General features: G+C 55.7%; 56 protein-coding genes and 1 pseudogene. 30 read left to right on the top strand and 27 right to left on the bottom strand.

Annotation, left to right across the window (positions count from 1 at the left end):
* The first annotated feature begins 23 nt into the window (after nucleotides 1-23).
* Nucleotides 24-371, top strand: coding sequence for a c-type cytochrome (locus QPM17_RS20915; protein ID WP_285393549.1), 348 nt, complete (start codon nucleotides 24-26; stop codon nucleotides 369-371).
* A 6-nt stretch (nucleotides 372-377) separates the two neighbouring features.
* Here QPM17_RS20915 and QPM17_RS20910 read toward each other — a convergent pair whose 3' ends face one another.
* Nucleotides 378-1,370, bottom strand: coding sequence for an MBL fold metallo-hydrolase (locus QPM17_RS20910; RefSeq protein WP_285393548.1), 993 nt, complete (start codon nucleotides 1,368-1,370; stop codon nucleotides 378-380).
* An 82-nt stretch (nucleotides 1,371-1,452) separates the two neighbouring features.
* Here QPM17_RS20910 and QPM17_RS20905 point away from each other — a divergent pair, with 82 nt between their 5' ends.
* From QPM17_RS20905 to QPM17_RS20890, 4 genes are all read left to right on the top strand, one after another.
* The gene (locus QPM17_RS20905) at nucleotides 1,453-1,887 is read left to right on the top strand and encodes an SRPBCC family protein (RefSeq protein ID WP_285393546.1); all 435 of its coding nucleotides are present in this window, start codon (nucleotides 1,453-1,455) and stop codon (nucleotides 1,885-1,887) included.
* Nucleotides 1,888-1,990: 103 nt separating this feature from the next.
* Nucleotides 1,991-2,464, top strand: a complete 474-nt coding sequence (locus tag QPM17_RS20900) for a sll1863 family stress response protein (RefSeq protein ID WP_285393544.1) — start codon at nucleotides 1,991-1,993, stop codon at nucleotides 2,462-2,464.
* A 42-nt stretch (nucleotides 2,465-2,506) separates the two neighbouring features.
* Nucleotides 2,507-2,962, top strand: a complete 456-nt coding sequence (locus QPM17_RS20895) for a CopD family protein (protein WP_285393542.1) — start codon at nucleotides 2,507-2,509, stop codon at nucleotides 2,960-2,962.
* A gap of 89 nt (nucleotides 2,963-3,051) precedes the next feature.
* A complete protein-coding gene (locus QPM17_RS20890; protein ID WP_285393540.1) occupies nucleotides 3,052-3,909 on the top strand; it encodes an ion transporter in 858 nt (285 codons plus the stop codon).
* A 194-nt stretch (nucleotides 3,910-4,103) separates the two neighbouring features.
* Here QPM17_RS20890 and QPM17_RS20885 read toward each other — a convergent pair whose 3' ends face one another.
* Entirely contained in the window at nucleotides 4,104-4,406 is a 303-nt protein-coding gene (locus QPM17_RS20885; RefSeq protein WP_285393657.1) for a 2OG-Fe(II) oxygenase, read from the bottom strand.
* A 577-nt stretch (nucleotides 4,407-4,983) separates the two neighbouring features.
* Here QPM17_RS20885 and QPM17_RS20880 point away from each other — a divergent pair.
* Nucleotides 4,984-6,369 carry an FAD-binding oxidoreductase gene (locus QPM17_RS20880; protein WP_285393538.1) on the top strand — a complete coding sequence of 462 codons (1,386 nt, stop codon included), beginning with the start codon at nucleotides 4,984-4,986 and terminating at the stop codon, nucleotides 6,367-6,369.
* Between the two features lie 55 nt (nucleotides 6,370-6,424).
* The gene (locus tag QPM17_RS20875; RefSeq protein WP_285393537.1) at nucleotides 6,425-7,216 is read left to right on the top strand and encodes a TIGR01458 family HAD-type hydrolase; all 792 of its coding nucleotides are present in this window, start codon (nucleotides 6,425-6,427) and stop codon (nucleotides 7,214-7,216) included.
* 25 nt (nucleotides 7,217-7,241) lie between these two features.
* Here QPM17_RS20875 and QPM17_RS20870 read toward each other — a convergent pair whose 3' ends face one another.
* The 3 genes from QPM17_RS20870 to QPM17_RS20860 are packed head-to-tail and all read right to left on the bottom strand — an operon-like array spanning nucleotide 7,242 to nucleotide 11,075.
* Nucleotides 7,242-8,783, bottom strand: a complete 1,542-nt coding sequence (locus QPM17_RS20870) for an esterase/lipase family protein (protein ID WP_285393535.1) — start codon at nucleotides 8,781-8,783, stop codon at nucleotides 7,242-7,244.
* A gap of 40 nt (nucleotides 8,784-8,823) precedes the next feature.
* Nucleotides 8,824-9,948, bottom strand: coding sequence for a hypothetical protein (locus tag QPM17_RS20865; protein ID WP_285393533.1), 1,125 nt, complete (start codon nucleotides 9,946-9,948; stop codon nucleotides 8,824-8,826).
* Nucleotides 9,945-11,075, bottom strand: coding sequence for a hypothetical protein (locus QPM17_RS20860; RefSeq protein ID WP_285393531.1), 1,131 nt, complete (start codon nucleotides 11,073-11,075; stop codon nucleotides 9,945-9,947). The genes QPM17_RS20865 and QPM17_RS20860 overlap by 4 nt, the downstream gene beginning before the upstream one ends.
* A gap of 257 nt (nucleotides 11,076-11,332) precedes the next feature.
* Here QPM17_RS20860 and QPM17_RS20855 point away from each other — a divergent pair, with 257 nt between their 5' ends.
* Both QPM17_RS20855 and QPM17_RS20850 read left to right on the top strand, forming a co-directional pair.
* The gene (locus tag QPM17_RS20855) at nucleotides 11,333-11,938 is read left to right on the top strand and encodes a M15 family metallopeptidase (protein WP_285393529.1); all 606 of its coding nucleotides are present in this window, start codon (nucleotides 11,333-11,335) and stop codon (nucleotides 11,936-11,938) included.
* 72 nt (nucleotides 11,939-12,010) lie between these two features.
* Nucleotides 12,011-12,190 carry a hypothetical protein gene (locus QPM17_RS20850; protein WP_285393528.1) on the top strand — a complete coding sequence of 60 codons (180 nt, stop codon included), beginning with the start codon at nucleotides 12,011-12,013 and terminating at the stop codon, nucleotides 12,188-12,190.
* Here the strand turns inward: QPM17_RS20850 and QPM17_RS20845 are convergent.
* A complete protein-coding gene (locus QPM17_RS20845; RefSeq protein WP_285393526.1) occupies nucleotides 12,183-13,055 on the bottom strand; it encodes a patatin-like phospholipase family protein in 873 nt (290 codons plus the stop codon). The two genes, QPM17_RS20850 and QPM17_RS20845, sit on opposite strands and share 8 nt — an antisense overlap.
* A gap of 62 nt (nucleotides 13,056-13,117) precedes the next feature.
* Here QPM17_RS20845 and QPM17_RS20840 point away from each other — a divergent pair, with 62 nt between their 5' ends.
* Complete coding sequence (locus QPM17_RS20840; RefSeq protein WP_285393524.1) at nucleotides 13,118-13,573, top strand: GatB/YqeY domain-containing protein; 456 nt, start codon at nucleotides 13,118-13,120, stop codon at nucleotides 13,571-13,573.
* On the opposite strand, the gene QPM17_RS20835 is transcribed toward QPM17_RS20840, so the two are convergent.
* The 10 genes from QPM17_RS20835 to QPM17_RS20790 all read right to left on the bottom strand — a co-directional run bounded on the left by QPM17_RS20835 (nucleotide 13,570) and on the right by QPM17_RS20790 (nucleotide 23,947).
* On the bottom strand, nucleotides 13,570-14,337 hold the full coding sequence (locus QPM17_RS20835) for an SDR family oxidoreductase (RefSeq protein WP_285393522.1): 768 nt from the start codon (nucleotides 14,335-14,337) through the stop codon (nucleotides 13,570-13,572). The genes QPM17_RS20840 and QPM17_RS20835 overlap by 4 nt on opposite strands.
* A 39-nt stretch (nucleotides 14,338-14,376) precedes the next feature.
* The gene (locus tag QPM17_RS20830; RefSeq protein WP_285393520.1) at nucleotides 14,377-15,261 is read right to left on the bottom strand and encodes a 2-oxo acid dehydrogenase subunit E2; all 885 of its coding nucleotides are present in this window, start codon (nucleotides 15,259-15,261) and stop codon (nucleotides 14,377-14,379) included.
* A gap of 20 nt (nucleotides 15,262-15,281) precedes the next feature.
* Nucleotides 15,282-16,580: a biotin/lipoyl-containing protein gene (locus QPM17_RS20825; RefSeq protein ID WP_285393518.1), complete on the bottom strand. Its 1,299-nt coding sequence runs from the start codon at nucleotides 16,578-16,580 to the stop codon at nucleotides 15,282-15,284.
* Complete coding sequence (locus tag QPM17_RS20820) at nucleotides 16,570-17,565, bottom strand: alpha-ketoacid dehydrogenase subunit beta (RefSeq protein ID WP_285354726.1); 996 nt, start codon at nucleotides 17,563-17,565, stop codon at nucleotides 16,570-16,572. Before QPM17_RS20820 ends, QPM17_RS20825 begins: the two co-directional genes overlap by 11 nt.
* Nucleotides 17,566-17,578: 13 nt before the next feature.
* Nucleotides 17,579-18,613: a thiamine pyrophosphate-dependent dehydrogenase E1 component subunit alpha gene (locus QPM17_RS20815; protein WP_285393516.1), complete on the bottom strand. Its 1,035-nt coding sequence runs from the start codon at nucleotides 18,611-18,613 to the stop codon at nucleotides 17,579-17,581.
* 23 nt (nucleotides 18,614-18,636) lie between these two features.
* The gene (locus tag QPM17_RS20810) at nucleotides 18,637-19,911 is read right to left on the bottom strand and encodes a TRAP transporter large permease (RefSeq protein WP_285393515.1); all 1,275 of its coding nucleotides are present in this window, start codon (nucleotides 19,909-19,911) and stop codon (nucleotides 18,637-18,639) included.
* Between the two features lie 10 nt (nucleotides 19,912-19,921).
* Nucleotides 19,922-20,452 carry a TRAP transporter small permease gene (locus QPM17_RS20805; RefSeq protein ID WP_285393513.1) on the bottom strand — a complete coding sequence of 177 codons (531 nt, stop codon included), beginning with the start codon at nucleotides 20,450-20,452 and terminating at the stop codon, nucleotides 19,922-19,924.
* Between the two features lie 53 nt (nucleotides 20,453-20,505).
* The gene (locus QPM17_RS20800; protein ID WP_285393511.1) at nucleotides 20,506-21,414 is read right to left on the bottom strand and encodes a sialic acid TRAP transporter substrate-binding protein SiaP; all 909 of its coding nucleotides are present in this window, start codon (nucleotides 21,412-21,414) and stop codon (nucleotides 20,506-20,508) included.
* A 172-nt stretch (nucleotides 21,415-21,586) separates the two neighbouring features.
* On the bottom strand, nucleotides 21,587-22,708 hold the full coding sequence (locus QPM17_RS20795; protein ID WP_285393509.1) for a hypothetical protein: 1,122 nt from the start codon (nucleotides 22,706-22,708) through the stop codon (nucleotides 21,587-21,589).
* Between the two features lie 435 nt (nucleotides 22,709-23,143).
* Complete coding sequence (locus QPM17_RS20790) at nucleotides 23,144-23,947, bottom strand: SDR family NAD(P)-dependent oxidoreductase (RefSeq protein WP_285393507.1); 804 nt, start codon at nucleotides 23,945-23,947, stop codon at nucleotides 23,144-23,146.
* Between the two features lie 165 nt (nucleotides 23,948-24,112).
* On the opposite strand from QPM17_RS20790, the gene QPM17_RS20785 reads away from it, so the two are divergent.
* From QPM17_RS20785 to QPM17_RS20760, 6 genes are all read left to right on the top strand, one after another.
* The gene (locus QPM17_RS20785; protein WP_285393505.1) at nucleotides 24,113-24,391 is read left to right on the top strand and encodes a co-chaperone GroES; all 279 of its coding nucleotides are present in this window, start codon (nucleotides 24,113-24,115) and stop codon (nucleotides 24,389-24,391) included.
* Nucleotides 24,392-24,427: 36 nt separating this feature from the next.
* Nucleotides 24,428-26,029, top strand: a complete 1,602-nt coding sequence (gene groL / locus QPM17_RS20780) for a chaperonin GroEL (protein WP_285393503.1) — start codon at nucleotides 24,428-24,430, stop codon at nucleotides 26,027-26,029.
* Between the two features lie 128 nt (nucleotides 26,030-26,157).
* Complete coding sequence (locus QPM17_RS20775) at nucleotides 26,158-27,132, top strand: sugar ABC transporter substrate-binding protein (protein ID WP_285393501.1); 975 nt, start codon at nucleotides 26,158-26,160, stop codon at nucleotides 27,130-27,132.
* Between the two features lie 63 nt (nucleotides 27,133-27,195).
* Nucleotides 27,196-28,197 (top strand): ABC transporter permease, encoded by a 1,002-nt coding sequence (locus QPM17_RS20770; protein ID WP_285393498.1) that lies wholly within the window; start codon nucleotides 27,196-27,198, stop codon nucleotides 28,195-28,197.
* 28 nt (nucleotides 28,198-28,225) lie between these two features.
* Nucleotides 28,226-29,170, top strand: a complete 945-nt coding sequence (locus QPM17_RS20765; protein WP_285393496.1) for an ABC transporter permease — start codon at nucleotides 28,226-28,228, stop codon at nucleotides 29,168-29,170.
* Nucleotides 29,167-30,705, top strand: coding sequence for a sugar ABC transporter ATP-binding protein (locus QPM17_RS20760; protein WP_285393494.1), 1,539 nt, complete (start codon nucleotides 29,167-29,169; stop codon nucleotides 30,703-30,705). The genes QPM17_RS20765 and QPM17_RS20760 overlap by 4 nt, the downstream gene beginning before the upstream one ends.
* A gap of 31 nt (nucleotides 30,706-30,736) precedes the next feature.
* Here the strand turns inward: QPM17_RS20760 and QPM17_RS20755 are convergent, their stop codons facing one another.
* Complete coding sequence (locus QPM17_RS20755) at nucleotides 30,737-31,759, bottom strand: LacI family DNA-binding transcriptional regulator (protein WP_285393655.1); 1,023 nt, start codon at nucleotides 31,757-31,759, stop codon at nucleotides 30,737-30,739.
* Between the two features lie 265 nt (nucleotides 31,760-32,024).
* Here QPM17_RS20755 and QPM17_RS20750 point away from each other — a divergent pair, with 265 nt between their 5' ends.
* The 4 genes from QPM17_RS20750 to QPM17_RS20735 all read left to right on the top strand — a co-directional run bounded on the left by QPM17_RS20750 (nucleotide 32,025) and on the right by QPM17_RS20735 (nucleotide 36,897).
* The gene (locus QPM17_RS20750; protein ID WP_285354706.1) at nucleotides 32,025-33,332 is read left to right on the top strand and encodes a M24 family metallopeptidase; all 1,308 of its coding nucleotides are present in this window, start codon (nucleotides 32,025-32,027) and stop codon (nucleotides 33,330-33,332) included.
* Nucleotides 33,333-33,378: 46 nt separating this feature from the next.
* A complete protein-coding gene (locus QPM17_RS20745; RefSeq protein WP_285393493.1) occupies nucleotides 33,379-34,836 on the top strand; it encodes an NAD-dependent succinate-semialdehyde dehydrogenase in 1,458 nt (485 codons plus the stop codon).
* 114 nt (nucleotides 34,837-34,950) lie between these two features.
* Entirely contained in the window at nucleotides 34,951-36,240 is a 1,290-nt protein-coding gene (locus QPM17_RS20740; RefSeq protein WP_285393491.1) for an MFS transporter, read from the top strand.
* Nucleotides 36,241-36,258: 18 nt separating this feature from the next.
* Entirely contained in the window at nucleotides 36,259-36,897 is a 639-nt protein-coding gene (locus QPM17_RS20735; RefSeq protein WP_285393489.1) for an SDR family oxidoreductase, read from the top strand.
* A 48-nt stretch (nucleotides 36,898-36,945) separates the two neighbouring features.
* Here the strand turns inward: QPM17_RS20735 and QPM17_RS20730 are convergent, their stop codons facing one another.
* Nucleotides 36,946-37,797, bottom strand: a complete 852-nt coding sequence (locus tag QPM17_RS20730; protein WP_285393487.1) for a hypothetical protein — start codon at nucleotides 37,795-37,797, stop codon at nucleotides 36,946-36,948.
* A gap of 113 nt (nucleotides 37,798-37,910) precedes the next feature.
* Here QPM17_RS20730 and QPM17_RS20725 point away from each other — a divergent pair, with 113 nt between their 5' ends.
* The 3 genes from QPM17_RS20725 (at nucleotide 37,911) to QPM17_RS20715 (ending at nucleotide 40,029) form a co-directional block, all read left to right on the top strand.
* A complete protein-coding gene (locus tag QPM17_RS20725; RefSeq protein WP_285393485.1) occupies nucleotides 37,911-38,606 on the top strand; it encodes a VWA domain-containing protein in 696 nt (231 codons plus the stop codon).
* A 45-nt stretch (nucleotides 38,607-38,651) separates the two neighbouring features.
* Nucleotides 38,652-39,377, top strand: a complete 726-nt coding sequence (locus tag QPM17_RS20720; RefSeq protein WP_285393483.1) for a DnaJ domain-containing protein — start codon at nucleotides 38,652-38,654, stop codon at nucleotides 39,375-39,377.
* A 127-nt stretch (nucleotides 39,378-39,504) separates the two neighbouring features.
* Nucleotides 39,505-40,029 carry a BAR domain-containing protein gene (locus QPM17_RS20715; RefSeq protein WP_285393482.1) on the top strand — a complete coding sequence of 175 codons (525 nt, stop codon included), beginning with the start codon at nucleotides 39,505-39,507 and terminating at the stop codon, nucleotides 40,027-40,029.
* Between the two features lie 51 nt (nucleotides 40,030-40,080).
* Here QPM17_RS20715 and QPM17_RS20710 read toward each other — a convergent pair whose 3' ends face one another.
* From QPM17_RS20710 to QPM17_RS20695, 4 genes are all read right to left on the bottom strand, one after another.
* On the bottom strand, nucleotides 40,081-40,944 hold the full coding sequence (locus QPM17_RS20710; RefSeq protein WP_285393481.1) for a universal stress protein: 864 nt from the start codon (nucleotides 40,942-40,944) through the stop codon (nucleotides 40,081-40,083).
* The gene (locus QPM17_RS20705) at nucleotides 40,937-43,339 is read right to left on the bottom strand and encodes an AAA family ATPase (RefSeq protein ID WP_285393480.1); all 2,403 of its coding nucleotides are present in this window, start codon (nucleotides 43,337-43,339) and stop codon (nucleotides 40,937-40,939) included. Before QPM17_RS20705 ends, QPM17_RS20710 begins: the two co-directional genes overlap by 8 nt.
* A 107-nt stretch (nucleotides 43,340-43,446) precedes the next feature.
* Nucleotides 43,447-43,734, bottom strand: a complete 288-nt coding sequence (locus QPM17_RS20700; protein ID WP_285393478.1) for a DUF3175 domain-containing protein — start codon at nucleotides 43,732-43,734, stop codon at nucleotides 43,447-43,449.
* A 28-nt stretch (nucleotides 43,735-43,762) separates the two neighbouring features.
* Nucleotides 43,763-45,001, bottom strand: coding sequence for a Glu/Leu/Phe/Val family dehydrogenase (locus tag QPM17_RS20695; RefSeq protein WP_285393476.1), 1,239 nt, complete (start codon nucleotides 44,999-45,001; stop codon nucleotides 43,763-43,765).
* Between the two features lie 254 nt (nucleotides 45,002-45,255).
* Here QPM17_RS20695 and QPM17_RS20690 point away from each other — a divergent pair, with 254 nt between their 5' ends.
* On the top strand, nucleotides 45,256-45,600 hold the full coding sequence (locus QPM17_RS20690; protein WP_285393475.1) for a PBPRA1643 family SWIM/SEC-C metal-binding motif protein: 345 nt from the start codon (nucleotides 45,256-45,258) through the stop codon (nucleotides 45,598-45,600).
* Here the strand turns inward: QPM17_RS20690 and QPM17_RS20685 are convergent.
* A complete protein-coding gene (locus tag QPM17_RS20685; RefSeq protein ID WP_285393473.1) occupies nucleotides 45,581-46,567 on the bottom strand; it encodes a ribonuclease Z in 987 nt (328 codons plus the stop codon). The two genes, QPM17_RS20690 and QPM17_RS20685, sit on opposite strands and share 20 nt — an antisense overlap.
* Before the next feature lie 106 nt (nucleotides 46,568-46,673).
* On the opposite strand from QPM17_RS20685, the gene QPM17_RS20680 reads away from it, so the two are divergent.
* Both QPM17_RS20680 and QPM17_RS20675 read left to right on the top strand, forming a co-directional pair.
* Entirely contained in the window at nucleotides 46,674-47,216 is a 543-nt protein-coding gene (locus QPM17_RS20680) for a GNAT family N-acetyltransferase (protein ID WP_285393471.1), read from the top strand.
* Nucleotides 47,217-47,265: 49 nt separating this feature from the next.
* On the top strand, nucleotides 47,266-48,366 hold the full coding sequence (locus tag QPM17_RS20675; RefSeq protein ID WP_285393469.1) for a histone deacetylase family protein: 1,101 nt from the start codon (nucleotides 47,266-47,268) through the stop codon (nucleotides 48,364-48,366).
* A 41-nt stretch (nucleotides 48,367-48,407) separates the two neighbouring features.
* Here QPM17_RS20675 and tenA read toward each other — a convergent pair whose 3' ends face one another.
* From tenA to QPM17_RS20660, 3 genes are all read right to left on the bottom strand, one after another.
* Nucleotides 48,408-49,076, bottom strand: coding sequence for a thiaminase II (gene tenA / locus QPM17_RS20670; protein WP_285393468.1), 669 nt, complete (start codon nucleotides 49,074-49,076; stop codon nucleotides 48,408-48,410).
* Between the two features lie 30 nt (nucleotides 49,077-49,106).
* Nucleotides 49,107-49,319, bottom strand: a complete 213-nt coding sequence (locus tag QPM17_RS20665; protein ID WP_285393466.1) for a penicillin-binding protein — start codon at nucleotides 49,317-49,319, stop codon at nucleotides 49,107-49,109.
* Nucleotides 49,320-49,435: 116 nt separating this feature from the next.
* Nucleotides 49,436-50,716 carry a hypothetical protein gene (locus QPM17_RS20660; RefSeq protein ID WP_285393464.1) on the bottom strand — a complete coding sequence of 427 codons (1,281 nt, stop codon included), beginning with the start codon at nucleotides 50,714-50,716 and terminating at the stop codon, nucleotides 49,436-49,438.
* Here QPM17_RS20660 and QPM17_RS20655 point away from each other — a divergent pair.
* Both QPM17_RS20655 and QPM17_RS20650 read left to right on the top strand, forming a co-directional pair.
* Nucleotides 50,715-51,068, top strand: a complete 354-nt coding sequence (locus tag QPM17_RS20655; protein WP_285393462.1) for a hypothetical protein — start codon at nucleotides 50,715-50,717, stop codon at nucleotides 51,066-51,068. The genes QPM17_RS20660 and QPM17_RS20655 overlap by 2 nt on opposite strands.
* A 96-nt stretch (nucleotides 51,069-51,164) precedes the next feature.
* Nucleotides 51,165-51,401 (top strand): annotated as a pseudogene (locus QPM17_RS20650) (homocysteine S-methyltransferase family protein); the annotation flags it as partial.
* A gap of 59 nt (nucleotides 51,402-51,460) precedes the next feature.
* On the opposite strand, the gene QPM17_RS20645 reads toward QPM17_RS20650, so the two are convergent.
* A complete protein-coding gene (locus QPM17_RS20645; protein WP_285393460.1) occupies nucleotides 51,461-52,621 on the bottom strand; it encodes an AraC family transcriptional regulator in 1,161 nt (386 codons plus the stop codon).
* Between QPM17_RS20645 and QPM17_RS20640 the strand changes: the two genes are divergently transcribed.
* Nucleotides 52,620-53,084: a sterol desaturase family protein gene (locus QPM17_RS20640; RefSeq protein ID WP_285393458.1), complete on the top strand. Its 465-nt coding sequence runs from the start codon at nucleotides 52,620-52,622 to the stop codon at nucleotides 53,082-53,084. The genes QPM17_RS20645 and QPM17_RS20640 overlap by 2 nt on opposite strands.
* 271 nt (nucleotides 53,085-53,355) lie before the next feature.
* Nucleotides 53,356-54,825: an ice-binding family protein gene (locus QPM17_RS20635; RefSeq protein ID WP_285393457.1), complete on the top strand. Its 1,470-nt coding sequence runs from the start codon at nucleotides 53,356-53,358 to the stop codon at nucleotides 54,823-54,825.
* The last annotated feature ends 157 nt before the right edge of the window (nucleotides 54,826-54,982 follow it).

Genomic DNA, 54,982 nt, shown 5'->3' with positions numbered 1-54,982 from the left:
AGGGTGACCAGAGAGGGATTGCTATGAAGTCTAAAATGTTACCCGCCATGCTGGTAGGCGTTCTCTGCCCGGGAATTGGATCAGCATTTGCCGACTCCCATGGCATGACCAGTATGCAGCTGGCTGAAGAAAAGAAGTGCACGGCTTGCCATGCCATTAAAGAAAGCGAAGCCATGGCGATAGCCCCATCTTTCCGGAGTATTGCGCAGAGGTACTCAATGGACGAATCTGATCGGCTGGTCCAGGTTGTGTTGACTGGCGGAGAGGGGCATTGGGGCAAGGCAGAAATGCCGGACATGGGGGTTCGCATGGACGTCAGCCAGGGAGAGGCTGAAAAGCTCGTGAAGTGGATTCTGGAGATGGAAGAGTAAAAAGTGTCACTGCGGCGACCACACCTCTCCATGTTGCATGATCCTGAATTCCGCTTCACTCATGTTTTGTCTCTCCAATGCCAGCCGCAGGCGCCGGGGTGGTTCGTCCATGGGTTCATCCGTTAGCACGAATGTGCCCCAGTGCATGGCTACCGACTGGCGGGCGCCAATATCCCGGTGGATCCTGACTGCCTCTTCCGGCGCTACGTGCACCGGGGCCATGAACCAGCGCGGGTCGTAGGCGCCGATGGGGAGCAGCGCCAGATCAATGGGTGCAAACAGCTCGCCAATGTCGCGAAACACCTTGCCATAACCGGTATCACCGCCGAAATAGAACCGAAAGCCGTCCACCTCCAGGAGCCAGCTACACCACAGCGAGGTATTGGTGTCTGTGGCGGTTCGTCCGCTGAAGTGCTGGGCCGGCAGGCAGAATACTTCGTTTCCTGCAGCCAGGGGCATCGATTGCCACCAGTCCAGTTCCACCAGATTGTGGATGCCGCGCTTTTCGAACCAGGGTCTTAACTCCATGGGAATACAGAAGCACAGATCAGCGCCAAAACGTCGGTGCAACTGGCGCACTGTTGCCTCGTCGAGATGGTCGTAGTGATTGTGGGAAATCAGTACCAGGTGGATCGGCGGCATTTCTGCTACCGTCAGGGCTGGCGGGGTGAACCGCTTGGGCCCGATCAACCGGAAGGGGCTGGCACGGTCCGACAACACCGGGTCGGTAAGCACGTTCAGGCCCCGATACTGGAACAGGAACGACGCATGCCCCAGCCAGACGAGTTGTGGCTCTGCTGGCGGATTCATCAGCACGTGGCCATCAGGGCGCAGCAGCGTGTAGCGTTTACCCTGTGGGAAGCGGCGGCCGGGGGCCAACTGCCAGCGCAGGAAATCCCCCAGGCCATGGTGGGGTATGCGCTCCAGGTTACGAAACCTGCCCCGGTGAAAATGGGGTTCTGCGGCAAGGGCGGCCAGGCGTTCACGGTCGATGGTCATGGATGGGGCATAGGTGATTGTTTTGGTGAAATGTCGGATCCAGTCTAGAGTACTACGTCCCGAGTGTGATTGAGGATTGACTATGTTTCGTATTCACGTTGAGCGGCTCCTCGCAAAGGACATCGACACTGTCTTTGAGGCTATTTCCGATCATGCTCGCTACGACCGCTTTCCGGGGGTCGACAAGTCCCTGCTCATTGAGAAAGGCAAGGATGAGAAGAGCGGCACAGGCGCCCTGAGGGTTATAGGAGCGGGGCGGCTGGAGCTGACCGAGCGCATTACACAGTTTGATAGACCAGACAGAATGCACTATCGCATTGAAAAATCGAAGCCTTTCTCCGTTCAGCATACCCGGGGCGAGATTGTTTTGCGGGCCGAGGGTGGGCAAACCAGAGTGACCTGGATTTCCGAAGGCCGTGTACAGGTTCCATTGCTCGGCCCGGTGATGGACCGGCTCGCTGAGCGTAGTTTTTCCAGGGCTTTCAGTTCCCTGCTCAAGGCTGTTGAGCGACTATAGGCTGAGGGGAAAGCCGAGGGATTCTTTAAAGGATCTGGCAAGAAGACTGTGAATATTCGAACGAACCAGATTTCCAATTTTGATTCAGAGGAGGTACCAGACCGTGAGATCCCCATTGCGATTAAAGGCCAGCGCCCTGCTGCTGGCCCTGGTGATGCCAATGGCCCCCGGGCACGCCGCGGAGGATGATGGTGATGTAACCGAGGAGTCGTTGCGCCAGGAAATGCAGAACCTTGATCAGGAACTGGCGGATTTCACCGCTGAGCGGCGGGAACGATTGATGACGGACATCGAGGATGTTCTCGACGACATCGATGCCCGTATTGCGACACTGAACAGTCGTCTGCGGGATAACTGGAATTCGGCCGACAGGTTGGAGCGGGCCCAGGCGCAGACCGCAGTGGCAGCGCTGCGGCGGGAGCGGTCACGGGTGACTGAATGGCTCCAGCGTATGCAGGACAGCACCAATTTTACCTGGGAGTCCATGAAGGATGGCTTCAACGATGCCTTCGATGATCTCTCTGAGGCCTGGCAGGGGGCGGAGCAGAAAGTCCGTCAGGCCGTCGAGGAGAATTGACAGGTCCCTGCACACGAAAATTATTGTAAGAGGAGTCGCTTTATGAGTCTGGCTATCGCACTGCATGTGCTTTCTGCCGTGATCTGGGTTGGCGGTATGTTTTTCGCCTATATGGCCATGCGGCCAGCGGTGGTTGAGGTGGTTGAAGCATCACAGCGTGGCGTACTCTGGTGTCACACTCTGTCCCGGTTTTTCAGGTGGGTTTGGGTTGCCGTGATCCTGTTGCTGGTGACCGGCTACTGGATGATCTTCAGTGTGTTCGGTGGCATGGCGGGTGCGGGCTGGCATATCCATGCCATGCAGGGGCTGGGGATTGTGATGATCCTGCTCTATTTTCACGTCTATTTTGCCCCCTTCCGGCGGCTGAAACAGGCCGTAGCCAACCAGGATCCCCAGGAAGGCGGGCTACAGGTGGGGCAGATCCGCAAGCTGGTGGGCACCAACCTGATTCTTGGGCTGATCGTGGTGGCGATCGGTGCCGGCGGGCGGTATCTGTAAGCCTGCCGAACCAATACGGCGAGATGCGGCCCCTAGTCAAGCGTAATCGCCGGGTTTTCACTGACGGTTAAAAGAGGCAGCTTAGTTACATGGGGACTATAAAACCTGGTGGCCTGGGAATTAAAACGCGCCTGTTCCAGGTCATTTTCGAATCAGATACCCGCCTGGCCAAGGGCTTCGATGTTTTCCTGGCTTTGCTGATATTCCTCAGCGTCGGGATTATTCTTCTGGACAGTGTTCCGGAATATCATGCCCGCTTCGGTGAGCTCTTTTATGTCATGGAGTGGGGCGTAACGCTGCTGTTTACCATTGAGCTGGCTCTGCGCATCTATTGCCTTGAGAAACCGAAGCTTTATCTGAAAAGCTTTTATGGTGTTATCGACGTTCTGGCCGTTCTGCCTACCTGGTTGGCACTGCTGTTCCCGGGTGCGCAGACTCTCGTCGTTGTGCGTCTGCTGCGTACCCTGCGTCTGTTCCGGGTACTGGAAATGATGACGTTAGTGGGCGAGGGTCGCCTTCTGATGGACGCTCTGATTCGAAGCCGGGACCAGATCCTGCTTTTTCTGTTCGCAGTGCTGTTGGTCGTGACCATCTTTTCTTCTTTGCTCTATCTCATTGAGCCGGCCGAAGCGGGTTTTACCAGTATCCCCAAATCCATCTACTGGGGGATCGTGACACTGACGACAGTGGGCTATGGCGATATAACACCGGTGACGCCCTGGGGACAGTTCATTTCCATGATGATCATGTTGACGGGCTATTCGATTATTGCGCTTCCCGTCGGCGTTTTTTCCGCGGAAGTGATTCGCGCCCTGCGTGCGGAGCGTTATTCCGAAGAAGCCTGCCCGGGCTGCGGTAAGCATCGACATGAAGTCGACGCCAGGTATTGTAAATACTGCGGCACCTGGCTTGATGAAGAGACTCCCGACCCCCGCAGTTCCGGATGACTCAGGGTGTAGACAGGTGGTTCGGAAGCCCATGCGGTGGTTGTGAAAATCAGGGCCGTGGCGATCAGTACCAAGAGCCTGTTCATGTGATTCTCCCTGTTTGATTAAAGCTACAGGCACTAAGACATCGTCGACAGCCGTTTGTTACACGGCAAAACCTGAAATGTGTCGATGGAAAGTGGTTTTTCCCTGGCTCAGCTTCGGGTCAGCGCAAAGCTCAACAACCACCGGTTCCCGCGTTCGATTTTTGATACCCGATGCTCGTAGAGATCCGGCCGGAAAAGATATAACCTTCCGAAAAGATTAAAAATATTCTTCTCGCAGATGAACTCGCCACCGGATCGGGGTTTGGCCAGAACACAGTTGAGTTTGTACAGCCGGCCTTCGGAAACCATGTCCACGTGGGGCACGACCTTGTGGCCCTCAGGGTACCGCACCAGGTAGACGTTCAGACGTTTGGAATGGAAGAGAACCCGGGCTTTCACGTTTGCAGGCATGGGAGAAGCGTTCGCTATTAAAAGGGACTCGGTCATCAGTTTGCGTGGTTGGAAGGGTGGCCGTCAAACAGGGACCGGATTCAAGGCATGTATTGCCGCGGAGGGAGCGCACTTCGCCCTCTGGCATTATCTCGTTGATACCTGCTTTCGCGTATCTCGCCAGAACCCGCTTGTCCCGCAATTCCTCGGGATCGCGTAAGGCGGAAGAATGATATTCAGTGATCGAAGATTCGATCCGCTCGACTTGTGGGATGACAGGGCGGTTGTGTCCACCGGTGGCGGCAATCAGCCAATGCCTCCGCCCACGATAACCAGATCAAGGTCTTGATTGGTGCTCTGAATCATCGGGTGCTCCTGCGAATGCGGTGGCATCCCGAAGAGGGTAGGGGTGATCGACGCATTGCGTTCAATTATTAAGCTACACCCTCCTGCCTCCCAGCGCCAATATTCCCGGTTTTCCTGACCAAAACCGGCTAACAGTTCCGCCATAGTCCTTAAACAGTCTAATAACTCGCTGGTGTTCCTGCTGAAACGGCGCAGGATAAAAAGTGGTGCCTTATGGGGCGAGGAGATGGCTATGACCAGGTTACAGCAAGGAACGATAGACACCTTCAGGGGGCAGCTCGGTGGCCCTGTGTTTGAGCCGGCAGACGCCGGGTATGACGAGGCGCGTCAGATCTGGAACGCCATGATCGACCGGAAGCCGGCCCTGATAGCCCAGTGCAACTCGGTGAAGGATGTGGTGGCGGCGGTCAACTTCGGGCGCAATCAGTCGATGCTGGTTTCGGTCAAGGGAGGCGGGCACAACATCGCGGGCAACGCGGTGTGCAACGATGGTCTGATGATTGATCTTTCGAAAATGAAGGACGTTGAAGTCGATGTCGAAAAACAGCGTGCGTACGTAGGGCCTGGCTGCACGTTGGCAGACTTTGATGCTGCAGCCCAATTGCATGGACTGGCAACACCGCTGGGTATCAATTCCACAACGGGTGTCGCGGGCCTGACCCTGGGTGGCGGGTTTGGCTGGCTCAGCCGGAAGCATGGTATGACCGTTGATAACCTGATCTCTGTGGACATGGTGACTGCCAACGGGCGCCAGACGCGCGCCAGCGCAACCGAGAATCCGGACCTGTTCTGGGGCACGCGGGGAGGTGGTGGCAACTTCGGGATTGTCACCCGGTTCGAGTTCCAGCTGCACCCGGTGGGGCCGGAGTTATTGAGTGGGCTGATGGTTTTTCCCTTCGACCAGGCCAAGTCGGTGGTGACGCAGTTCGCGCGTTTCACGGAAACCATGTCCGATGAGCTCAATGTGTGGCTGGTGATCCGCCATGCGCCACCGCTGCCCTTCCTGCCTGAATCGGTTCATGGCGAGCCGATCGTCGCCCTGGCGATTTGCTACGCCGGGGGCCCGGAAGTTGGCGAAAAGCTGATTGCGCCGCTGCGTTCATTCGGCCAGGCTCACGGAGAGCATGTGGGGGTTCAGCCATATGCCAGCTGGCAGCAGGCCTTCGACCCATTGTTGGCGGACGGTGCGCGGAATTACTGGAAGTCCCACAACTTTGTGAAGCTGACCGACGATGTAATCCGTGTTGCTCTGGAGTTCGGGGGCAAGCTGCCGTCGCCCGACTGTGAGATCTTTATTGCCTCAATTGGTGGCGAAACCGGCCGGGTGGCGGCTGATGCCATGGCCTATTCCAGTCGCGACGCAAACTATGTGATGAACGTGCATGGCCGCTGGGAAACGCCCGGGGAAGATGAGCATTGTCGCCAGTGGGCGCGCGCATTCTTTGAGGCCGCCAAACCTTATGCCAGCAGTGGTGCTTACATCAATTTTCTGTCGCACGATGAGACTGACCGGGTGGAGTTTGCCTACGGGGCGGCTTACAAGCGTCTGGTCGAGGTAAAACAGAAGTATGATCCGGAAAATCTGTTCCGGGTGAATCAGAACATTCGGCCTGGTTAAGAGCTAGACTGACAGAAAGTCTGATTCTCAGCCAACCAGAGGAGGCCAGAACGCGATGCCACAGCCCAGGGGACTCTGTATCGACATTTCCGGTGTTCTTCACGAAGACGGAGAGGCTGTCGCTGGCGCCCGGGAAGCCGTTGCGAGGGTGCGCGAGGCCAGCGTGTCCTGCCGTTTTCTCACAAACACATCCCGCAAGCCCTCTCGTGCTGTGCTGGAGCAGCTGCGCAAGCTGGGTTTCGAGGCTACTGAGGAGGAGGTGCTCACGGCACCAGCCGCTGTTGCGCGCCATCTGGACGCCCGGAATCTGAAACCCTGGCTGCTGGTGCATCCAGACATAGAGGTGGAATTCGAACCGGTACCTGCCTCGGATGCAGATGCGGTAGTAGTCTGTGACGCGGGCGAGCGCTTCGATTATCGCCGGCTGGACGAGGCCTTCGGTCTGCTGATGGAGGGTGCGCCGCTACTGGCGGTGGGCATGAACCGTTACTTCAGCAAATCCGATGGTCTGCATCTGGATGCCGGCCCCTTCATCCGGGCCCTGGAGTATGCGGCCGGGATAGAGGCTACTATTATTGGCAAGCCCGGCAAGGCGATGTTTCATGAGGCCTGTGACAGCATGGGGTTAGCGCCGGGTGATTGCCTGATGGTCGGCGACGATGTGGAAGCGGATATCGGCGGCGCCAGGGAAGCGGGGCTTGAGGCTGCGCTGGTGAGGACTGGTAAGTACCAGGAGGCTGACCGCGACCGGGCCGGGGAGCTGGGCGCTGGCGTTTTCGACGACATCTCCGCCGTGGTATCACACTGGTTCTCGGATGAGGAGAAGGAGCGCCCCGGCTGGCACTGAACCTCGTGGTTTTCAATGTTTCTGTTCACTCCCAGTCATCCACAGTCAACTCCAGGCTTCCTGCGAAACCCGGGCGGGCATTGGCAGCGGTTGCCAACGGAATGCTGATTTTCCATTGGCCATCTTCCTCGGATATCTCTGCACGATGTGGTGCATTGCCGATCCCGTCCTTGAGTGAAAGCCCGTAGCGGATGGTCTTGTCGCGAATTGCCAGGGTGATCTGTTCCTGAAACATGAACCCGTTGAAGTGCTCGTCGAACCAGAACTTACGGTTGATTTCGAACAGGGGAACCTGCACCCCGAAATCGATCGTGAACATAAGGGCCTGGTCTGAGGCCTTTCTTGCTGCTTCCGTGAGATATCCCGTGAACAGGTAGGCTGGTTTGTGATCCGTTACCAGGGAGTCATAACTGCGTAACAGGGCGGATGCGTGCGCATAACGTCGTTCATTCAGCACGTAATTCGGCCCCCCTCTAACACCAGTGACGGTATCAAAGTAATAAGAGCCCCTTACCTCAGCACCTTCGTCATGTTTTTTCTGGACACCCGGGGGGAGGTCCACCCGATTTACGCACAACGTGGCTTTGATACGCAGCGACCCAAACAGGAAGCGGCGCAGGTTCTGATAGCCGGACTCCGAATTAACAAGCCCGAAGTGCCCGGAGTGGCTGCGATACGCGACGGCGCGTGGCGCCTCCTTGACGTAGGCATTGGATATCATTACCAATCCATCGCTTGCCGGCCCTGTAACCTGCTTTGAGAGTTTGTAGAAGGCCTCGTAGTCCCTGTAATTGGAGCCGATAAAGCAGAAGCATCGCGAGGGATCGAAAGCACCATCCAGTTCATTGACTTCAACGGATTTGCTGCTGATCTTAAGATACTCGCGCATGCGGTCCCGGTCGAAATTCGACACATGAAAGCGATCCAGTGCGCCCAGGTCGGGAACGTTCATTCCCATTATTTCGATGCCGTTATGAGGTGTGCCGTAAGTGAACAGCTTGTCCACGTAATGTGGATTATCGGTACCGTGAGTCAGTTCCAGACCGGTGTCGTCCAGGCCATTCGGGGCGCCATGTCGGCAGATATTCTGCAGGTAGCAACGGCATACCAGCCCTCCCATTGAGTGCGCGACCAGGTGCACTTTGAAAGCATCCCTGCGAGCTTGATCGTCGCCGCAGGTTGCGTCGCGGACCCTGAGGATAAAGCGCCTGAGGTCCAGGGCGAACTGTTCCATGCTCACACGTTCACCATCCCCGAGCAGTTTGGAGGCGCGTTCATAGTAGCGGAACACCCAGACTGATCGTGAAGGGACGCTGCCGTGTCCTTCGATGTAGTCGCCGTTTTTAAACGCGTCGACGTATCCGTGATCTTTTATAAGTCGTAGCAAGGGAGATTCGAAGATGAAGCGCACTGGCTCGCGCTGATGGTTTTGCCGCAGCACGGTCGATCCGCGGTTGAAACCCATGTAAGGGTCGGCAGTAGTTTCGTCGATTTCTGACATGGTTGCCGCAAAACCACGGACATAGATGATGGGGTAGTAGGGCGCCTGCATATTCTTATCTGTCATGATCTTTCCCTCGAAAAAAACAAATAATTCCTGATGCGTTTCATCGGCCTGCATTTTTCAGACGGTTTACTCGTTTTTCGTAGTCACCCTTCCAGAGCTTCATTAAATTGATCCCCACCATGACTCCAAACTCGCCTTCGCCGTAGTAGTTGATACCCACTTCAAAGGTGTTATCGAACGTCAATAATGGGCCAGCGCCGACGGTGTTGATGCCGGGCCTGTCGGTGACGGTGACAGCGAGGGATGCGCCTGAAAGACTGGAAAGCCACGAGTCCCTGAACCAGCGGTTGGTGTCATCCCAGTAGTTGACTCCGACTATCTCTACATAGATTGTGGGGGCGAACCGATCGCCGTCCGTGGCGTTATCAATCCATTCAGCGCCGATAGAGGGGTGCATCAGAATTATCTGTTTCGGGGGTGGACGGCGAAATCCCTGGGCATAGGTGTCGTCGTAGCGATCGTGCCACCAGTCAGTGAAGGCAAGTTCCCAGGGCCAGAGCGGTTTGGATTCAAACAGGTAACGGTCCCAGGCTTCATCTTTTTCAGTAATTTGTTGCTGTAGGGTTGTCAGCGCACTTTCACTATTCAGCCGAGCTACGGCACGGGTGCTGCGCAGGGCCATGGTCAATGGCTCGACCGCCGCAAGTCCCTGGTTACACGATTCGGCGGATTCGCAGGATTCCTGTACCTGATCAACTAACGACATTGCTGGAATTTCCGGTGTTCCGGCACAGCCCGCCATTGTCGGGGCTTGCAGATCGGTTCGCGAGTTGACGCGGTTCAACCGCAGCCCGGCGCCCCAGAACCAGGTATTGTCTTTATAGGCAGCCACGTTACACACGTCGCCGGTCTGCTCAAACTTGCTCATATCTGCGGCAGCCAACTCAGCGCGCGTTTTCAGGTTATTGCTCAATACCTGCAGGCTGCGCTGTCCCGAGGATTCGTAAGTGCCAGCCAGTTCTTCGAAACTGGTGGCCTGTTGTCGCCAGAAGGCCAGTTGATCCGTTCGGGCCGGTGCAGTGTTGGCTGTCGGTTCGCCGAGCTGGCATTCCAGCACGCTACGGACGTCCGCTGGGGTCGCATCTTCAGGCAAGCAGTTGGCACTGGTAATCGAAGCGAATGCCAGCAAGAGCGTGAAGGCAAGTATCCGTTTAATGGTCATCACGACAGCTCCCCCAACAGGCCCTGAACGTCCTTCTTGTAGTTTCTGGCAAGTTCCAGGGCAGCGGTGATGCTCTGGATAAAGTCCTTCATGGTTGAGGTGTCGCCGATTCGCAGTTTTTCGAGTGCGGTCGCCATGGATTTGTAGTGGCTCAGCGGTGTCTGTGCATCGAACTGCTGTTTGGCGTCCTCAAAGACGTCTTTGGTTATTGCTGTGTACCCTTTAAGGCTGTTGAACAAAGGGATGTGGGCTCTTGGGTCCCGCAGATAGTGGTTGATGGAGTGGATATCCGTCGACGACAGTCGAGAAAGTTCGATGGGAACATAACAATGGCCATCGTCCGGATGAAGCCATTGGCTTGGAGGGCGGAACGGGCGGAACTGACCGACGGGGTCAAGCTTGTGATTGAGGTTGATCAGGGTTTGACAGATTGCCCCTGAGTCCCCGCCGGGTTTGAAGTTGGAGTTGATGTAAAAGCTTTCTTCATCGTTGGCCCTTGCCAGCGTAGAGCTTGCATTGGCAATCAGTGATATGGACTGGAACTTGAAATCGCCCTCCAGGGTATCTTTCGAGCCGTTCTGCTGGCCGATGCCCTCGTTGAACATTGCCTTGAGAGTCTTTTCAATGACGGACGTGCCCAATGAATGACCCAGAACTGAAAACGTTGCTTCTTTATCCTCTTTGCGTTCCCGGTTGATTATGTCAATACACTGTCGGCCCACATAAGTAATGACGGCATCGGTCACACTCGGGATTGTGTAAAATAGCAACAGATCCATGACATGGTTCCGTAGAAACTGCTTTCGATTGTTTTCCCCCTTTGTTTCCAGAGCTTTCTCGTGCAGTTCCTTGAAGAAATCAGCGCCTGACTTCATTAGTGGCGTCCTGGGCGCGAGCATCGAAAACTGCTTGAGCATGTCATCCCAGTTGTCCAGGATTCGGACAATAGCGTCGTCGTAATGAATGGAGTGGAGCTCGAGGTCGTCAATGGCGCCGAGAGTGGAATATTCAGCCCAGCACGCTTCGAACCGGTCCTTGAATGTCAGGCCATCGTCCTGCTCTTCGGAGGTGACCCAGTCGTTTGCGTGCAGACCTACACCGTGGACACAAAGTAGGTGATGTTTTGCCATGCCATGCAATCCTTGTGTTGCAATGGTACGAAGCAATACAACGGCACAGCGCAAAGCTCATGGGGAGGAAGCGTTTGTAATTTTCAGCTCTGTAAAAAATCTAGTGGGAGTTAGTGAAAAAAGCAATTTCGCTGAAGTATGTCGCGTTCCGGAGACGACCCTATAAAACTGATCTATTCTGAAGTTTCGGAGCCCAGTGAAGTGGAGTCTGAGGTCGGGCATTCCTGCCATCACCCATATCAACCTGGAGGTTCAGGATGAGCGACAGATTGTTTGGCGAGGATGTGCTGTTCTTTCAGCGTCTGCTGAAATCAGAAGGTTTTTATCGTGGCGCGCTGGACGGGCTTTGGGGGCCGCTCTCCGAGGCTGCCGCTACCGCTTTCGATGCCGAATACGAAAAACTGAAGGACGAACTTGGCACGTTTGACCGGCGCACAGAGCAGAAGATTTCCTCCCTGTCGATCCGGGCTCAGCGGGAGGCCCGTGAGTTCATGACCCGTGCATTAAGCCGCGGTGTGAACGTAAAAATCATTTCCGGAACCCGCACCTACCATGAGCAGAATGAGCTCTTCCGACAGGGGCGCTATGGCAATCCCGGCCCGGTGGTGACGCGAGCGCGGGGTGGGCAGAGCAATCATAATTTTGGTATCGCCTGGGACATTGGCATTTTCAGAGAAGACGGTAGTTATTCCACGAGTCAGAGTGATTACGACGCCGTTGCTGAATACGCCGTTGGACCACTGGTATGGGGTGGCGATTGGCGCTCATTCAAGGATTCGCCACACTATCAGCTGGCAACGGCCCATCCCCAGATTTCCTGGGTACGGACGCGCTTTGAGCAGGGTGAACCCTATGTAGCCTGATTGCCCTGGCAATCGCGTACCATGGTGTAGGCGCACTCATGCAAAATCACACTCGCAACAAGGAGGCTGGCCATGGGGACCCTGCTGGCGATTCTCGCTGTTCTTTTTCTGGCGCTGATTATCATCATTCCGCTGGTCGAAAAATACGCGCCCAAAAATGAAACGCGTGACTACAGCAGAATCACGCGGTGGATCATACCGTTGATGGCGCTGGCTATCGTGTTGCAACTGATCAGACACTACTTCATGTGAGGCGCTTAAGGCCTTTGAGAATCTCGGGAACCTTGAAGGGTAGCAACGTCCCGGCCGCTTTTATAAGGCTGATCACAACATTCATCCGTTTGTACCATAGTACCTGGCGAATCTTTTTCTGCATTGGGCGGTAGCCTTCCTGGAAAAGTTCGTCCACACGGTCGGCATTGTTGGTAAGGCTGTAGCCGCTCAGATCCAGCGGCACCGCTATGTCTGCTTTTTTCAGTTGCTTGCGGGTATTGAAGTCGATGCCGATATTGATGGCGTTGCTGATCACGTCGAGCATATCGACCGGTTTCGGGTACCGGCCGACATGGCTCAGATCAACGGCCACGGTAATGCCGGCGCCCATTCCCGCCAGTGGTGATATCGGGACATTTTCAACCAGCCCGCCGTCTACCAGAATCCGGCCGTCTACCTCCACGGGGACAAACAGGCCGGGCACAGCCATGGACGCACAGACGGCATCTGCCAGGTTGCCTTCTCTGAAGATCAACTGCTCGCCGGTTTCTATATCCGTTGCGCAGATGGCCAGGGGAATATTGGCATCTTCAATCCGGCAATCCCCGAGATCCCGATGGATCATCTCGCGAATGGCATTGGTGCTGAACAGGCCACCGCGCTCCAGGGTAAAGTTGATAATCTTGGACAGGTTAAGCGTGGAACATATCGAAAGTATCGACTCTGCCGGGCGGCCAAAGGCGTGATAACTGGCCACCAGCGCTCCTACGCTGGTACCGGAAATACAATAAATGCGGATGTTCTCTTCCTCGAAGGCTTTCAAAACGCCAATATGAGCAATGCCCTTGGCGGCGCCGCCCCCCAGTGCAAGACCGATACGGGTATTAAAGGGGTTGAGTTTCATGCATGAACGCCTAATGTTGGTATAGAAGGAACACTCATTACTGATTTTAACAGAGGTCGACAATGGCAGAAGCATCACTCAAGGAACAATTGAACGACGCGGTAAAAAACGCGATGCGCAATAAGGACAAAACCCGGCTTACCACCCTGCGCATGGCTCAGGCGGCGGTCAGGCAGATTGAGATTGATGAACGCCGCGACCTGAGTGATGAGGACGTTCTGCAGGTGCTGGACAAAATGCTCAAGCAGCGCCGGGATGCAGCCAGTCAATACGATGATGCGGGTCGAGAGGAGCTTGGTGACAAGGAACGGGCGGAAATGGTTATTCTCGAGGAATTCATGCCCGATGCGCTTACCGAGGATGACCTGGACGGCCTGATCCGTATGACCATAAGCTCAACCGATGCCCAGGGAATGCAGGACATGGGACGCGTCATGAACGAGCTGCGTCCGCAGGTACTTGGCCGGGTCGACATGGGCCATGTGAGCAAGAAAGTGCGGGACGCGCTGGCGAGCTAATCCTCGTAAATCATCCTGCGGGTCATGCCGCCGTCGATAACGAAGTTCTGGCCGGTCACAAAGCGGGCCTCAGGCGAGACCAGGTAGGCTACCATGGCGGCTACGTCGCCGGGTGTGCCAACGCGGCCACTGGGGTGTTGCTCGTGATCGGAGGCTGACAGCGGCTCCGGGTTGGCGGGCGCATGAGCCTGCCAGGCACGGACATCAATCCAGCCCGGGCTGATGCTGTTGACCCGGACATCCGGGCCCAGGCTTATGGCCAGAGCGTGGGTCAGGGCGAGCAGGCCGCCCTTGCTGGCGGCGTAGGCCTCGCTGTCGGGCTCGGACTGCAGGGCACGGGTGGAGGCCATGTTGACGATGCTGCCCTGGCTTTGGCGCAGGTGCGAAACCGTGTGTTTTGCCATCAGGAAAGCGCCCGTCAGGTTGATGTCGATTCGCCGTTGCCACTGGGCAAGTTCAAGCATCTCAATGGGGCCCGTGTCTGGGTCCGCGAGCCCCGCATTATTGACCACCGAGTCCAGCCGGCCACCCCATTGAAGGGCACCGGCAACGGCGGAGATCACGTCGGACTCGCAGGAAACGTCCATTTCAATCAGGTGCAGGTTGCCCGGATTGCTGAAATCCTGTCTGCATGCCTGGATTGCTTCTGCGTCCTGGTCGAAGATCACCACACGCCAGCCCTTATCCAGGAAATGTGCGGCAGTGCCCTTGCCGATGCCCTGGGCGCCGCCGGTGATGATTATGACCGGGATTTGCTGTGCCATAGGTGGCAGCTCCTTTCTCTGACTATCGCTGGATCTGCCTCATACTATCATCCGTCGTGGATCGGACAGCAGGGCTGAATAGCGTGCAGAAAAACGTGCGGCATCGGCGCCATTGATCACCCGGTGGTCATAACTCAGGTCTATCGAAACCATCGGCACAGGCAGGAAAGCATCCCCGCTCCAAACTGGTACGTTTTCGGGACGTGTGAGGCCCAGAATCGCCACCTCGGGCGGATTGACGATGGGGGTGAACCCAATGCCACCGATTCCGCCCAGATTCGTGATCGTCATGGATGCTCCCCCCATTTCGTCAGCACTGATCTTTCGGTTCTGCGCTCGGGAGGCCAGATCAGCGATTTCTGTCCCGATCTGCCACAGCCCTTTGGTGTCCGCGTTGCGGATTACCGGCACCATCAGCCCATGAGCGGTATCAACGGCGATACCGATATGCACATACTCTTTGAACACCAGTGTCTTGCCGTCAGCAGAAAGTGAGGCATTGAAACGCGGGAATTCCTGCAGGCAGCGCGATAGCGCTACAACGTGGAACGCCAGCGCTGTCAACTTCACCCCTCGCGCCTGCGCTTCTGGTTTCAGTTCGCGGCGCCAGGCCTCAACTGCACTGATATCGGCGCGCTCGTGATGCGTTACTGCGGGAATGTGCGTCTGTGCAGCGGCAAGGTTAGCGGCGGCCACCTGAGCAAAACGGCTCATGGGTTCTTCACTTACTTTGCCATGCCGGGAATGATCCACGTCCCAGAGTGACGTGTCGGTGGCCGGGCCGTTGGCGGCAGTTGGTCTTGCGTTATCTAGATCGTCACGGACGATGTTCGTGCGACCCAGATCGCGAGCAAGCTCTTCGAGATTGATGCCCTTTTCCCGGGCCAATGCCCGAACCGAGGGTGGTGCGATAATATCTGTCATGATTGCGTCCGCTCCATAGTTCAGAGCAGGTGACGGAGCGGCTGCTCCATTCGACCTGCGAAATCGGAAAGAAGGGTAATGGCCGCGGAGGCATCCAGTTGTTCTGCAGCGCACTCCAGCGTCAGCTTCAGCCCGGCTCCCGAGGTCAGGACACTGAGCACCGGAGTATCTTCGGGCCCCGCCTGGACATTGCTCAGGTGGCCAAATCGCAGATCGCGCAGCCGCAGATCGGGCTCCGCCCCAGGGTCAGCTTCGGTGAGGTCGCCCAGTCGTCTTCCATGTACCGCAAACATACGCGTTCTGCCAAACGCCTCCAGCGCCACGATTGCATCGATCCGGCCCAGACTCGATCCGGCGAACGCCGCCAACATGGAGCCCACGTCGGTCAGACCGGCTTCGTCGGCAGCCCATGCAGCAAAATCATCGAGGCCAGCCGCAGTTACTTCAGCAGACAGGTAACGACCAGGAACGGCAGCAGACAGTTGCGGCGCCGCTGCTTTGGGCAGGCTCTCCAGAACTTCCAGATCCTTGACATGATAGGGTTGAGGGTGCCCCTGCTCGACCAATCGCGAAAGGTCCAGACCCCGCTCAAGGGCCAGTCGCCGTGCTTTGGGCGAAGCAAGGATGCGCCCGCTCGCTGCTGGAGCGGTCTGCGTCGGCCTTGGTGCAGGAGGCGTTGGATCCGGTTTTCTGGCGGGAGCGGGTTCTTCAGGTGCCGGTGCCGTCCGGGCCTTGAGGCTGCGACTGAAGGGCGCCTCTGGCTTTTTGCTGGAAACAATGGCGATTACGTCACCGACCGGTGCCGCTTCGCCAGGCTCTGCCAGCAGGGCCGCAACGAACCCGTCGTGCCCCGCCTCGACTTCCACGATTGACTTGTCTGTTTCTACTTCGAACAGAATCTCGCTGGCGGTTACGGCATCGCCGGGAGACTTGCGCCACGCAACGATCAGCCCGGTATCCTGCGCCATTCCCAGCGCGGGCATAATGACTTGTTCTCCGTCAGGAATTGCCGAGCTGGCCTGATCATCAGATTCCGTTGGCTTTTCCTGAGCGGCCTCTGGTGTGTTTCCGGTATCTTCGGGTGTTTCCGAGATGCGCGCGACTACTTGCCCCACCGGTACTTTCTCGCCAGCGGCAGCCGTAACATCCGTCAGGAAGCCGGAGCCCTGTGCTTCGACTTCCATCGCTGCTTTATCCGTTTCCACTTCAAACAGGGCGTCCCCTTCTGAAACCGGGTCCCCGGGGGATTTGTGCCACGTAAGAATGACACCGGTATCTTGCGCCATCCCGAGTGCTGGCATGATGACGTCAAGCGGCATGGATCATCTCCCCCGCGCAGAGCCGGCGAGCATTCTCGGCGACGCGTTCAGGTGTTGGTACTGTGAGATCTTCGAGCACAGGGCTGAAGGGCACTGGCACATCCATGGCGCCCATCCGCAGCACGGGTGCATCGAGATAGTAGAAGGCCTTTTCGTTGAGGCGACTGGCGATCTCACCGGTTATGCCATAGTTCTGGTGGCCCTCATCAATCACGATGGCGCGGCTGGTTTTGCGGACGCTCTTCAGCAAAGTGTCTTCGTCCAGCGGCACAATGGTGCGCGGGTCTATCACCTCGGCGCTGATGCCCTCGGCTTCCAGAATACGCGCGGCTTCCTCGGCTACCTGCACCATGGAGGATGTGCCGATCAGTGTGATGTCGCTACCTTCGCGCTTGATATTGGCCTCACCGAAAGGAATCAGGTATTCCTCCTCGGGTACTGGAGCTTTGTCCTGGTACATCAGCTTGTCTTCGATGATGACTACCGGGTTGTTATCCCGAATGGCGGTTTTCATCAGTCCTTTGGCTTCATAGGCCGAAGACGGCAATGCCACTTTAAGCCCAGGAATATGCGCAACCAGCACCTGCAGGGATTGGCTGTGCTGCGCGCCCGAGCGCCGAGTAGCGCCGAGATTGGTGCGCAGTACCATGGGCACGCTCAGCTTGCCACCTGACATATACTGCTGCTTGGCCGCCTGGTTGCAGAGCTGATCCATTACCAGATAGATAAAATCGCCGAACATCAGGTCGACGATGGGTCGTGCGCCGGTCAGGGCAGCACCCACGGCCAGTCCGACGAATCCGGGCTCGGAGATGGGTGTGTCAATCACCCGTTCGGTACCGAACTCTTCGACCAGGCCTGACAGTACCTTGAACGGCGTGCCTGCTTCGGCCACGTCCTCGCCGAGAATGAAGGTTGTCGGGTCGCGCCGCATCTCTTCGGCCAGCGCCTCGTTTACAGCTTGGGACAGTGTAATTTCTCTCATATCGTGATCTCCCTCAGTTTCCGGCTTGCAGCGTGGCAGGATCGGTTTCCGCGTAGACATGCATGTCTACCTCTGCGACGTCCGGATAGGCGGCGGCTTCGGCATAGGCGACGGCTTCTTTGGCGTCCTGCTTGATCTGTTCGTTCAACGCCTCGATCTCTTCTTCGGTGGCGATGCCCTGTTCGACCAGCCAGCCACGGAATCGAATGATGGGATCACGGTTTTCCTTCCAGTCAGCCTCTTCCTTTTTCGAACGGTAATACTCGCGGTTGATGTCGCCCACATGGTGGCCGTGATAGCGGTAGGTCATCAGCTCAACGAAGAAAGGCCCTTCACCATTTCGGCACCGCGCGACCAGTTTCCGGCTCAGTTCGTTGACGCCAAGAACGTCCTGTCCATCAATTGAGAACGCCTCGATGCCAAAAGCCTCCGCACGCGCTGTGATTGAGCCGGCCGCGATTTCCTCGGTCTTGGTGTATTCCGAATAACCGTTGTTCTCGCAGGCGTAGATAACCGGCAGGTTCCACAGTGCAGCCATGTTCATCACTTCGTACAGCAGGCCTTGTGCGGTGGCGCCGTCTCCGAAGAAGCATACGGTTACGTCATCCTGGCCCAGTAATTTGGCGCGTAGCGCCGAGCCGGTCGCAATCCCCATGGAGCCGCCGACAATGGCGTTGGCGCCCAGATTGCCGTGGCTCTGATCGGCGATATGCATCGAGCCGCCCTTGCCGCGGCAGTAGCCCTCCTGCTTTCCCAGCAATTCGCAGAACATCTCTTTATAGTTTGCACCCTTGGCGACACAATGCCCGTGGCCCCGGTGGGTTGAGGTAATGCGGTCGTTATCGTTCAGCGCCTCGCAGATGCCGACAGCGACGGCTTCTTCCCCGGAGTACATATGGGTCAGCCCCTGCATCTTGCCGGCAAGGTAAAGCTGGTTTGCATTGTCCTCGAAGGTGCGAATGCGCACCATCTGGGTATACATCCGCAGATAGTCGTGCTTATTCGGACTTGTGTTGGTCTTGGTCTTGGTCTTTGTTTTTGAAGTCATTGCGATTGTCCAATTTTCGACGGTTAGCGATAGAGCAGTTCCGGCAACCACATTGATATGGCCGGAACGTAGGTAATAAGGAGGAGGACGATGATCAGTGGAATGAGAAATGGTGCAGTTGCACGCACCGCACTCTCAAACCTGATGTCAGCGACCCGCGCAAGCACGTAGAGCACCATGCCTACAGGGGGGGTCAGAAGGCCCAGCATCAGGTTCAGGATCATCATGATGCCGAAGTGCACAGGATCCATTCCCAGCGCAACCACCACCGGCAACAGCACGGGAGTCAGGATGGTGATGGCTGCCACCGGCTCCATGAAGAGGCCGACAACGAGGAGCACGAGATTGATGAGCAGGAGCACCAGAACAATGTTCTGGGTGTGGCCCAGAATGGCATCCGCCACTACCTGGGTGACCTGGTTGGAGGTGAGGATCCACGAAAAGATCGAGGCGGCCGCAACGATCATAAGAACGATTGCTGTCGTTTCGATCGTGTCCAGTGAGATTGCCTTTAACTTGCGTAGATCCAGCGCTCTGTAGACGATTCCACCCAGAAGCAGGGCATAGGCGCAAGCCGCAATGGCAGCCTCGGTCGGCGTAAACAGGCCTGCCAGGATCCCGCCCACGATAATGACCGGTGTCAGCAGTGACAGAAACGCACGCCGGAACGTTTGCCAAAGGACGAACCAGGCGAAACCCGTATCACGGCCATAGCCGCGAACCTTCGCATACCAGGCCACCATAATCATCAGTGCTACCGCCATCAGCAGCCCCGGTACCAGGCCAGCGGCAAAAAGCTGACCTATGGATGTCGAAGAGATCACTCCGTAGACAACCAGGGGTAGGGAAGGCGGAATCAGTGGCCCGATGGTTGATGAGGCAGCCGTTACCCCAACGGCAAAATCACCGTCATAGCCGCCTTCCCGCATGGCCTTGATCTCGACTGTTCCCAGTCCTCCAGCATCGGCTACTGCCGCGCCTGACATGCCTGCAAACAATACTGATGCACCAATATTCACGTGCCCAAGCCCGCCACGCATCCAGCCGACCAGCGCTTTGGCAAAAGCGAAAATGCGATCGGTAATGCCGCTATGGTTCATCAGGCTGCCCGCAAGGATGAAGAAAGGCACTGCCAGTAGCGGAAAACTGTCAACGCCATTGATCATGCGATGCACAACCACTACTGCTGGCAGAGGGCTTTCAATCAGCAGGAATGCCAGTGAAGCACCGGCAAGTGCCAATGCCACCGGCAGGCCGATGACAAGAAGCAGTGCAAGTGTTCCAAAGAGGATCAGCATGATGGGCCCCTCACTCCGACAGTCCGGTGGGCACATCGGGTGCCACATCCGCTTTCCGACTGACCAGGTGCCGCCGGGCAACGATGGCCGAATAGATTGTCATTAGCGCAAAGCAGCCGGCAACAAAGCCGTAAAGTACCGACTTTGGCAGATCAATCGACGTCATCATCTGCCGGGTATTGCCCGCAAGCTCAACGCTGAGCCCGGTCAGCACGGCAAACAGCCCGATTCTCAGGAGATCTACCACGGAAGATAAACCGCGAGCTGCGCTGGCTGGCAAATAGCGATAGAAGAACTCGACCGAAATGTGGGTGTTACGCCGAACTGCGATGCAGGCGCCCGCAAAGGTAACAACGACCAAAAGATAGCGGGCGAGCTCTTCAGTCCATCCGATCGAGTTGTTAAGCACATAGCGTGTAAAAAACTGAACGAAGACCACAAGCGCCAGAACCCAGAACAGAGCTATCACCAGCCCTTCATCGAGCGCAGGAATGCGTGGGTTTTGTCCGCGTTTGTCGGGCGCGGGAACTGGATGTGGCATGTTGGGTCCCTCTTAGGCTTATGTTTTGCCAGGATTCCGCCGGCTATGCTTGATCATTTCAGGGCTTGCAGCCTGTCGAAGGTCTCGCGGTCCCAGCTCACCTCTGGACCGTGCAAGTCGTCAGCGACTGCAGCGCGGAAGGGCGCTCGATCCACTTCGGTGACGGTCGCCCCCTGCTCACGGAACCAGTCCACCAGTTCCAGTTCGGAACTGCGGATATCAGACGAGGCACCTTCGGCGGCTTCTTTCAGCACCGCCATCAGCGTTGCATAGTCCTCGTCCGGCATTTGGCCTGACACGCGGCCTGCAACGATGGTGAGCAAAGCATCCGTGATATGGCCCGTCAGGGTGATGTAATCCTGAACCTCGTAGAATTTCTTGAACTGGATCGTGGGGAGCGGATTCTCCTGGGCATCCACAACGCCCTGTTGCAGTGCCAGATAAACCTCGGAAAATGCCATTGGAGTGGCGTTGGCGCCAACGGCCTCCGGGAACATCTTGTAGAGCGAGGCGTTGGGCACACGGATTTTCATGCCTTCCATATCGGCAGGCGTTCTGATCTGACTGTTCGACGTGACATGGCGCTGGCCGTAGTAAACCAACCCGCCGATGTTGTCGCCGGTGGCATCGGCATACCCGGCGGAAAGATCGAGGAACAGATCCGAATCGCGATAGGCTTCCCAATGCGCAAAGTCACGGAACATGAAGGGGGCGCTGCCGATTGCCATCGGCCCATAGCGACGGCCTGCAAAGAACTGACCGTCATAGATGATGTCGACGGTACCGAGTTCCAGCCCTTCGGCCAGATCGGTCTGTTTGCCCAGGGAGGATGCCGGAAAAACCTCAATCGCATACCTGCCATCGGTGCGATCCTCGAAAGCCTCGGCCGCCCATTCCGCCCACTCATGGTAAGGCGACTGCGATTCGTAGACGTGGCCCCATCTCAACTCGGTCTGTGCCAAGGTGTTTCCTGAACCAGCTATCGTAAAAATGCCGGCTGCAATAACTGACGGTATACCGAATATTTTTTTCATTTTTCCTCCCGGGAATTCAATAAATCCGAAAACGAGATCAGACTCAGGTGTTTTAAAGTTTGCCTGGCAATCCGTTGCCAGAAGCTGTTTCCACTCGTTATCAGAAGTACAAAGCGCCTACGATGGTGAACTGAGTGTTCCAGGTGTCGTCATCAGGCCCGCCGTTTGCAAAGTCGGCGTTCTTGGAGGTATACACACTGACCCAGGTGTTAAAGGCGCCTCTTGAGAGATGGACGCCGGCAATGCTGAACTGTGTGTCGTCAGAGGAAATGCCGTCGTTGCTGTCACTGTCGAGAAAATCGTAATCGTGATAGAACTTGACGGTGTCAAAGACGCCAACGGACGCTGGCATTGTGTAGGAGATCCGGGTTGAGTAGACATTGCCGCTTGCCGGAATCGGTTTGCCTTGTGACAGATAAACGGTGTCCGTGGTAGCTGGGCCACCGACAGGTGCTCTGTCCAGGTTGTAGTCGTACACCATGCCCTGGAGAGTCAATGCAAAGCCACCGGCGTTGTAGTTGGCAAAAGCAGTCGCTGCCCAGTGCTCACCCCCGCTGTCATTTGTCACCGTGTTGAACAGGTCGCCATATTGACCGTTGGAACCCAGTTGCAGACTCGCCCCGTCCAGGTCAATGGTGTAAGCACCGCCACCGTGAAAGGTATTGTTTAATTCCACCTCGGAAAGGCCGTTCTGGGCGATCAGGTCAGGGCGAAAACGGGCCGTTGGTTTGCTGGTCAACTCGGCGTTTTTGGTGAAGGCGAACACCCAGTCGGCGTTGCCCTGGCTGAACTTGGTTTTGATACCCGGCTCGGAGTTGTTTGCCAGGCCGATCCACAGAGGCACGTCACTCAAAAAGCTGTTGTCATAGTAGGAGCCGTCCACGCCTGCTCCAAGTGGTTGAATAATGACGCCGACTTCAGTCGACCAGTCTTCACTGTGTTTCAGGCCGGCGTAAGTCCAGGCGGGGAAAAAGGCCTGCTGGGTAACCTGGTAATCCCATCTGGACCGGTAATAAAGCCCGCCGTCAAAATCCCCGTCGATGATCACTTCGAACTTGTCGAGAAAATACTGACCTTCCTTCTCACGGCTGGCTTCGCTACTGTCTGCGAGGATGTAGAGTGTCTCGACGCCGGCCCCGATCCTGAGGGGTGTTGAGTTCTCAAGGTCGGCTATCCGGTCTTCAATGTCGTCCATCCGGTAACCGGCTGATTCTTGCGCCATTACCGTTGACGTGCAAAGCATTGCAATCGTGCCAGCGACAGCAGATAAGCTTTGGAAATAAAACCTGGCCTTCGGTATCACACTAGTCATGGTTCTCTCCGCTTTGTTTTTGTTTACGTAGGATGTGCAACTGCACATTCAATTTTTAGCAAAAGCTCGATAATAATGCAAACGTTTGCATCAAAAAACAACTGTTCCTGCTGCAGATCATTGGTGAAAGACCGTTGATCTGGAGCGCAGGAGTTCGCCTGCGTTGGTTGCAATCAGATAGATAGAAAGGAGTGGGTAAAAAAAGCGCCAGCAGAATGCTGGCGCAAGCTCCCTTTGACAAGGGGGTAGGAAACAACACTACACAACAACAATGGAATGCCGGTTTAGCGTCGGGGCATCATTGATGTAGAACTATCCAACAGGGATCCGTGGAGTTCGGGTTCCTCACTGGAGTACGATACCGCCATCGATCATCAGCAGTTGCCCCGTCATATAGTCAGATTCGCTGCTGGCGAGGAAAGAGGCTGTTCCTACGATGTCCTCTGGATAGGAGTAGCGTTTCATCAGGATCATTTTTTCGGCCAGTTCGTCCATCGACTGCCCCTGCTTTTCAAACTTCCCGATGGCAACAAGATCCTTGTCCAGTTGTTCCCACAATTCCGTCCTGACAACACCCGGCCCGTAGCCATTAACCGTAATGTTGTGGTCAACCAGTGCTTTGGCGCCACCGTTGATCATTGCCTGGACTGCGTGTTTGCTGCATGAGTATGGGATAACATCGTCGAATGCCTGTCGGCTGAGAATCGAGCCGACATTGATGATTTTATAGGGGCCATTTTCTTTGCCCTGCGCAATCATCTGCTTTGCGGCCTCCTGCATGCCAACCAGGCACCCCCAGCCATTCACGTCCATGATCTGGCGCCAGTTTTCCTCAGTGATATCGAGAAACATAAGCGGTTTGTTGATGCCCGCATTATTAAGCATAACGTTCAGGCTGCCAAAGGCGTCGACAGTAGCCTGGACTGCTGCCTTCATCTGTTCCCGGCTGGTAACGTCCAGAGAAACCGCTATGGCCTCGCCGCCGTTCTCCTTGATGCGGGAAACAACTTCCTGGCACCCTTCAATGTTGATATCCGCTACACAGACCTTTGCGCCTTGCGCCGCGTAGTGCTCCGCTACAGCCGCGCCAATGCCTCTGGCAGCCCCGGTGATCAGGCAGTTCTTGCCTTGTAAACGCGTCTTGTCCATATCATCTCCCAGCTTTTGTCTTTGTTTGGGTTTCGAGTAGTAAAACAAGTTTAGCGAAGCGATTTTACAAATGCAAACGATTGCGCTACATTGATTTGAACAATTTGCTTTGTGTGCAATAAATATAAGCAACAACAAAGAATTTACCAATCGGAGAAATTTATTATGACGCTGCACCCCGCCCCAGACCGTGTTGTTTTGGAATTGATAGAGCAACGGCACGAATCCGCCCAGGGAATTGTTATGTCGAACAGAAGCTCCGGAGAGTCGCCAAAAGGACGTGTTGTTGAGATTGGCTATGGCGCCAGAACCCGCCTGGAAGGTCTTCAGCAGGGCGACACTGTTTTCTTTGTCGCCGGGCAGGGAGAAGTAGTGGCGGACGGTGGTGATAGTAAAGTGATTATTCACACCGACGATGTGCTCGCCTGGGCCAGCAACCAGTAAATATTTTTATCGAAATTATTCAGGAGCTTATTGCTTATGTCAGCCAAGCACATCCAGTTCAATCAGGAAGCCCGGAACTCACTGTTGCGCGGAATCAACACACTCGGCGATGCCGTCAAAGCCACACTCGGCCCTTGTGGGCGGCACGTGGTGATCAGCAAGAAGGATCGCTTGCCATATGTAACAAAGGATGGGGTGTCGGTTGCAAAGGAAACGGAATTATCCGACGAGATAGAAGATACGGGAGCGCGCCTTGCACGCAATGTTGCATCCAAGGTTAATGAAGAAGTAGGCGATGGCACCACAACGGCAACGGTTCTTGCTCAGGCACTGATGAATGAAGGCATGAGGGCCGTTGCGGCAAACATGAGCCCGGTTGCTATCAAGCGGGGTATAGAGAGGGCAACAAAAGATGCAGTGGATGCTCTCAATTCCATGTCACGGCCGTGCAATGAGCCTGAATCCATTCGCCGTATCGCGACTATCTCTGCTAATGGCGACACAGCGATCGGTGGAATGATTGCCGATGCCATGAGCGAGATTGGTATTGAGGGCGTGATCACGGTTGAGGATGGTACCGGTCTTGATCTGGAACTGAAGTTGGTCAAGGGCATGCAGTTTGACCGCGGGTATGCCTCGCCTCATTTCATAAACGACCATAAAAGCATGTCGGTGGATCTCGAAAATCCGCTGATTCTGCCGATCGATGGAAAGTTTGATTCGTTCAATGACCTGGTCCCTCTATTGGAAACAGTAGGGAGGGAGCGACGCCCACTGCTGGTCATTGCCGAAGAGTTTGAGCACGACACGCTGCCTACGCTGATCGTTAACCACATGAAAGGCCGGGTAAAAGTGGCGGCTGTTAAATCACCGGGTTTTGGTGACCGGCGTAAAAACATGATTGCCGACATAGCCGTATTGACCGGCGCCCGGCTGGTATCAAGCGAGCTGGGCGTTACCATCGCTGACCTCCAGGAGCCGGATTTGGGCAGCGCCAGACGAGTCGTAATAAACCAGGATACCTGCACCATTATCGATGGCTCTGGTGACCCGGAAGCGATCACCGATCGCATCGACCAGATCAAGCAGCAGATACCCGATGCGTTTTCAGACTATGACCGGGAAAAACTGATGCAGCGAAAGGCGAGGCTTTCCGGTGGCATTGGCGTTATCAGGGTCGGTGCCGCGACAGAAGTCGAGCTGGAAGAGAGAAAGGACCGTATTGGTGATGCCATTCAGGCTACGCGTGCAGCCGTCGAGGAAGGCTATGTGCCGGGAGGTGGTGTATCGCTGATACGGGTGATCGAAAAGATGCAGTCACCGGCAGAGCTGACGCCTGATGAAGCGGCCGGATACGCGCTTACCATCAGGGCCCTGGAGGCTCCACTCTCAACCATTGCAGAAAATGCCGGCCTGGTCCCCGGAGTTATCATCGAGAATATTCTGGGCGGGAGCCTGGACTACGGTCTGAACGCAGCAACAGGAAACATAGAGCACCTGTTTGAGTCCGGCATCATAGATCCTACCAAAGTCACCAGGCTGGCGCTGCAGACGGCATCCTCACTGGCGACACTGTTAATTACGACGGAAGTTCTGCTTGTTGAGAAAGGGCAGGTGGAGGAGGGGCACCAGCACTGATGGTCAGCTCAAAAAATTGTAAAAAAGTAGTGCAAACGATTGCATTATTGCTTGCACTCTGCAACGATTAACAATGAGGTTTCATTAACTCTCATGTCCGTAAAAAAACAAGCAACGGAGTCAAAACAATGAAAGTTCAGATCAGTTCAGTTCGCACTATCCGGGAGCTCGGCAAAATTTCTCTTCTTGCCGGCTCACTCAGCCTGGGGTTGTCAGGGATGGCGCAGGCGGAAACTTTCAGGATTGGTATTACCCAGAACAATGTAGGCGTAGACAGCTACCAGACTACCTATGAGCAGGCCTTCGAAGAGGCCGCTGATGAGGCAGACAACGTGGAAGTCGTCGTTCTTGATGCTGGCGGTGATGTCGCCCGCCAGATTTCACAGGTAAGGAATCTGATCCAGCAGCAGGTTGATGTGATCATCATCTGGCCGACAGATGGCCAGGCGGTAGTTCCTGCAATTAACGGTGCCAAAAATGCGGGCATTCCTGTAGTGGTAACCAATTCGAATATTGCTGAGGCAGGTCAGCCGCTGATTGCAGCTTTTTCCGGGCCTAACAATATCCAGCAGGGCGCTTATGCCGCAGAAATGATGTGCGACCAGCTTGGTGGCAAGGGCGATATTGTTCAGATTACCGGGCAACCCGGGTATACCACTGCCATTGAGCGGCAAAAAGGCTTTGAAGACCGTCTTCCCGAAGTATGCCCGGATGTGAAAATTCTCGATTCACAGCCAGGCGACTGGAATCGTGCGAAAGCCCAGCGCACGATGGAGGACTTCCTGACCCGATATGACAAAATCGATGGCGTTTACGCTGCCGACGACAATATGGGGGTCGGTGCACTGAATGCTGCGAAATCGGAAGACCGTGCCGACGAGATCGTCTTCATTGGTGCCACCAACTTCGCGGTTGGTTATGAGGCCATGGCTCGGGGTGAATACCATGGCTCGGTGTACCAGTCACCCGCAGAGGATGCGCGCAATGCTTTAAACATTGCTATTGCGGTTGCCCAAGGGAAAGAAGTGAACAAGATGAGTTATTTTGACACTCCGAAGATTACCCAGGAAAACATGGACGAATTCGAAAAGCCTGTTTTCTGAGCCGGGATATCTGACAGTAAAAGGAGCCCTTGCATCAAGGGCTCCGGTTAGTGGGGTCAAATAATGAAAGCTTTATTGGATTCTTTCAAACCGGGATTAAAAGGTGGCGAAATATCTCCGCTTCAGTTTTTTGGAAAGCATGGTATTTCGGTAGCCTTTATTCTCTGCGTCGTCATTTTTTCGCTGTCGACTCAAAAATTTCTCAGTACTGATAATTTCCTGACCGTGGTGATGCAGGCGTCCATTATCGGGACCATTGCGCTCGGTGTGACTTTTGTTGTCATCGGGGGAAATCTGGATCTGTCTGTAGGTTCGTTATTATCTTTTGCCACTGTTCTGGTAGTCGATCTTCATGACAAGGTGGGGCCTGGGGCGGCAATCCTGCTGATGTTTGTCTTTACGTTGCTGATTGGTTCAGTTAACGGATATCTAATCGGTTATCTACGTTTGAATTCACTGATTGTCACCCTGGGTATGTTATCCGCTATACAGGGCATTACCCTCGTTTATTCAGGTGGTAAAAATGTTGATATATCTGATCAGGAAAACACCTGGTTTGCGTTTTTTGGACGAGAAGAGCTTTTTGGGATTCCGATACCAGCACTGATATTCATAGTGCTTGGTATTGTTCTACAGATTGTTCTTCTGAAAAGTGGTTTCGGGCGCAAGATATTTGCCATTGGCGGTAACGCAACCGCTTCACTATTCTCCGGCCTACGCAGAAATCGTCTTGTATTCAGTACCTATTTGTTATCAGCGTTCACCACGGGTTGTGCTGCCCTGATTCTGGGCTCCCGTGTGATGGGATCCCAGAATAATGTTGGTGAAGGCTACGAGTTACTTGTACTTGCTGGTGTCATCCTCGGCGGGACCAGCCTTCTGGGCGGCTCAGGAAGTATTGCGAGAACCGTCATCGGGGTACTGATTCTGGCAATGATTCAGAATGGACTGCTGCTGCTGGGCTTCCCCTACTATACCCAGTGGCTGGTTACCTGGGTGGTTATTATTGTAGCAGTCTGGCTAGACATAGCTGCCAAGCGTGGCAAGCTATTCAGCACTTATTAAAACCCGAAATATGACGGGGATAATGACAATGAATCGTATAATTAACTTGATAACAAGACAGCCGATATGGATATTTGTTTTTATCTGTATTGTCTTCTTCAGTTTTTCATCACCTTATTTTTTGGACATCAGGAATTTCAGTAATATTCTGTTGCAGGCCTCGACAATCGGCTTGATTGCTCTTGGGATGACATTCGTCATGATCAACGGCAATATCGATTTATCGGTTGGAGCGACCCTCGCGCTTGCAGCAAGTCTTGCCGTAGGTTTGCAGCCGCAACTGGGAATTATGGGAGCGGTATTGGTAGGACTGCTCTCCGGTATTCTGATTGGCGCGCTGAATGGAATAATCGCCTGGAAAACCGGTGTTGACGCATTTATTGTAACTCTTGGCGCGATGATAGGGGTGAGAGGGCTGGTATTCATTTACACCGAAGAGCAGGCTTTCTACGCGTACGATTTGGCCTATTCGGATTTTGGTGCCAGTTCGTTGTTTGGCATACCTGTGCTGGCGCTCATTTTTATATTTTTAACAATAACTGCACATCTGGTATTGAAATATACGATCCATGGACGAAATGTTTTTGCTGTTGGCGGTAACCGGGTTGCTGCCAAAGAGGCCGGCATTCGTGTCGGGCCGCATATGTTACTGAATTTTATTCTAATAGGCTTCCTGGCTGCTCTTTCAGGTATTCTGTTATCTACTCAAATGGGCGCATCAACGCCGAATCTTGGCCGCAATTATGAGCTTTGGACGATCACCGCGGTCGTCCTGGGGGGGACGCGTCTTACGGGTGGCTTTGGCAGTATCATCGGAACCCTTGGCGGCGTTCTTGCCATCGCGATACTCAGAAATGGAATGAATCTGCTTCAGGTACCGTCGTTCTATGTGCTTATTATTCTGGGCTCGATTCTAATCATTGTTCTGTTTATTGATAAGCGCTTCTCCGAGCCGAAGGGAGTGGGAGCATGAGTACACAAGCCGAGTTGAAAGAATCGATAAACCCGCGGTCAAAAGAAAACTGCTTGCTGGTACTGAAAAATGTCAGTAAATCGTTCCCTGGTGTAAAGGCACTGGACGGTGTGGATCTTGATGTCCGCGCGGGAGAAGTTCATGCACTTCTTGGTGAAAACGGAGCCGGGAAATCCACCCTGATGAAGATCCTGGCCGGCATCTACCAGCCGGATGGGGGTGAGGTTATTCTTGAGGATCAGCTGGTACATATGTCGAGCCCTATAGAGGCACGGGAACACGGAGTGTTGCTGATCCACCAGGAGCTTTCCCTGGTTCCGGACATGACAGTGGCCGAGAACGTATTCCTGGGGAACATTCCCCGGTTCGCCAACATATTCGTCAACAATCGCCATCTGAATGATCGCTGTGGAGAAATTCTCACCCGCCTCAATTGCAAATTCGAGGCTACGGAACGTCTTGGCAACCTTTCGATTGCGAATCAGCAGATGGTGGAAATCGCACGTGCCCTGGTGTTCCAGCCCAAAGTTGTTGTGTTCGATGAGCCAACGGCTTCTTTGACGGACTACGAAAAAGTGGTGCTTTTCGGTGTCATCAGGGAGCTGAAGGAAAGCGGCACAGCCATTGTTTACATCTCACACCGGATGGATGAGATTTTTGAGCTTTCTGACCGTATTTCGGTGTTACGTGATGGCACCTACCAGGGCACTTTTGAAACCGCGCAAACCAATGAAGACGAAGTGACGCAACGTATGATCGGCCGTGACCTGGATGCCGATATCGAGCATCAGCCTCCGGAGCTGGGAATCAAAGCTCTGAAGGTCGATGGCCTGGGCATTGAGGGTTTGTACTCCGATATCTCGTTCGATGTTCATGTGGGCGAAGTTGTCGGATTCTATGGCCTGGTCGGGGCTGGCCGAACCGAGGTTATGGAAACCATTTTCGGCCTGCGCAAGCCTGATAGCGGAAGTGTTCAGATCAACGGCGAAGACCTGATCATCAACTCTCCCTCTGATGCCATTGACCATGGCCTTGGCCTGGTGCCAGAGAGTCGCAAGGAGCAGGGCCTGGTTCTTGGTATGAGCTGCAAGGACAACACCACGTTGGCCAATATCAGAAAATTCACCAGATTCGGCTGGATAGATACCGCCGCGGAAAGAGCCATATTCGAAGAGTATATGGAAAAACTTCGTATCAAATGCCCCGGCTGGGAATATGAAACTCTCAACCTCAGTGGTGGTAACCAGCAGAAGGTGGTCATTGGCAAATGGTTAAGTACCTCGCCAAAGATCCTCATCCTCGACGAGCCCACCAGAGGCATTGATGTTGGCTCGAAGTCAGAGATCCATCACCTGATCAGGGAACTGGCTAAATCCGGGCTGGCTGTGATCGTTGTCAGCTCTGAAATGCCGGAGGTGCTGACCGTAAGTGACCGGATTATTGCGATGTACGATGGCAGCATAACCCAATGCTTTGACCGTAATGAGGTAACTGAAGACACGCTGATCAGGGCAATCACTGGCCAGACTGTGTGACGTTTGTATCAGCAATCTTTGTCAGGCGGCTCTAGGTGGAGCCGCTTTTTTTCTTACTCGCGATCAAGGGAGCCGTTGACTTTCTGATGACGAGTTTGGGCTTGAGCAGCACTTCCTCATTGTAGTCAACGTTGTCGGCTTTTATTCGCTTCAGCAGCAGTTCCGCAGACCGTTCCCCCATCTGGAAATGCGGAATTGAGACCGTGGTCAGAGGTGTCGCAAACCAGTCGAGGTAGGGCATATTGTTAAAACCTACTATGGACATCCTCTTCGGACAGGTATATCCAAACTGTTTCAGGGCAGTAAAACAGCCCAGGGCGATCAGGTCGTTTGATGCAATAATCGCTGTAGCGTCCGGGTTTTGCCCAAGAAATACTGACATTGCCTGCTCGCCGGCGGCTTCTGACAAAGCGTGAGCCTCTACGATGCGGTGAGGTTCCACCTCAAGGTCATGTTCCGCCATTGTCCGTGTGAAGGCGCGTAGCCGGATGTATGAAACCGAGATGTTCTTGGGGCCGGCAATAAAGCCGATTTTACGGTGGCCCAGATCCAGCAGGTGATCCACGGCCATCTTGATGCCCAATGAGTCGTCCACCTTTACCGTATCTACATCGCCCTGATCGACCACACGGTTTACCAGAACCAGGGGTATTCCCTGACTCTTGCACAAATCCACGACGCTATCCGTACGAAATGCAGCCGCGTATATAATGCCGTCGACGCCTCGGCTGATGAGCCTCTCCACTTCGGTATGGGCAGTACCCTCGTTATTTTCGCTATAAGCCAGGAAAGCCGTGTACCCATACTGATCAAGGACGCTCTGTATACCCCGTATGATCGGTGGAAACACAGGGTTCATCAGGTCCGGAATAATCATGCCAATGGTTTTGGTGCTTCCCATCTTGAGGGCGTATGCGGCGGCATTCTGTTTGTACCCCATCTCCTGGGCAGCTTTTCTCACACGCTTTACGACATCAGGGGAAATCATCTCACTCGATTTCTCACTCAAGGCGCGTGAAACCGTGGAGGTGTTGATGTTGAGGTGTTCTGCCAAATCGCGAAGTGTTACCCGTTTCCTTTGTACCAAAACTAAATTCCAGTATTTGAGAGGGAGTTGGAAAACGACGTGACACCACGTCGCGAGCTTCTGCGTTCGATTATCTCGAATACCTAGTTCCTTGAATTATACACGAACCTGGCTACCCAAACGCCTTTCGAGACCTTTTTAATTGAATAACGCAAACGTTTGCACTAGAGTATGGATTGTTAGTTCCATAAGCAGAACAGGCTTATCTTTGCCGCCGCATTGAGGAGGAGTCATGGCTAAGACCGTAAAACCGAGCGAGCCAACCATTGTTCGTTCTGAGGATGTCGATCCTCACTGGGTATGGGGACGCCCTATACCCGCACCGGGCAGGATGAATGTAGATTTTGAAGAGCGGGTAAACTATGACCGCCTGCATCGCTACAGAACGGCCAGAGCGCGGGAAGCTCTGGCTGGCTCCGATCTGGGGGCTATTCTGTGTTTCGACAACAACAACATCCGGTATCTCACCAGTTCCGTTATTGGTGAATGGACCAGAGACAAGTTCTGTCGCTACGCCTTGTTCACGGGGAATTCCGATCCCTACCTTTGGGACTTCGGTTCAGCCGCTGCCCATCACCGTATTTATGCCCCCTGGCTGAAGCAGGAGCGGTGTCGTGCGGGCATGCTCGGACTGAGAGGGTCCATTGGTAAGGAGGCTGGCCTTTTCAAGCGCGCTGCCGAAGAGATCCGGGATATCCTGAAAGCCGAGGGCGTTGCCGACATGCCGGTTGGCGTGGATGTTTGCGAACCACCTATGTTATTCGCGCTTCAGGAAGCCGGCCTGGAAATCAGGGATGTGCAGCAGGTCATGCTGGATGCGCGCCAGATCAAGAGCCAGGATGAAATCACGCTCCTGAATATGGCGGCCACGATGGTGGATGGTGCCTACGATCACCTGGCTGAAAAGCTGCGCCCGGGCACCCGGGAAAACGAGATGGTGGCTCTGGTCAACAAGTTCCTTTACGACAACGGCTCCGATGATGTAGAGGCAATCAACGCCGTATCCGGTGAGCGCTGCTGTCCGCACCCCCATAACTTCACCGACCGCATGTACCGGCCGGGGGATCAGGCATTTTTCGATATTATTCAAGCCTTCATGGGGTATCGCACCTGTTACTACCGCACCCTGAATATCGGCAGTTCGACCAAGTCGCAGGAAGACGCCTACAAACAGGCGCGGGAATGGATTGATTCAGCCATTGAGCTGGTTAAGCCGGGTATGACCACCGATAAGATTGCCGCTGTCTGGCCCAAGGCGACTGACTTTGGCTTCGCTAACGAGATGGAGGCCTTTGGCCTGCAGTTTGGCCACGGCCTGGGAATGGCGCTGCACGAACGTCCCATTATCAGTCGGCTTGTGTCGTTTGATAGCCCGTTCGAGTTGCAGGAGGGAATGGTTTTCGCACTGGAGACGTATTGTCCTGCTGCTGATGGCAATGGCGCCGCTCGTATCGAGGAGGAAGTTGTGGTGACTCCGGATGGTTGCCAGGTGATCACGCTATTCCCGTCAAAGGAATTGTTTATTGCGAACAAATATTGATCGGTAATAGATCCAAAGGCGAATCCAGAATCAGGGAGTCTACGGTTTGAAAGCATATATTGAAGAAATTGGGCAAAGCATACCCAACGGGCTGTTTATCAACGGCGAGTGGATCACTGAAACCAGTGGCAAGATTGAGGTGGTTAATCCTGCCACCGAGAAAGTCGTCGCCATTGTGCCCAGTTGCACGTCTGAGCATGCAAAGCTGGCTCTGGACGCCTGTGAAGGGGCCGCGAAGGAGTGGATGGCGCTGACCCCACGTGAGCGCTCCGAAGTCTTGCGATCTGTTTTCGACACCATGCAGAAAGAAAAAGACACCATTGCCAGATTGATCACGCTTGAGGAAGGAAAAACCCTCAAGGAGTCAACCGGTGAGGTCGATTATGCCTCGGAGTTCTTTCGTTGGTATGGTGAGGAGTCGCTGCGTCTGGGGGGCGAAATGCGTCCATCTCCCAGTGGCAAGCACACCATCGTTGTGACCCATCAGCCGGTGGGTACGGCTTTGCTGATCACGCCCTGGAACTTTCCGGCGGCGATGATCACCCGGAAAATTGCACCTGCCATTGCGGCCGGTTGTGGCGTGATCGTCAAGCCGCCGAAAGAGACACCGCTGACCTCAATGTATCTTGCAGATCTGATGCAACGATGTGGTGTTCCTGACGGCCTTGTTAACATTCTGACAACGGATGATGCCGGTGCTCTCACCGATACACTGGTAAAGGATGCGCGGCTTCGGAAAATTTCCTTTACCGGCAGCACGGGTGTCGGGCGGCTTCTGCTTGGTTCCGCTGCTGAAAGAATCCTCAACACATCGATGGAGCTTGGCGGAAACGCGCCTCTGATTGTCTGTGACGATGCAGACATCGACACGGCTATTGAAGGGGCGTTTCTTGCCAAGATGCGCAATGCTGGCGAGTCCTGTATTGCTGCGAACCGGCTCTACGTTCACGACTCCATATACGACGAGTTCTGTAGCCGACTGGTAGAGCGGTTCTCCAACCTGAAAGTGGGTAATGGTCTCGAAGCGGACGTGGATGTCGGTCCTATCATTTCCCGTAAAGAGCTGGAAAAACTGCAGGCCATTATTGCTGAAGCCGTCAGCGATGGCGCCACCGTTGAAACCGGTGGTACGACGCTTCACGAGGAAGGGTTTTTCTTTGCACCAACCGTGCTGAGTAACGTCAAATCGGATTCCCGTATTCTTGACCAGGAAGTGTTCGGTCCTATTGCGCCCCTGGTGCGTTTCAGGGACGTCGAGTCCGTTATCCAGCAGGCTAACGACACACCTTATGGTCTGGCCGCCTATGTTTTCAGTCGCGATGTTGGCAAGGCCATGCGAATTGCTCAGAGAATTAACGCGGGTATTGTTGGCGTCAACCGGGGGTTTGTATCAGACCCGGCTGCTCCGTTTGGTGGTATGAAAGAGAGTGGTATAGGCCGGGAAGGCGCTCAGGACGGCATAAAAGAGTTCCTGGAGACTCAGTACATTGCTACGTCCTGGTAAGCCTGCTTACACGCAAAGATTCGTTATAAACGTTTTTGAGGATTGTAAGCACTCGTTATTTGGTCCATTTTAAGGAGGTTATGTTTTAAGCGCGCTACTGTTGGAGAAAGTATCGTGAAGACCGTATCGAGTACAGGATTTGCTCTTTTCGGCGCCTCGTTGATTGCGATCAGTTACGGTCTTGCGCGCTTTGCTTTTGGCCTTTTCGTACCGCCCATTCGCGCGGAGCTGGGCCTGACACCTGAAGTGATTGGTGTCATAGGCGCGCTGCCGCTCATCAGTTTTCTGCTGGCTTCTCTGGTCGCGCCCCTCGCTGCTATCCGTCTCGGTGCCCGCAACACGGCGGTGCTGTCCGGTGGGTTCGGGGCGGTCGGTCTGGCGCTGATAAGCCAGTCTTCGGGCGCTGTATCGCTGGGTGTTGGCGTTTTTGCCTGTGGCATCTGCACCGGCCTGATGATGCCGGCACTGACAGCCGCCATGCAGGTGCTGGTGGATCGTTCCCTGCATGGGCGCGTCAGTTCGGTTATGAACGCGGGTACAAGTATCGGTATAGCGGTCGCGGTGCCCACCGTGCTGTTCATGGCCGGTATCTGGCGTTTAACCTACATGGGCTTTGCCGTTCTCGCGGTTATCGGAATCCTCGCTGCCTGGTATGTTATCCCGTCGGTGTCCCGGGTCACGCCTTCGAATGCGGCGCCGCCGTCGCCAATCACCTCCCTGCAGTGGTGGCGTCTTTTCCGGCTGTCACTGTTTGCCTTTGTGATGGGCTTCATCTCCGCGGCTTACTGGATCTTTGCACCCGATCTGGTGGTTACTCTGGGCGAACTGCCGTCTTCGGAAACGGGCTGGCTTTGGCTGGCGGTTGGTGTTGCCGGGCTCGGCGGTGCTGTGGTGGCTGACCTGGCGGACCGGAACAACCCACCCATCACTCAGGCACTGATGTTGATGATGCTGGCCGCGAGCCTGGCGTTGCTGGCCGCCAGTCCCGACGAGGTGGTGCTTGCGGCATTTTCCGGGCTGGTATTTGGCCTGGCCTATATGAGTTTGACCGGGCTCTATCTGATGACAGGCATCCGCCTGTTGCCAGGCCGCCTGTCGATGGGCCCCGTGCTGCCATTCATGGCGATCTCGCTCGGTCAGGCGACCGGTTCACCCATTGTCGGCATACTGGTAGACAGCTTTGGCTATAGCGATGCCTTTGCCATCTTCTCCGCGATTGGCATCCTGGTGGCGCTCCTGTCACCGTTTTATCCGCGCATCGTCGAGCAGGTGGGCGAGGAAGCCACAGAGGAGGACAGAGGCCTCCAGGCGGCATACGACTATCAACTCCAGAACGAGGAGGGCGAGCCGTTTACTTATGACACGGAAGAGACCACTCCTACAGAAGAGACTCAAGCCAATTAACCGACCGGGAGATTCATCATGCATGTATTCATTGCAGGAGCCAACGGGCAAATCGGGCAACATCTTTTGCAGGAAATGGCAGACAGTGATCATGAGGCACGGGCGCTGATCCGCCACCAGGATCAGGGGCCGGACCTGCAGCAGATGGGCGCTACGGAAACCGTGGTGGGCGACCTGGAGCAGGACTGTAGCGAGGCCATCAGGGGGTGCGACGCGGTTATTTTTACCGCTGGCTCAGGCCCCCATACCGGACCGGATAAAACCATCGATGTGGACCAGGACGGTGCCATCCGGCTGGTGGACACCGCCAGAGCCATGGGTATAAAGCGTTTTATCATGGTAAGCAGCATGCGTGCTGAGGAGCCGGAGAAAGGGCCGGAAAAACTCCGCCATTACCTTCGGGCCAAACGCAACGCCGATGAACACCTGAAGAGCAGTGGCCTGAATTACACCATTGTTCGTCCGGGCCAGCTGACCAACGATGAGGGAACAGGCAGGGTTGCAGTAAGCGAGAAGCTGGAGGAATTCGGCAAGATTCCAAGACAGGATGTTGCCCGTGTTCTGCTGGCGGTGCTGGATTCGGATAATACCATCAACCGTGTCTTTGACGTGGTGTCCGGCGATACGCCGGTGACTGAGGCACTGGCAAAGCTGTGACGTTCTCAGGGCCCCGCCAGATCACCGCGCGGGGCCTGTATTAATGGCTTACCAGTTGAGCCTGATAGTGCCCAGAAGGGCATCGCCCAGACGCCGATCCACCGTCCCCGCCTCCAGGTCTCTATACCGGACACGGGTATCCACACTCGCGCCGAGTCCCACAACCATCTCCGGCGACTGCTCTTCTGCAGAACGGATCCGGTAGGTCAGCTCTGCTCTCCATTCGCGCAGATAGAGTGCGCCTTCGACCTCCTGATCCTGGTCAAGAGTGGCCCAGCGATCCCCCGTGCGTTTCAGTAGGAGCTCCCAACGCCCAGCGTAACTTTGCCACCATAGCATGATGGGCAGATCAATCAGCCAGCGGCCACTCTCATGTGCGTGCTCCCAGCGCGCCCTGGGAAGCCACTGAAAGGATCCAAAACGGTGATCACCACCGACCCCCAGGCTCAGGGGCGAGCCTTCACCCAATGCCCGGAACATTGCCACGCGACCATTGACCACATCGCTATGAAATGTCTGATGCTTGAACATATTGGATGTGCCGGCAACGCCAGCCCGTGTTTCCAGGCGATAAAGCCGGTGCTGCCAGTGGCCTGTGAAGACTAGCCGGTGCAGATGGCCGTTGTGTGCGGGCTCACCGGTGCGAATGCGCAGAGGCTGGTAATCGTAGTCAGCGCCGATTGCACCCATCGCGCCATGGCGACTCCAGCCCAGCCCTCGCTGAGAACGGCTCACCTCGGAGGCCGACGGCACGTATTCTGGCCAGTCGTAGGGCTGCCAATGGCGGTATAGAAGGTAGAAGTCACCTGAGGCCTGAACAACGCGCGGCATCGACAGCGCAGCTACGAGAACAGCTGCCAGAGGGAAAAGCCACGATGTCACCCCACTGATGGTTTGCAAACAACGCCCCTTGGTCACAATGCTGTCTCCCCTATCCAGGCCTGTGAATTGCGGTGTCTTTGCCCTACGATTGTAGTAACAGTATGGCCAGCCCAGGCGGTTTTCAGGAGCTTATGTCCGATAAAGAACTACGCACTAAATCTGATAAACAGTCCATTGACCAGTTTATCAACGAGGTCCGTCAGCTGCCCAGGCAGGGTGGAGGGCAGGGTCGTCTGATTTTTGCCCTGGATGCCACCGCGAGCCGGGAGCCAACCTGGGATCAGGCTTGCCACCTGCAGAGTGAGCTGTTCCTGGCAACCAGGGATCTGGGCGGCCTGGCCATTCAGCTCTGTTACTACCGGGGCTTTGGCGAGTTCAAGGCGACGGGGTTTGTCACCGAGACCGGCCAGTTGCTCAACCTGATGAATGGCGTTTCCTGCCTGGGTGGGCGCACCCAGATCAGCCGGGTGTTGGCTCACGCTGTGAAAGAAACCCGCACCAGGCCGGTCAGGGCCGTGGTGTTTATTGGGGACTGTTGCGAGGAGCCGGTGGACGAGCTCTGCCACACTGCCGGCGAACTCGGCATGCTGAAAACTCCGGTGTTTATGTTTCATGAGGGCGGTGACGCCCATGCCAGGGCCGTATTTCAGCAGGTGAGCAAGCTGTCGGGAGGCGCCTATGCCCCCTTTGATCGCAACAGCCCGCAGATTCTCAAGGATCTTATGGCCGCTGTTGCGGTCTATGCCTCCGGAGGAGCAAAGGCCCTGCAGGATTTTTCCAGCCGCAGCTCTCCGGAAGTCAAGCGCCTGACCCGACAGATCCGATAGCGCTTGTTCCAATCCATAGATGGGCTGTAAGCCCGGGGTATCTGAGTGCCACTGACGCTACTGGTTATCTTGCTGTTGGTTGTCGCGTGGGTTTGGCTGCGCAACCAGCCGGCCAGCCAACGCAAGCCCGCCATTCTCAAACTGGTGTTGATTGCCGGTGTTGCGATGGTAGTTCTGCTGGCCGTGACCGGCCGCCTGCACATTCTGTTTGCGTTGTTGGCGTTTCTTTTCCCGTTGCTGCGCCGGTTTCTGCCCTCTCTGTTAACGGGAAGTACAGGGGGGGCAGGAAGAGCAGAGGCCGGATCGGGTAACCAGTCCCATGTTTCCAGTGAGATTCTCGATATGACTCTGGATCATGACTCCGGAACCATGAGCGGTGAGATTCTCAAAGGCCCCATGGCCGGTCGGGCGCTGGCGGACCTGACTGAAAGCGAATTCATCGAACTGTTGGGGTATTGCCGTGAACACGACGAGGACTCGGCACGGCTGCTGGAATCCTATCTTGACCGCCGTTTCGGGGACTCGTGGCGTGCTGACGATCAGGCTGGTGCTGGCAGCGGCGAATCTCGCGATCGTAGCGGTTCCGACAATGCCAGGGGGCCCTTGACCGAGCGCGAAGCGCTGGACATCCTCGGACTGGAGCCCGGCGCGAGTCGAGAAGAGATTGTCCAGGCCCATCGCCGGATGATGCAGAAATTGCACCCGGACCGAGGCGGAAGTAACTACCTGGCAGCACGCGTCAATGAAGCCAAAGAGCAACTGCTGAGCTGACTCCCTTGAAACTGGCACTGCCATACCGTCGAATTTCTCTGGCGATCCCGGTAGGCTAACGGTCCAGAGCGCCCGGTTGTGTCGGGCCAGTTCAAGAACCGTTATTCTGAAAAGGAGTTCACATACCATGACAGGTAATACTCGCAATCCAGCCCGTTGGCCCGCCCCCGTTTTTGCAACCCTCGCCCTTGCTGCTCTTGTTCTCCAGGGCTGTGCGGGTGGCGCTGTTACCAGTTCAGTCTACGCGGTGTCGGGCGCGGCTGCGGCAAAGTTGCACAAGGAACGCCAGGAGTTCCGGGAGGATCTGAAGGAGGATTACGCCAGCTACCGGGCGCTCTTTTCCTCTTCGGAGTGTCAACCGGCGCAATACCAGATCAGCCCCGAAATTATTGATTACCTGGAGAGTAGCGCACCCACGGAGGACGGCTATGCCGAGGCTCAGGATATCCTGATGGACATCTACCATGACCAGACCCTGTCGCAGAGTGTCCGCGCCCATGCGCTCTACCTGGCAGCCCTCACCGAAGCCCAGAAGGAAGACGGCTCCAGGGCCAGGGCCAGAGATTACCTGAAGCGGGTGAGGAGTGAATTCCCCGGCACCCATGACTGCGCCGTAGCAAAGCTGCTTGATAAGGGTGACCGTATTCAGTGAGGGCCGGGCCGCGGGCCGGTCTTTCCTGGCATCAGACAGCAAGGTCCTGGCTCAGGGGGTCACGGTAACGGGAAGGTTCAGCGCCGCCAACAGGTGCTCTGCGCCGGGTTCGTCAAAGAGCGCACATCTGCGGCTAATCACCAGCTGCGAGGCGCGCTCCTCGCGAAGCATCCGGGCTATGCTCACCGGATCCGTATCAGAAATGATCCGTAGTCGGGTTCCTGCTCCGAGCACATCAAGATCCTGCCGGATAGCGTCCAACTGATCCGCGGCGGGCTCGCCGTCGTTCCCCAGAATGATCGTGACTGGCTGGTGATAGTGACGGGAGATCTCGGCAGCTGCCAGTGTCGCACGGTGATTCGCCTCATCATGATCGTTAAGGAAAACAACCACCCGGTTCGGGGATGGCAGCTTCTGTTCGCACCACAGCAATACCTGTCCTGGCGACTGCTGAATCAGCCCGCGCGCAGTGGACCCCAGCCGAGCACCAGCCGGGGACGACCAACCGGCACGGCCGAGCACAAGAAGATCATCCGGGCCGGCCAGCGCCAGAACCTCATCAATCACACGGCCACGTGCAACACTGAGCGCCGCTCTGCCTCCGTGCTGTTTCACTGCCCCGGCGAGTGCCGCACGCGCATGATCCGCCAGCCGCCGCATGCGCCGCTGCAGAATTTCGGGGTCGAGTGGCCGGCTGATCCCGGAGGCCGAGCCAACTTCCCGGGAAAATCCGTACCCGGCGCTACGTAGCAGGTTCAGTTCCTCAACAAACACGCCCAGGATGTCCGCATCGCGCTTTCCAGCGATATCAGCGGCGGCCTCGAGAGCCCCGTAGCTCGTCCGTGACCCGTCGATAAGTACCAGAATACGCCCGCCCGCCGGGGGCTGCCCTGCAGGCCTTCCAGTATCAGTCACGACCAGCGCCTCCATTGCTATCGATGCTTCCTTCGCTGTCATCCTGTTTTTTGCTGACTTCGGCAAACTGGAACAGGCGATTGGCGACCGCCCGGTTGAAGGACGCCTCGGGGAACTCGCCATTTTCGTCTGGCTCACCGGCTTCCATGCCTGTCAGAAGTTCAATCGCCTGGTTGATATGTGACACCGGATAGATACTGAAATCGCCATCGGCAATGGCCTTGCGAACATCTGAGTTAAGCATCAGGTGTTCGACGTTGCTGGCAGGCAAAATGACGCCCTGTCCGTGTACCTTTCCGGCTTCACGACAGACATCAAAAAAGCCCTCGATTTTTTCGTTAACACCGCCAACTGCCTGGACCTCGCCATGCTGGTTCATGGAGCCGGTGACTGCCAGACTCTGCCGCAACGGCAGGCGACTGATCGCCGACAGCAGAACGCAGGTTTCCGCGACGGATGCAGAATCGCCTTCCACGCCGCCGTAAGACTGCTCGAAAGCCAGGCTTGCCGACAGGGAAAGTTCACCCTCACCCGCGTAATGACTGGCCAGAAAGCGGGAGAGAATCATGACCGCCTTGCTGTGAATCGGCCCGCCAAGCTTCGCTTCCCGTTCTATATCCACAACCTGCGCTTTTCCCGGCCGGGCGGTGGCGGTGATCCGGGTTGGCTGACCAAACATGGAAGCGCCGAGCTTGAGCACTGAGAGCCCGTTAACCTGGCCTACGGTTTCACCTTCAGTCGCGATCATCACGATGCCGCGGGCAATCTGCTCACGACTCCGTTCACGAATGCGACTGGCGCGGAATTCCCGCTCATCGATTGCCTGTTGGACCTGATCCACACCGATGGTGGCCATGCCTGCCTTGTTTGCCCAATGATCAGCTTCACTGATGAGATCCCGCAGCACCCGGTCATGGGCCGTCAGCTTGCGCTGATCCGCCGCCAGCCGGCTTGCCTGCTCGATAAGCCTTGCCACCGCATCCCGCCCAAGCGGCCGGCATTTCAGGTGCCGCGCCATGGTGGCAATCATGCGTGCATAAAGCCCGTAGCTATCGTCGTCCCGGTTGAGGTCATCCTCAAAGTCGGCCTCAACTTTAAACAGATCGAGAAAATCAGGATCGTAGTGGGACAGCAGGTAATACAGAATGCGATCGCCCAGCAACACGACTTTAACCGTTACCGGAATGGGTTCTGGCTGCAGGCTTATGGTGCTTGCCAACCCGTACAGTCGTTCCAGGGACTCGATGCGGATCTCGCTGGAGAACAGGATGCGCTTCAGGCTTTCCCAGGCCATCGGCTGACTCAGTATCCGGCGGGCATCAATGATCAGGTAACCACCGTTGGCACGGTGAACCGCACCCCCCTTTATAAGGGTAAAATCGGTGTACAGCGTGCCCTGGCGGGCCCGGTGCTCTATCTGGCCCGTCAGATGCTGATGGTTCGGCAGGTCCTCATAAATTACCGGTGCTCCCGTTGTCTCCGAGTTATCGACCAGCAGGTTGATCCTGTATCGTCCCAGAAGGCCGGTGGGTGGGCCGTTTCCAGTGTCCTCGAATGCTTCCGCATGTTCCACCACGTCTTCGCGTATGGCATCCAGGTGCTCGACAACCTCGGGCAAGTGCTGCCACTTTTCGCGAAGCTCTCCGATCGGGCCGCCGAGAGTGAGCTGGACCATCTCTTCATTCAGCGCATGGACGCGCTCCCGGACCTCTTTACGTAAACGGGGAATCTGTTGAATGTTCTGCTGAAGTTTCTTCTGAAGTTCCTCTACTTTGGATTCGATGAGTTCTTTTTCTTCATCAGAAAACTTTTTGTACTCCTCCGGATCAATGACCTCGCCGTTGCGCATCGGGGCAAAAGTAAAGCCCGCGGGCGTCGTTATCATGGCGATGTTGTTGGCATTGGCCTCTTCCTGGATGTCATACAGACCCTGATGCTGGCGCTTCGTCATTTCCTCCTGAAGCTCCTGCAGACGCGCCTGGTACTCCTCACTTTCGAACGCTGCTGGAATTGCTGTGCGCAGCTCTCCGGAAAGGTCGTTCATATCTTTCTTGAGTTGCCGCCCCTCCCCCGCAGCCAGACGGATGGCTCTGGGCCGGTCCGGAAATTCAAAGTTGTGAACATGGCACCAGTCGGAAGGCACGGGTTGCTGGTCAGCGTGCCTGGCCAGAAAGCGCTCGACCAACTCGTGCTTGCCAGCGCCGGCGGGCCCCAGGACAAACAGGTTAAACCCGTCCGCCTGCATGCTTGCCCCGAACTCCAGGGCACGCAGCACACGCTCCTGGCCGCAAGGCAGTTCCAGGTCCTCCAGTGAATCGGTGGTACTGAAATCCAATTGGTCGAGTGGGCACCGATGATAGACCTGGTCCGGGGTCAGGGGCGTGGGTAATGTCATCAACCTACTCCTGATGAGTGATTGGCAGCCTGGGAAACTGCGAAGAATTTAACTCAAGGATAGACCACTGGAAGGCTTTGTCCGGCATGGCCCTCTCTTTGTTGTCACTAATTCTTGCGCGGCCTGCCGAAAAGGACGCGTAACTCATCCTTTGCAGCCTCAAGACGGTCCCTCTGTGTGGTGGTGAGTTGTTTGCCCGCCCGATTGATGTAGAACGTCAGCATCGACATGGCCGACCGGTAAGGGTCCGATTTACGACGTTTGCTTTCTTCGGCGGATTTCTTCAGGGAACGGGCGATTTCCCTGGGATCCTCAAGGGCAAATACGCCCTGTTCAAGGTCCAGGGAATCGCTGGATTCGGTCACCTTCTGGGACCAGCGTTCAGATTTGTCCAAAACCTACCTCCAGTCGTGTATCGGGGCGTCAGCACCAGCCACGTGTAATGACGGCCTCTTCAATACGCTTGAGTGCATTGATCCAGGCCCCCAGGCGAATCGATTTGAGCTGGTGGCGTTCGGCGCACTCGGCAGCCTGTTGATAGCTGTGAACCAGCCGTTTTCGACGCTGCTCACTGATGGTTTCCGCACCCCAGTAGTCGTCGGAAAGGCCCTGTGTCCGTTCCATCTGGCACAGGTGAACACTGCCGGCGTTCGCCAGTACGTCCGGCACGATGGTGACGCCACGGTCCAGTAGCAGTTCGTCTGCCTCCAGCGTAGTGGGGGCGTTGGCGGCTTCAACGAGGATTCTCGCCTTCACCGTTTCTGCGACCTCCCTTGTGATCACTCCCTGCAGGGCTGCCGGCACAAGTACATCGCAGTCACAGGCAAACAGCTCTTCGTTGGTAATCGACCGGGTGTCAGGGAAGTTGTCCAGACTGCCTTCCTTATCGCGGTGTTCCAGTAGTGCATCAATGTCCAGACCTTCTTCGGCATAGACGCCACTGTCGATTTCGCGGATGGCAATGACCTTGCAGCCGGCTTTGTGAAACGCCCGGGCAGCAACTGAGCCCACCTGTCCGAAGCCCTGGATCGCGATACGCGCGCCCTCAAGTCTGAAATCGATCTGCTCAGCTGCTGCCTGAAAGACTTCGAATACTCCAAGACCAGTGGCCTCATAACCGCCCAGAGTGCCGCCCAGGATTGTCGGCTTGTCGTTCACTGCCGCCGGCGAGTGGCGGCCGGTAATCTGTTCATACTCATCAAGCATCCAGGCCATGCTTTGCATACCTGTACCTACGTCTGCGCCGGGCACATCACAGTCAGGACCTGCGGGGCGCAGATATCGGATATAGGCGCGGCACAGCCGCTCGAATTCCTGTTTGCTGAGCTTTTCCGGATCAGCGGCGATGCCACCCTTGCCACCGCCAGCCGGGATGCGGCCTGCGGCATGCTTGATGGACATAACCATGGCCAGCGCCTTGCACTCGTTAAGGTTGAAATCCGGAGAGATGCGAGTGCCATCGCGGGTAGGACCGAGGGCGTCTGTATGACAGACCCGGTGGGCGTCGAATACACGACTGCTGCCATCGTCCATCTTCAATGGAATGCGAAAGCTGGTGGCCCGACCCGGGCCTGACAGTAGCTCCACAACATCCGGATTAATCTTGCCGATTTTTGCCGCCTGGTGCATCAGGCGGGTGCTTTGCTCAAGGAAGTCTTCCATGGTGATTCCTCCACAGTCGCTTCGTTGATTGCTTACTCTCAGCTTGGTAGAGCATTCGGCTCGCTGCAAATCGCAAGTGTTACGATGAGCGTCACGGGTCCGGCACAGACGGGCAAGTCGCAGGGAAGCCTTTTCACTGAATTTCCACTTGTGCCTATATATCCGGCTCCCCAAGCATGCTAAAAGGTTCAGCCCAGCCATAACCAGACTTTGTGCAAGCGCGCGGGCACTCTTCCATTTATCAGGATATCAGCATGTCAGACAAATTTTTCTTCAAGGGTCGCCAGGATGCACGCCAGCACCACACCGCTTATGGCGGCTTCAAGACCAATGCCAACCAGAAGAGTGGCAGCCGGAAGTTCCCGCTAACGCTGGTGGTTACCAGTGAGTCGCGCAAGCAGGAAATCGAAGCCCAGGTGGCCAGGGCGAAGCTGCATGCGAACATTACGGTTGATACCCGTGACGGCGCTGTTGAGTCCATCGCCGAACTGACCGTACTCCAGAATAAAGGGGCGACGGTTACCACTGACAAGGCGCCCTCGCGCAATGACCCATGCAGCTGTGGTAGTGGCCTTAAATTCAAGAAGTGCTGTGGGTGAGGGTGGTTACACAGCTCAGTGACAGGTCCTTCTCAAGCCGATAGGTATCGAAATCACGGGCCAGGAACAGCTGGCCCCGGTAGTGCTGCATTGCTTCGGCTGCCAGTTGGTTGATATGGGGCGCACCCCCAGGCCCTGACTGGTAGCGGGAGCTGAAATGGGTAAGCACCAGGTTAGGCAGGCGGACCTGTTGGGCAAACCTGGCTACCTGTTCGGCGGAGCTGTGTTGTGGCCAGGGGCCGACCCGGTCAGCCACGTCCTGGGTGTAAGTGGCCTCGTGAATCAGCACATGGCAGTCGTTGCAGGCATCGGCCAGCAGGGCGGGGGTGTCGTTGTCGCCGGCTACGATAAGCTTGCGGGCAACGCGGGAAATGTGAGTGTAGTTTTCACTCCTGAGCACGCGGCCGTCTTCCAGCGTTACGTCTTTTCCTTGCTGTAACTCGCCCCAGCAGGGTCCGGGCTCTATGCCATCCGCCCGGAGCTTATCCGGCAGCAGTTGTCGCTCGAGGTTCCTCTCGGTGAACACGTAGGCGCGGCAGGCAACGCGATGGGACAGCGCCACGTTGGTCACCGCGAAGTGTTTGTCCTGCCAGTGAAAGCCTGGTGCCCCGGAGTCGATGAAGTTGAGTGGATAGCTGAGGCTGGAGTCACTGTTGTCGAGCACCGTCTTGATAAGACGTTTGACCTGAATGGGAGCAACTATATCCAGCGGCTCCGTGCGGCCGAGCATGGATGCACTGGTGAGGAGTCCCGGAAGGCCGAAAATGTGATCGCCGTGAATATGGGTGATGAATATTGCCCGCACTTGCATGACCGAGTAGCGGGTGCGCATCAGCTGGTGCTGGGTGCCTTCACCACAGTCCACCAGGTACCAGGGTCTGGGGCCAGAGTGACACAGGGCCAGGCCGCTCACGTTGCGTGCTCGTGTTGGTGTTCCGGCAGATGTGCCCAGGAAGGTGAATTCCATTGTTTCTCCAGTCTGGTAACGGTTCCTGTATATTCTACACTGAGTGAAGGATCGGCCTGGAGGGTTTGGGTGGCCTGGGTAACAGTCGTTCAACAGGAGTCGCAGAGTGGCTAGCAGGAAAAAGGCTATCAGCCGGTACCTGATTCGGGAAGCCGTCGAGGATGATGTGCCCGTACTTGTGGAATTCCTCGCCAAACTGGCTCTGCACGTTTCGGGCGGACCGCCCCTGGACCTTGAGGAAGATGAGCGGGACGGTCTTATTGCTGTTCTGCGTTCATCTCTGACCAATCCTGATAAGCAGCTTGTGGTGGCGGAGGTGCCCGGAGCGGGTCTTGTTGGCATGGGCTATATTTATATATCGATCAACCAGGGAATCTGGGAACAGACCAGCCATGTGGAATACAGATCGGGGATCATTGATGATGTCTGGGTGGAGCCTGACTTTCGAAGGTTGGGGATTTTCCCCGACCTGCTCCGAAAGCTGGTGGCATTTGCAGAGAGCTGCGGTGCCTATGAGCTGGTCCTGGAATACTCCGCGTCCAACAAGGAGGCGAAGGCAGCCTGGACCAGGTTGGGCTTCAAAACGATAGGGATACGTGCTGCGGCGTTCACGACTTCAGTGAGCGAAGCCCTGGCAAGCCGGCCTTGAAGGCGGGACCGTTACCTTATAAGGCGCTAAGGACAAAAAGGAGGCTGGAGTGCTAGGCGATCGCACCGTTTACGTGTTTTACGATGAAGTCATGCTGGGCCACAATCCCGAGGTGGACCTGCCTTTTGTCCCCAGTCGGGTGGAGAAGCGGGTCAGGCACATTCTGCAGGGCCTGGACTTCAAATGGAGTTATCCAGAGCATCCAGGGCGCCTGACAGCCATCAAGAAGTACCTGGATCAGCACCCTGTCCCCGGTGTCCAGTTCAAGTCGGGAAGTCCTGCCACCTACAACCAGCTTGCTCGAGTTCATACCACATCCTACCTTGATCACATTCTTTCGCTGTTCGGGAAGAGTGCCTGGGTTGATTCGGATACCACCGCCGTTTCACCCGACAGCGTTAATGCGGCCCTGGCTGCGGCGGGAAACGCCATTGCAGCTGTAGAGAGCGTGGTCAAAGGGGAGTGCCAGAGCGTATTTGCTCTGGTGCGCCCCCCCGGTCATCATGCAGAACCGGTAAGGGCAAGGGGCTTCTGCCTGTTGAATAACGTCGCGGTGGCGGCAGCCCATGCCCAGGCAAAACTGGGCTGTGAACGGGTCCTGATCATAGACTGGGATGCGCATCATGGTAATGGAACCCAGGATATCTTCTGGGCGGACCCGGATGTCCTGTTCTTCGATACCCATTGTGCCGCACCCTTTTACCCCGGCTCCGGGCACCTGGAAGAAGTAGGTGCCGGATTCGGGGAGGGCTATACCATCAATGTCCCACTGCCGGAGTCAGCTGGAGATGTCGCCTTTGAGAAAGTGTATCGCGATATATTGGTGCCGGCCGCGGAACACTTCAAGCCAGACCTGGTTCTGGTCTCTGCGGGGTTCGACCCCCACCGCAATGATATGGCGCTGAACCTGAGCTACGACGGTTTCAAGGTTATCACCCACATCGTCCAGGAAATCGCTGACCGGCATTGCGAAGGAAGGCTTGCGCTGGTGCTGGAAGGTGGCTACAACCTGAGTTCCCTCGCACAGGGCGTTCACGCTGTGCTGGAAGTGCTTGTCGGCGGAGAGGTGCCGGAGTTACAGGAAGCGGGCATAAAGGAAGCGGAAGAGGCCGCGGAGTTTCACCGCTCCGCGTTCACCGATGATGACTGAGGCAGCACGGGTTGTTATTTGTCACCCGGAAAATCCAGTAATCAGTCACTCTGTTTGAGCCCCATCTCCCAGAAATCGATCTCGAGCCGGGTAGCGTCGCTGAAGATCCGGTTAAGCTGGTCGAATCTTGAGGGAGAAACATCAGCCAGTCTCTCATCCAGCCAGAGTATTTCGGCCCGCATGGCATCCTGGAACTCATCGCTTTCGTACATGGCGATCCAGGCATCGTAAGGGTTGTTCTTGCCGCGGACGGTTTCCCGCCTGCTGTTCAACCAGTTGGCAATCTCACCATATCCCACCATGCATGGTGAAAGCGCAACATGCAGGTCCAGCAGGTCGCCCCTGTTACCCGTATCGAGTACATACCGTGTGTAGGCGAGAGTGGCCCTTGCTTCCGGCAGGTTGGCAAGCTCCTCCTCGGAAATGCCCCATTCCTTGCAGTAGCTGATGTGCAGATCCAGTTCCACGTCCATGATGGCCTGTAGCCCCTCCTTGGCCTGCCTGAGATCGGACAGGGTCGGGCTTTTGTATGCAGCCAGCGCAAACGCACGCGCGAACTGTATCAGAAACAGGTAGTCCTGCTTGAGGTAGTGCTGGAAAGCCTCTGGTGCAAGCGACGCGTCGCCGAGTTGCTGCACAAAACTGTGTTCGATGTAGGCGCGCCATTCTGTCTGGCAGTTTTTTTTGAGGTCTTCAAACCGGTATGGCATCTGATCTCCTGAATCGCGGGCTTACGTTGTTCAGTAGCAGGAATTGGGTGAAGAGTTCGGGTTGATTTCTCCGGCTACTTCCTCCGGATCAATCCCGTGGCTCACCAGAACTTCCCGCACAAAATTGACCTGGGCCAGGATTCTGTCAGCATCGTCGCCGTATTCAAACCGGTTGACCTCAACCGGCTGAGGCATGAAGGTGAAGGCGGTTTTAAGGGCATTGAGTGTGTCTTCATCCGTCATAGTAAAGCTGCCTTATCTGGGTGGTGGTTTGCCAGAATCCTAACAGATAAAGTATACACAAGCCTCCACGCAGGTTTTGGTCAGCGGTTTACAAAGCCAGGTATTGCCGAAGCCATTCATATCTGCTTGTAAACAACCTCTGACAGGCGGCTGCGATTGCCATCAGTGTCCAGTGTACGGATGGCGAAATACCAGGTGCCTTCAGTGAGTTCATCCACCAGCAGTTCGTCCACTGAGGCGTCTCCGATGGCAATGCTCTGGTCCAGGGTGTCTTCGCTGGTGCCATAGACCACTTCAAAGCCGGCAATCTCACCCATTGACAGGCTGTCACCGTTTTCACGGGTGAGCGGCGCGGTCCAGCTCAGCAGGGCGGCATTGGCCGGGATGGTTTCTTCCGGGGTGGTATCCGTGGTTGGCGGTTCGCTGGTGTCGGTTCCGCTATCAGCGGTTTCTTCAGTACTGCCGGTGTTACCGTCTGTGGTGTCTGTGGTGTCTGTGGTGTCTGTGGTGTCTGTTGTGTCTGTTGTGGTCTCGCCACTGGTGTCACTGATTGTATCGCCAGCAGTTTCGTCGGTTCCGGCAACGTCGGTGTCGCTCTCCTCGTAAACATCTGCAATGGTCTTGAAGCGTTGGACGTTACGATGCTCAACCACCGCCAGCCTCTGGCTGATAATGCTGGAGTCAACAGTTGCCTGAAGCTCCGAAGCCTGTACGGCCGCAGTGCTGATCAGGTCTGCCAGTGCCACGTTCACGCCATCACCCATCAGGCTGATCTGGCCGGTTTCAGAAGCCTGGGTTGCGATGTTGTTCAGGACATCAGAAATAGAGGCCCATTGAGCATTGTTGTTCACCAGTGCCAGAAAGGCGGCGTTGGCGACAGCCAGCTGCAGCGCATCGGCAGACACGTTATCTGTCTGATCCAGTCGGGTCAGATCTGGAGGGGTGAGACGTAGTGAGCCGGGTGAAAGGCCAAACCAGCCTTCCACCGTCTCGTAGGAGCCGGAAAGTGCCTCGGGAGAAAGCCCGTTGCTGCTTCGCTCAGCCAGGGCAACCGCCAGATGGGTCAGCGGCGTCAGGTTGACGGTTTCCATCTGCAGGTCGCCGGCTCCGCGCAGGCTGAAGCTGCTGTCCAGTGCCATGGGTTGCCCAAAAGCAATTGGTGAGGCATCGCCCTGTTCACAATGGGGCACCACGTCACAGATCATGCGGGTACCGCCATCGGCCTGGAGTTCTACCAGGGCCCAGCTATCCGCTTTCCCGCGCAGTTGCCATTCGTAACTGCCGTCGTCAGCGGTCAGGACCGGTTTTGTCGCCTGCCGTTGGGGTGTGTAATAACCGTCTTTGTCGGAAATCAGACGGTTGGCGGTTACCAGTCCCTGCTGGATAACGCCTTTCATGGCAGCACCGGCAATTTCCACGGTTGGTTCGTTCTGTGCTGCTGTGTTGCTATCTTCGGAAGTGATGTCCAGACCGCAGCCCGAGAGCAGAACCGCCGCAGATAAAGTCAGCAGTCCATGCTTCGCTAAGTTTTTGCCGCAATATGACATTGTTTCGCACCAAATTATTGACGAATTTGAGCGAATCATACAGCGGCAGTTTTCGGTTATATGCGCTCTGGATCCAGGTTTTGCAGCCATGAATCGTCAGAAAATTGGCGCTTACAGAGGGATACATGTTGAGATGGAACGTAACAGAATTCGGAAGGCGAAAAGTCCAGCTAATATGTTGTTGCTTAATGATTTGTCGTAAAAATTGTGACCCCCTGGCCGCAGCTGAAAGCCAGCAGTTGCGCTGAACGTTTACAAATTTAAACGTGCGTTGGGATCATTGAGCGTAGTTTGGAAAATGATCAGGTCGAAACAGAGCCAACCGGCCATTCATCGGCAGGCTTTTCAGGTTCTGGAAAAGGCAATCGAGGCTAGCGGCGCTCAGGTTGATATTGCTGGCTGTCTTCCGCCGTTAACTGGCAGCTATCAAGGCCAGCCGGCGCGTTGTTTCGAGGATCTGCAGGACGAGTACGCCACGCTGGTTCAACTGCAGGCGAGCGCTGATGTATTTCTGATTGAAACCATAACCAATACTCTGGAAGCGCGCCCGGATATCTCTCCGGCAGCCAGAAAGGACGCACCCAGGATATTGTTTCATTGGCGGCGACGGTACTGGCCAGGCGTTTCGCCGGTCCAGCGTCTGAATGCATGGTTGAAGGCGCTCTGGTCCGCAAACTGGAGCAGCAGGCCGATATCGGTCAGGGGGGCATTGGGCTGTTGGAGCCACAACATGGCCAGATCTCGCCGCACTTCCTCGTAGAGTGACCGCCAGCTGGTGTTGCGCGCGGCAAGTTTGCGGCGGAGGCTGCGGGTGCTGAAGCCAAGTTCCCGCGCGGTGTCTGAGGGTTCCACCGGTCCTTCCAAAAGGCGTTTGCAGATCCGTGCCCGAACCTCGTTGGGCAGGTTAAGGTCGCGGTGGTAATTGCCCAGTAGGCGTCGCCCCTGTTGCTGAAGAATTCCCTGAAGATACCTGTCTCGAGCAGGTAAGGGAGCGTCCAGCCAGGATTCGGGGAAGGTCAGGCCATTGAACGGTTGGCCAAAAGCCACATCGGCGTCCAGACACTGTCGATAAAGGTTTTCATCAATCGGCGCCTGATGGATGAAGCTGACGGTTGTGCCCTGGTGCTTTGGAAGCAGCTTTCGGCCGATGCGCAGCCAACCACTGATCGCCAGTTCGATGATGCCCCGGGGAAGTAGGGTGTCGTGATGGGGGCTGAGCACGAGCTTTGCAGTGTCCCCATCGGTCTGGAGGTGGCACAGGCCAATGTCCCACACCAGTGGTTCGAATTCCTGCAATTGATGAATTGCCTCTCTTAGAGTTTCAGCACTCAGAACGGCTTGCCCCAGTATCGGGAAATCCCTCGGTTGTACCGCCTGCCCCAACTGAGCACCGAGCAGTGGGGTCTGCGCGTCCCCCTCCGCCCGGTTCCAGAGTGATAGGGCGTGATAGAGGGAAATCCGCCCGTCATTGTCTGGGGAATTGGAGTCAATTCCGACGTCGGCCAGCCATTGCTGCACGGGGAATCCGGCCTGTGCAAGAAGATTCTGCAAGGCGTCGACATAGGGGCGGGCCACACTGGCGGGCAGAGTTAACCAGGGTTCGGTTTGTGGATGATTCATACCGCTACTATAGCTGGTCGTTGGCGTCACCAATTGTTTTTTGTGGCCACTTTTCCGGGCGGTGGTTAACAGGACTTTGGGCTGGCTGGCGGGATAGGCTGAACCTGCATTTATATCCCGACCGGAGGTTGTCATGATCGGTATTCCATTGGGTCTGTTTACCGCCAACGCGGTGGAGTGGGTCACCCACAAATATGTGTTGCATGGCCTCGGCCGGAATCGCAACAGTTTCTGGCGTTTTCATTGGCACGAGCATCATCGTGACGTGCGCAGGAACGACTTCCACGACCCGGCCTACGAAAGGTCGCCCTGGGGCCGCCACGCCCAGGGCAAGGAGGTCGCCAGCCTGGTGGCTGGGGCGGCTGCGGTAACACCGCTGCTTCCGGTAGCGCCCTTTTTCGTGGGTACGCTGTATTACTGTGCCTGGAACTATTACCGCGTTCACCGCAAATCCCACCTGGACCCCGAATGGGCGAAGGAACACCTGCCCTGGCATTACGATCATCACATGGGGTCGAATCCAAACGCCAACTGGTGTGTCACCCGTCCCTGGTTCGACCATCTGATGGGGACACGGGAATATTTTGTGCCCCGGTAAATATTTTGTCGGGCCGCTTGTCCTTCATTTCTATGAAGTTATATTTAAACACAAAATAAATATATCTTATTGGTAGGATAGGGAATATAAGTGAGCGTGGCTGAATTATGACTCAGCCCAGATAGACCAATTTAAAAGCGCATTCATAGCGTTTCTTGCGAATAAATAAATAGTTGCGAGCGCGTGAAGCATCCCGGAATGAGTAGCATTATTGCTCACTTCCATTGCCGCCCATATAGATATGGACGGAATAAAGTAGTAGGAAATAAACATGAATAATATAAAAAATGCCACTAAATATTTATTTAGTGCTTTTTTCGTTTTAATTGCCCTGTCGTTATCCGCTTGCTTTAGTGGCAGCAACAATTCGAAAACCACTACCGATGAGCCAGTAGTCATCGCTGCACTGTCAGTTACGTCCTCCGCTCCGGCCGACGCGCAGACGGGTATCGGGACCAACAGCAAGGTAGTAGCAGTCTTCAACAAGGATGTGAAGAGCGAAACAGTCAATGAAACGAGCTTTACTCTGCAAGGCGCTGGCGAAACCTCGGTAGTGGGTGTCGTGTCCTATGACTCCGCTACCACGACCGCATCGCTTAAACCGAGCAGTAATCTCTCCAGCATGACCGTATACACAGCCACCCTGACTACGGATGTTGAAGACGAAGCCGGTGATTCGCTGGTGGAAGAGGTTGTCTGGACGTTCACGACAGGGGAGCTGGCAGATACCTCCGCTCCTGCACTTGATGTTGCTGGAACTACCCCGAAAGATGCTGACACTGGTGTACTGCGGAACGTGAAGCTCAACATAGTTTTCACTGAAGCGGTCGACCCGGTCTCTATATCTGCGCAGAGTATTGCCTTAAAAACTGACGATACTGCTAGTACAGTTGTTGCCGGCGAATTGTCGTTTATCAATCCCACTACAGTAGTGTTTTCACCGGATGCTGATCTTGCTGGCGATACTTTGTACAGATTGACTCTGAGCGACGCCATTACCGATCTCGCGGGTAACACGCTGGCGGTGACCACGTTGGGCTTCAAAACCGGTTTAAAAGCTTCCTCTAGCCCGCTCGCCGTTGACTTGGGCACCGCAGGTAACTACGTGCTTCTGGCGAAAACCGGCATTTCCACCACCGGCACCACGGATATTCTCGGCGACATTGCCGTCAGCCCTGTGGATAGCACTGCACTGACAGGTTTTAACGAGACGTTGGATGCAAGCGGTACTTTTGCAACATCAGCCCTGATCACAGGCAAGTTGTTCGCTGCCAATATGTCTCCCGACACCCCAGCGATCCTGACCACAGCGGTCAGCAATATGGAAACGGCCTACACGGATGCTGCTGGTCGTACTCTTCCGGACTTTACTGAGCTGGGTGCCGGTGAAATTGGCGGCCTTACTCTGGATCCCGGCCTCTACAAGTGGGGAACTGGCGTGCTGGTGACGTCAGATGTGACTCTTAACGGCAGTTCCACGGATGTCTGGATCTTCCAGATTGCTGAGGGCCTGAAGCTGCAGGACGGCAAGTCCATCATCCTCGCTGGTGGCGCCCTTCCACAGAATATCTTCTGGCAGGTGGCCGAGGATGTAACACTCCAGGCTGGCACCACGTTTAACGGCATCATCCTTGGAAAGACCGCTGTTAACATGAATACCGGTGCCGTGTTTAACGGCCGTGCCCTGGTACAGACCGCAGTGACACTGATTGCAAACGACGTCAATCAGCCCTCAGAGTAATGGCATTTGTTCAGGGGAGAACAAGCTTCCCCTGAATAGATTCCTGAGAGCTTAGGCTGTGTTAGAGGAAAGGACCCTTCGGAGGCTGTGTAAAAACTCAATTTACACTCTCTCCAGGCGAGCGAGCAAAATGCCTCGGACATTGTCCGGGGCATTT

Origin of the sequence: Marinobacter azerbaijanicus (assembly GCF_030250645.1) — a bacterium.
Lineage (GTDB): Bacteria > Pseudomonadota > Gammaproteobacteria > Pseudomonadales > Oleiphilaceae > Marinobacter > Marinobacter azerbaijanicus.
Note: the sequence above shows the minus strand (reverse complement) of the source record. Positions and strands in the feature narration are given on the sequence as shown.

Excerpts from the sequence above, each read along its gene's own strand:
- QPM17_RS20795 (WP_285393509.1), bottom strand. The coding sequence starts at position 22,708 with ATGGCGCAAGAATCAGCCGGTTACCGGATGGACGACATTGAAGACCGG.
- QPM17_RS20685 (WP_285393473.1), bottom strand. The coding sequence starts at position 46,567 with ATGGAATTCACCTTCCTGGGCACATCTGCCGGAACACCAACACGAGCA.
- QPM17_RS20855 (WP_285393529.1), top strand. The coding sequence starts at position 11,333 with ATGAGCGACAGATTGTTTGGCGAGGATGTGCTGTTCTTTCAGCGTCTG.
- QPM17_RS20640 (WP_285393458.1), top strand. The coding sequence starts at position 52,620 with ATGATCGGTATTCCATTGGGTCTGTTTACCGCCAACGCGGTGGAGTGG.
- QPM17_RS20705 (WP_285393480.1), bottom strand. The coding sequence starts at position 43,339 with ATGACATTACCCACGCCCCTGACCCCGGACCAGGTCTATCATCGGTGC.
- QPM17_RS20845 (WP_285393526.1), bottom strand. The coding sequence starts at position 13,055 with ATGAAACTCAACCCCTTTAATACCCGTATCGGTCTTGCACTGGGGGGC.
- QPM17_RS20695 (WP_285393476.1), bottom strand. The coding sequence starts at position 45,001 with ATGGAAGACTTCCTTGAGCAAAGCACCCGCCTGATGCACCAGGCGGCA.
- QPM17_RS20790 (WP_285393507.1), bottom strand. The coding sequence starts at position 23,947 with ATGGACAAGACGCGTTTACAAGGCAAGAACTGCCTGATCACCGGGGCT.
- QPM17_RS20760 (WP_285393494.1), top strand. The coding sequence starts at position 29,167 with ATGAGTACACAAGCCGAGTTGAAAGAATCGATAAACCCGCGGTCAAAA.
- QPM17_RS20895 (WP_285393542.1), top strand. The coding sequence starts at position 2,507 with ATGAGTCTGGCTATCGCACTGCATGTGCTTTCTGCCGTGATCTGGGTT.
- QPM17_RS20735 (WP_285393489.1), top strand. The coding sequence starts at position 36,259 with ATGCATGTATTCATTGCAGGAGCCAACGGGCAAATCGGGCAACATCTT.
- QPM17_RS20665 (WP_285393466.1), bottom strand. The coding sequence starts at position 49,319 with ATGACGGATGAAGACACACTCAATGCCCTTAAAACCGCCTTCACCTTC.
- QPM17_RS20750 (WP_285354706.1), top strand. The coding sequence starts at position 32,025 with ATGGCTAAGACCGTAAAACCGAGCGAGCCAACCATTGTTCGTTCTGAG.
- QPM17_RS20765 (WP_285393496.1), top strand. The coding sequence starts at position 28,226 with ATGAATCGTATAATTAACTTGATAACAAGACAGCCGATATGGATATTT.
- QPM17_RS20885 (WP_285393657.1), bottom strand. The coding sequence starts at position 4,406 with ATGCCTGCAAACGTGAAAGCCCGGGTTCTCTTCCATTCCAAACGTCTG.
- QPM17_RS20805 (WP_285393513.1), bottom strand. The coding sequence starts at position 20,452 with ATGCCACATCCAGTTCCCGCGCCCGACAAACGCGGACAAAACCCACGC.
- QPM17_RS20910 (WP_285393548.1), bottom strand. The coding sequence starts at position 1,370 with ATGACCATCGACCGTGAACGCCTGGCCGCCCTTGCCGCAGAACCCCAT.
- QPM17_RS20715 (WP_285393482.1), top strand. The coding sequence starts at position 39,505 with ATGACAGGTAATACTCGCAATCCAGCCCGTTGGCCCGCCCCCGTTTTT.
- QPM17_RS20890 (WP_285393540.1), top strand. The coding sequence starts at position 3,052 with ATGGGGACTATAAAACCTGGTGGCCTGGGAATTAAAACGCGCCTGTTC.
- QPM17_RS20810 (WP_285393515.1), bottom strand. The coding sequence starts at position 19,911 with ATGCTGATCCTCTTTGGAACACTTGCACTGCTTCTTGTCATCGGCCTG.
- QPM17_RS20905 (WP_285393546.1), top strand. The coding sequence starts at position 1,453 with ATGTTTCGTATTCACGTTGAGCGGCTCCTCGCAAAGGACATCGACACT.
- QPM17_RS20880 (WP_285393538.1), top strand. The coding sequence starts at position 4,984 with ATGACCAGGTTACAGCAAGGAACGATAGACACCTTCAGGGGGCAGCTC.
- tenA (WP_285393468.1), bottom strand. The coding sequence starts at position 49,076 with ATGCCATACCGGTTTGAAGACCTCAAAAAAAACTGCCAGACAGAATGG.
- QPM17_RS20775 (WP_285393501.1), top strand. The coding sequence starts at position 26,158 with ATGAAAGTTCAGATCAGTTCAGTTCGCACTATCCGGGAGCTCGGCAAA.
- QPM17_RS20850 (WP_285393528.1), top strand. The coding sequence starts at position 12,011 with ATGGGGACCCTGCTGGCGATTCTCGCTGTTCTTTTTCTGGCGCTGATT.
- QPM17_RS20825 (WP_285393518.1), bottom strand. The coding sequence starts at position 16,580 with ATGCCGCTTGACGTCATCATGCCAGCACTCGGGATGGCGCAAGATACC.
- QPM17_RS20870 (WP_285393535.1), bottom strand. The coding sequence starts at position 8,783 with ATGACAGATAAGAATATGCAGGCGCCCTACTACCCCATCATCTATGTC.
- QPM17_RS20840 (WP_285393524.1), top strand. The coding sequence starts at position 13,118 with ATGGCAGAAGCATCACTCAAGGAACAATTGAACGACGCGGTAAAAAAC.
- QPM17_RS20820 (WP_285354726.1), bottom strand. The coding sequence starts at position 17,565 with ATGAGAGAAATTACACTGTCCCAAGCTGTAAACGAGGCGCTGGCCGAA.
- QPM17_RS20725 (WP_285393485.1), top strand. The coding sequence starts at position 37,911 with ATGTCCGATAAAGAACTACGCACTAAATCTGATAAACAGTCCATTGAC.
- QPM17_RS20770 (WP_285393498.1), top strand. The coding sequence starts at position 27,196 with ATGAAAGCTTTATTGGATTCTTTCAAACCGGGATTAAAAGGTGGCGAA.
- groL (WP_285393503.1), top strand. The coding sequence starts at position 24,428 with ATGTCAGCCAAGCACATCCAGTTCAATCAGGAAGCCCGGAACTCACTG.
- QPM17_RS20655 (WP_285393462.1), top strand. The coding sequence starts at position 50,715 with ATGGCAGCACCGGCAATTTCCACGGTTGGTTCGTTCTGTGCTGCTGTG.
- QPM17_RS20690 (WP_285393475.1), top strand. The coding sequence starts at position 45,256 with ATGTCAGACAAATTTTTCTTCAAGGGTCGCCAGGATGCACGCCAGCAC.
- QPM17_RS20645 (WP_285393460.1), bottom strand. The coding sequence starts at position 52,621 with ATGACAACCTCCGGTCGGGATATAAATGCAGGTTCAGCCTATCCCGCC.
- QPM17_RS20835 (WP_285393522.1), bottom strand. The coding sequence starts at position 14,337 with ATGGCACAGCAAATCCCGGTCATAATCATCACCGGCGGCGCCCAGGGC.
- QPM17_RS20830 (WP_285393520.1), bottom strand. The coding sequence starts at position 15,261 with ATGACAGATATTATCGCACCACCCTCGGTTCGGGCATTGGCCCGGGAA.
- QPM17_RS20915 (WP_285393549.1), top strand. The coding sequence starts at position 24 with ATGAAGTCTAAAATGTTACCCGCCATGCTGGTAGGCGTTCTCTGCCCG.
- QPM17_RS20660 (WP_285393464.1), bottom strand. The coding sequence starts at position 50,716 with ATGAAAGGCGTTATCCAGCAGGGACTGGTAACCGCCAACCGTCTGATT.
- QPM17_RS20875 (WP_285393537.1), top strand. The coding sequence starts at position 6,425 with ATGCCACAGCCCAGGGGACTCTGTATCGACATTTCCGGTGTTCTTCAC.
- QPM17_RS20815 (WP_285393516.1), bottom strand. The coding sequence starts at position 18,613 with ATGACTTCAAAAACAAAGACCAAGACCAAGACCAACACAAGTCCGAAT.
- QPM17_RS20860 (WP_285393531.1), bottom strand. The coding sequence starts at position 11,075 with ATGGCAAAACATCACCTACTTTGTGTCCACGGTGTAGGTCTGCACGCA.
- QPM17_RS20635 (WP_285393457.1), top strand. The coding sequence starts at position 53,356 with ATGAATAATATAAAAAATGCCACTAAATATTTATTTAGTGCTTTTTTC.
- QPM17_RS20785 (WP_285393505.1), top strand. The coding sequence starts at position 24,113 with ATGACGCTGCACCCCGCCCCAGACCGTGTTGTTTTGGAATTGATAGAG.